Annotated in this window: 45 protein-coding genes and 1 tRNA gene (1 of these 46 running past the window's edge); 4 read left to right on the top strand and 42 right to left on the bottom strand. The window is 44.3% G+C overall.

The annotated features are described in order from the left end of the window. The 18 genes from G4407_RS06010 to G4407_RS05925 form a co-directional block, all read right to left on the bottom strand. Nucleotides 1-726, bottom strand: the 5' portion of a protein-coding gene (locus tag G4407_RS06010) for an MBL fold metallo-hydrolase (RefSeq protein ID WP_173688137.1). Its footprint begins 111 nt before the window's first position; only the first 726 of its 837 coding nucleotides appear in the window; the start codon lies at nucleotides 724-726; the stop codon falls past the left edge of the window. Between the two features lie 17 nt (nucleotides 727-743). Beyond that, nucleotides 744-1,223 carry a 23S rRNA (pseudouridine(1915)-N(3))-methyltransferase RlmH gene (gene rlmH, locus G4407_RS06005; protein WP_022219903.1) on the bottom strand — a complete coding sequence of 160 codons (480 nt, stop codon included), beginning with the start codon at nucleotides 1,221-1,223 and terminating at the stop codon, nucleotides 744-746. Nucleotides 1,224-1,262: 39 nt separating this feature from the next. Beyond that, nucleotides 1,263-3,287 carry a HelD family protein gene (locus tag G4407_RS06000; RefSeq protein ID WP_173688198.1) on the bottom strand — a complete coding sequence of 675 codons (2,025 nt, stop codon included), beginning with the start codon at nucleotides 3,285-3,287 and terminating at the stop codon, nucleotides 1,263-1,265. Nucleotides 3,288-3,307: 20 nt separating this feature from the next. After that, nucleotides 3,308-3,982 carry an HAD family hydrolase gene (locus G4407_RS05995; RefSeq protein ID WP_173688136.1) on the bottom strand — a complete coding sequence of 225 codons (675 nt, stop codon included), beginning with the start codon at nucleotides 3,980-3,982 and terminating at the stop codon, nucleotides 3,308-3,310. 410 nt (nucleotides 3,983-4,392) lie between these two features. Beyond that, nucleotides 4,393-5,778: an NADPH-dependent glutamate synthase gene (gene gltA / locus G4407_RS05990; RefSeq protein ID WP_173688135.1), complete on the bottom strand. Its 1,386-nt coding sequence runs from the start codon at nucleotides 5,776-5,778 to the stop codon at nucleotides 4,393-4,395. Further along, nucleotides 5,778-6,665 carry a sulfide/dihydroorotate dehydrogenase-like FAD/NAD-binding protein gene (locus G4407_RS05985; RefSeq protein ID WP_055156711.1) on the bottom strand — a complete coding sequence of 296 codons (888 nt, stop codon included), beginning with the start codon at nucleotides 6,663-6,665 and terminating at the stop codon, nucleotides 5,778-5,780. The genes gltA and G4407_RS05985 overlap by 1 nt, the downstream gene beginning before the upstream one ends. A 293-nt stretch (nucleotides 6,666-6,958) precedes the next feature. Then, entirely contained in the window at nucleotides 6,959-8,140 is a 1,182-nt protein-coding gene (locus tag G4407_RS05980; protein WP_173688134.1) for an iron-containing alcohol dehydrogenase, read from the bottom strand. Between the two features lie 294 nt (nucleotides 8,141-8,434). Continuing rightward, complete coding sequence (locus tag G4407_RS05975; protein WP_173688133.1) at nucleotides 8,435-9,808, bottom strand: chitobiase/beta-hexosaminidase C-terminal domain-containing protein; 1,374 nt, start codon at nucleotides 9,806-9,808, stop codon at nucleotides 8,435-8,437. A 33-nt stretch (nucleotides 9,809-9,841) separates the two neighbouring features. Then, nucleotides 9,842-11,509: a formate--tetrahydrofolate ligase gene (locus G4407_RS05970; RefSeq protein ID WP_173688132.1), complete on the bottom strand. Its 1,668-nt coding sequence runs from the start codon at nucleotides 11,507-11,509 to the stop codon at nucleotides 9,842-9,844. 32 nt (nucleotides 11,510-11,541) lie between these two features. Beyond that, entirely contained in the window at nucleotides 11,542-14,196 is a 2,655-nt protein-coding gene (locus G4407_RS05965) for an FtsK/SpoIIIE family DNA translocase (RefSeq protein ID WP_173688131.1), read from the bottom strand. 143 nt (nucleotides 14,197-14,339) lie between these two features. Further along, entirely contained in the window at nucleotides 14,340-15,071 is a 732-nt protein-coding gene (locus tag G4407_RS05960) for a ClpP family protease (RefSeq protein ID WP_173688197.1), read from the bottom strand. 248 nt (nucleotides 15,072-15,319) lie between these two features. Further along, a complete protein-coding gene (locus G4407_RS05955) occupies nucleotides 15,320-16,081 on the bottom strand; it encodes a CFI-box-CTERM domain-containing protein (RefSeq protein ID WP_173688130.1) in 762 nt (253 codons plus the stop codon). Nucleotides 16,082-16,104: 23 nt separating this feature from the next. Then, complete coding sequence (locus G4407_RS05950) at nucleotides 16,105-16,839, bottom strand: YebC/PmpR family DNA-binding transcriptional regulator (RefSeq protein WP_022219892.1); 735 nt, start codon at nucleotides 16,837-16,839, stop codon at nucleotides 16,105-16,107. Nucleotides 16,840-16,889: 50 nt separating this feature from the next. Then, nucleotides 16,890-17,732, bottom strand: coding sequence for a hemolysin family protein (locus G4407_RS05945; RefSeq protein ID WP_173688129.1), 843 nt, complete (start codon nucleotides 17,730-17,732; stop codon nucleotides 16,890-16,892). Between the two features lie 22 nt (nucleotides 17,733-17,754). Beyond that, the gene (locus tag G4407_RS05940) at nucleotides 17,755-18,102 is read right to left on the bottom strand and encodes a type II toxin-antitoxin system PemK/MazF family toxin (RefSeq protein ID WP_022219890.1); all 348 of its coding nucleotides are present in this window, start codon (nucleotides 18,100-18,102) and stop codon (nucleotides 17,755-17,757) included. Between the two features lie 90 nt (nucleotides 18,103-18,192). After that, nucleotides 18,193-19,356 carry an alanine racemase gene (gene alr, locus G4407_RS05935; protein WP_173688128.1) on the bottom strand — a complete coding sequence of 388 codons (1,164 nt, stop codon included), beginning with the start codon at nucleotides 19,354-19,356 and terminating at the stop codon, nucleotides 18,193-18,195. After that, nucleotides 19,353-20,876 carry an NAD(P)H-hydrate dehydratase gene (locus G4407_RS05930; protein WP_173688127.1) on the bottom strand — a complete coding sequence of 508 codons (1,524 nt, stop codon included), beginning with the start codon at nucleotides 20,874-20,876 and terminating at the stop codon, nucleotides 19,353-19,355. Before G4407_RS05930 ends, alr begins: the two co-directional genes overlap by 4 nt. 80 nt (nucleotides 20,877-20,956) lie before the next feature. After that, nucleotides 20,957-21,604, bottom strand: coding sequence for a redox-sensing transcriptional repressor Rex (locus G4407_RS05925; RefSeq protein ID WP_173688126.1), 648 nt, complete (start codon nucleotides 21,602-21,604; stop codon nucleotides 20,957-20,959). A gap of 158 nt (nucleotides 21,605-21,762) precedes the next feature. Here G4407_RS05925 and G4407_RS05920 point away from each other — a divergent pair, with 158 nt between their 5' ends. Continuing rightward, nucleotides 21,763-23,670 carry an ABC-F family ATP-binding cassette domain-containing protein gene (locus G4407_RS05920; protein ID WP_173688125.1) on the top strand — a complete coding sequence of 636 codons (1,908 nt, stop codon included), beginning with the start codon at nucleotides 21,763-21,765 and terminating at the stop codon, nucleotides 23,668-23,670. Nucleotides 23,671-23,727: 57 nt separating this feature from the next. Here the strand turns inward: G4407_RS05920 and G4407_RS05915 are convergent, their stop codons facing one another. The 13 genes from G4407_RS05915 to mgtE form a co-directional block, all read right to left on the bottom strand. Further along, the gene (locus G4407_RS05915) at nucleotides 23,728-24,924 is read right to left on the bottom strand and encodes an NADP-dependent isocitrate dehydrogenase (protein WP_117834551.1); all 1,197 of its coding nucleotides are present in this window, start codon (nucleotides 24,922-24,924) and stop codon (nucleotides 23,728-23,730) included. A gap of 19 nt (nucleotides 24,925-24,943) precedes the next feature. Continuing rightward, complete coding sequence (locus G4407_RS05910) at nucleotides 24,944-25,582, bottom strand: GntR family transcriptional regulator (protein ID WP_117823890.1); 639 nt, start codon at nucleotides 25,580-25,582, stop codon at nucleotides 24,944-24,946. A 22-nt stretch (nucleotides 25,583-25,604) separates the two neighbouring features. Further along, nucleotides 25,605-26,993, bottom strand: a complete 1,389-nt coding sequence (locus G4407_RS05905) for a beta/alpha barrel domain-containing protein (protein ID WP_173688124.1) — start codon at nucleotides 26,991-26,993, stop codon at nucleotides 25,605-25,607. A 504-nt stretch (nucleotides 26,994-27,497) separates the two neighbouring features. After that, entirely contained in the window at nucleotides 27,498-28,712 is a 1,215-nt protein-coding gene (ilvA, locus tag G4407_RS05900; RefSeq protein ID WP_008372180.1) for a threonine ammonia-lyase, read from the bottom strand. A 1-nt stretch (nucleotide 28,713) separates the two neighbouring features. Beyond that, nucleotides 28,714-29,667: a signal recognition particle-docking protein FtsY gene (gene ftsY / locus G4407_RS05895; RefSeq protein WP_055296671.1), complete on the bottom strand. Its 954-nt coding sequence runs from the start codon at nucleotides 29,665-29,667 to the stop codon at nucleotides 28,714-28,716. Nucleotides 29,668-29,683: 16 nt separating this feature from the next. Next, nucleotides 29,684-33,244: a chromosome segregation protein SMC gene (gene smc / locus G4407_RS05890; RefSeq protein WP_173688123.1), complete on the bottom strand. Its 3,561-nt coding sequence runs from the start codon at nucleotides 33,242-33,244 to the stop codon at nucleotides 29,684-29,686. 7 nt (nucleotides 33,245-33,251) lie between these two features. Then, on the bottom strand, nucleotides 33,252-33,947 hold the full coding sequence (rnc, locus tag G4407_RS05885) for a ribonuclease III (protein WP_173688122.1): 696 nt from the start codon (nucleotides 33,945-33,947) through the stop codon (nucleotides 33,252-33,254). Between the two features lie 67 nt (nucleotides 33,948-34,014). Further along, nucleotides 34,015-34,245, bottom strand: a complete 231-nt coding sequence (gene acpP, locus G4407_RS05880) for an acyl carrier protein (RefSeq protein ID WP_008372189.1) — start codon at nucleotides 34,243-34,245, stop codon at nucleotides 34,015-34,017. A 21-nt stretch (nucleotides 34,246-34,266) separates the two neighbouring features. Next, nucleotides 34,267-35,292 (bottom strand): phosphate acyltransferase PlsX, encoded by a 1,026-nt coding sequence (gene plsX, locus G4407_RS05875; protein WP_330585991.1) that lies wholly within the window; start codon nucleotides 35,290-35,292, stop codon nucleotides 34,267-34,269. A gap of 141 nt (nucleotides 35,293-35,433) precedes the next feature. Beyond that, nucleotides 35,434-35,616, bottom strand: coding sequence for a 50S ribosomal protein L32 (rpmF, locus tag G4407_RS05870; RefSeq protein ID WP_008372209.1), 183 nt, complete (start codon nucleotides 35,614-35,616; stop codon nucleotides 35,434-35,436). 3 nt (nucleotides 35,617-35,619) lie between these two features. Then, nucleotides 35,620-36,147, bottom strand: a complete 528-nt coding sequence (locus G4407_RS05865; RefSeq protein WP_055156626.1) for a YceD family protein — start codon at nucleotides 36,145-36,147, stop codon at nucleotides 35,620-35,622. 97 nt (nucleotides 36,148-36,244) lie between these two features. Continuing rightward, the gene (locus G4407_RS05860) at nucleotides 36,245-37,432 is read right to left on the bottom strand and encodes an acetate/propionate family kinase (protein WP_173688120.1); all 1,188 of its coding nucleotides are present in this window, start codon (nucleotides 37,430-37,432) and stop codon (nucleotides 36,245-36,247) included. Nucleotides 37,433-37,560: 128 nt separating this feature from the next. After that, nucleotides 37,561-38,913, bottom strand: coding sequence for a magnesium transporter (gene mgtE / locus G4407_RS05855; RefSeq protein WP_173688119.1), 1,353 nt, complete (start codon nucleotides 38,911-38,913; stop codon nucleotides 37,561-37,563). 123 nt (nucleotides 38,914-39,036) lie between these two features. Here mgtE and G4407_RS05850 point away from each other — a divergent pair, with 123 nt between their 5' ends. Next, entirely contained in the window at nucleotides 39,037-40,326 is a 1,290-nt protein-coding gene (locus G4407_RS05850) for a nucleotidyltransferase (protein ID WP_173688118.1), read from the top strand. Between the two features lie 350 nt (nucleotides 40,327-40,676). Here G4407_RS05850 and G4407_RS05845 read toward each other — a convergent pair whose 3' ends face one another. Genes G4407_RS05845 through polA form a run of 6 tightly spaced genes read right to left on the bottom strand, consistent with a single transcriptional unit; the run spans nucleotide 40,677 to nucleotide 47,302 of the window. Beyond that, the gene (locus G4407_RS05845) at nucleotides 40,677-41,549 is read right to left on the bottom strand and encodes a DegV family protein (RefSeq protein WP_173688117.1); all 873 of its coding nucleotides are present in this window, start codon (nucleotides 41,547-41,549) and stop codon (nucleotides 40,677-40,679) included. Between the two features lie 17 nt (nucleotides 41,550-41,566). Further along, entirely contained in the window at nucleotides 41,567-42,931 is a 1,365-nt protein-coding gene (locus tag G4407_RS05840) for a PFL family protein (RefSeq protein WP_173688116.1), read from the bottom strand. A 10-nt stretch (nucleotides 42,932-42,941) separates the two neighbouring features. Continuing rightward, nucleotides 42,942-43,214: an ACT domain-containing protein gene (locus G4407_RS05835; protein ID WP_173688115.1), complete on the bottom strand. Its 273-nt coding sequence runs from the start codon at nucleotides 43,212-43,214 to the stop codon at nucleotides 42,942-42,944. Between the two features lie 42 nt (nucleotides 43,215-43,256). Then, nucleotides 43,257-44,054 carry an MBL fold metallo-hydrolase gene (locus G4407_RS05830; protein ID WP_173688114.1) on the bottom strand — a complete coding sequence of 266 codons (798 nt, stop codon included), beginning with the start codon at nucleotides 44,052-44,054 and terminating at the stop codon, nucleotides 43,257-43,259. Nucleotides 44,055-44,074: 20 nt separating this feature from the next. Beyond that, a complete protein-coding gene (coaE, locus tag G4407_RS05825; protein ID WP_173688113.1) occupies nucleotides 44,075-44,665 on the bottom strand; it encodes a dephospho-CoA kinase in 591 nt (196 codons plus the stop codon). Nucleotides 44,666-44,677: 12 nt separating this feature from the next. Continuing rightward, nucleotides 44,678-47,302 (bottom strand): DNA polymerase I, encoded by a 2,625-nt coding sequence (gene polA / locus G4407_RS05820; protein ID WP_173688196.1) that lies wholly within the window; start codon nucleotides 47,300-47,302, stop codon nucleotides 44,678-44,680. 231 nt (nucleotides 47,303-47,533) lie between these two features. Here polA and G4407_RS05815 point away from each other — a divergent pair. After that, nucleotides 47,534-47,616, top strand: a tRNA-Leu gene (locus G4407_RS05815). Nucleotides 47,617-47,962: 346 nt separating this feature from the next. On the opposite strand, the gene G4407_RS05810 is transcribed toward G4407_RS05815, so the two are convergent. The 5 genes from G4407_RS05810 to G4407_RS05790 all read right to left on the bottom strand — a co-directional run bounded on the left by G4407_RS05810 (nucleotide 47,963) and on the right by G4407_RS05790 (nucleotide 52,345). Further along, nucleotides 47,963-48,241: a DUF4160 domain-containing protein gene (locus G4407_RS05810; RefSeq protein ID WP_173688112.1), complete on the bottom strand. Its 279-nt coding sequence runs from the start codon at nucleotides 48,239-48,241 to the stop codon at nucleotides 47,963-47,965. Further along, complete coding sequence (locus G4407_RS05805; RefSeq protein WP_173688111.1) at nucleotides 48,225-48,497, bottom strand: hypothetical protein; 273 nt, start codon at nucleotides 48,495-48,497, stop codon at nucleotides 48,225-48,227. The genes G4407_RS05810 and G4407_RS05805 overlap by 17 nt, the downstream gene beginning before the upstream one ends. Nucleotides 48,498-48,708: 211 nt before the next feature. After that, on the bottom strand, nucleotides 48,709-50,010 hold the full coding sequence (locus G4407_RS05800; RefSeq protein ID WP_173688110.1) for a diaminopimelate decarboxylase: 1,302 nt from the start codon (nucleotides 50,008-50,010) through the stop codon (nucleotides 48,709-48,711). 20 nt (nucleotides 50,011-50,030) lie between these two features. Beyond that, the gene (gene pyk / locus G4407_RS05795; protein ID WP_173688109.1) at nucleotides 50,031-51,467 is read right to left on the bottom strand and encodes a pyruvate kinase; all 1,437 of its coding nucleotides are present in this window, start codon (nucleotides 51,465-51,467) and stop codon (nucleotides 50,031-50,033) included. Nucleotides 51,468-51,511: 44 nt separating this feature from the next. Further along, complete coding sequence (locus G4407_RS05790; protein WP_173688108.1) at nucleotides 51,512-52,345, bottom strand: hypothetical protein; 834 nt, start codon at nucleotides 52,343-52,345, stop codon at nucleotides 51,512-51,514. Between the two features lie 261 nt (nucleotides 52,346-52,606). Here G4407_RS05790 and G4407_RS05785 point away from each other — a divergent pair, with 261 nt between their 5' ends. Further along, nucleotides 52,607-56,848 (top strand): 2-hydroxyacyl-CoA dehydratase, encoded by a 4,242-nt coding sequence (locus G4407_RS05785; protein WP_173688107.1) that lies wholly within the window; start codon nucleotides 52,607-52,609, stop codon nucleotides 56,846-56,848. The last annotated feature ends 823 nt before the right edge of the window (nucleotides 56,849-57,671 follow it).

Here is a 57,671-nt window from a genome sequence, read left to right as displayed (position 1 = left end):
TACGCCAAGCTCTTTCAATTCCTGCGCAGTTTCCACAACTTCTTTCTCCGGTATGGCAAGTGTATCCATGCCCGAAAGCTTCATCATATGAAATCCGCCAACAACCGCATAGACCTTTTGCCCTCCGAGTGCCATCTGCACTTCCCGCACAATATTGACAATTCCCCCATGGGAACAGCTATTAAATATCACCAGTCCTTTTCCCGTCTCAAAAACCACACTCTGCTCATGTGCAAAATCATCTGCAATAAACTCTTCACCGATTTTCCGGTACATGTGCGCCCTGCGTCCCACCTCATCCAGGCCGCCGGTAAAATGCGGCACAACCCAGACGCCTTTTTCAACTTCACAAACTGCATTCAACGGACGGAACCGCTCTTTATAATTTTCCAGAAGATGCTGCGGAATTCCAATATATTTATCTTTTCCTTCTGTCCGGTAAAAGCAGTTCTCAGCAGACATCTCCTGCATATAGACCGCTGCTTTATCATTTCCCTCAAAAAACTCCTCAAAACCGCCACTGTGGTCATAATGTGCATGGGATAAAAACGCCGTATCTACTTCTGAAAGGTCAATCCCCAGCTCCTTTGCATTTTCTGCAAAGAGCGCTGTTGCGCCAGTATCCAGAAGGTACGTCTTCCCCTCATATTCGATATAAACCGACAGCCCATGTTCTGCACAAAGTCTGCATCTCGAACTGTTTTCTACTAATACTACCATCTTCATATGAATCAGCCTCTTTTCTATTTGTGATAGGGTTCTCCCGACATGATCCGGTATCCACGGTAAATCTGCTCCAGCAGAATTACACGCATCAGCTGGTGCGGAAATGTCATTTTTGAAAAACTAAGTGCATAATCCGATTTTTCCAGAACCGCCTTCCCGATCCCTATGGATCCACCAATCACAAAAATAATGTGACTGGTTCCCTGAATGCCAAGTTTTTCAATTTTCTCTGAAAATTCTTCGGAGGTCAGCTGCTTTCCGCCAATCTCCAGTGTAATAAGATATGCATCCTCACGGATATATTTCAAAAGGCGTTCGGCCTCTTTTTGCCGGATCATTTCCTCTGCATTTTCGCTGGCATTGTCCGGTGTCTTTTCATCCGCCACCTCAATGATCTCCAACTTGCAGTAGCGGCTCAGTCTCTTCGTATATTCCGCGATTGCATCCCGCAGATACTTTTCTTTTATTTTTCCAACCGTCAGTACGGTTATCTTCATCCTGTTCTTTCCTCTCTTTCGCTGTATCAGTCTGCACAGTTATGCCCTTTCATACATATAAAGCTCATGCATTGCTCTTGTTGCACAGATGTATTTTGCCTGCCCGGTCATCGGATTTTCTTTCTTCGGGAACACGCCGAATACCTGATCAAATTCCAGTCCCTTTGCCATATAGAAAGTCGTTACTGTCACGCCTTTTTCAAAGGTACTGCTGTCCCGGTCAATACAGTTTACCGGAAGTCCACGGTTTGAAAGCATCCTGGTCATTGTATATGCCTCGTCCATCGTCTCAGTCAGAACTGCGGCGGTCTCATATTGATCCATTCCGGCATCTGCCTCCCGGATAAGTTCATTTAACAGTTCCTCATCCGAATCAAATGTCTTTTCGGTCACTGGTTTGCCATGACGCTCCAGATATTCCAGATCCTTTTCCCCGGTAAATTTCGCTGCATACTCTGCGATTTCAATAGTATTCCGGTAACTTTTGTTCATGATGATCTTGCGGATCGTACGTCCGAAAATCTTCGGCAGGAATGTCAGCACATCCTGCATCTGGCTGTCCAGTGTCTGCGCCCGGTCGCCAAGGATCGTCATCCTGCAGGAAAACAGCTGAGCCAGTACCACGTACTGCAAATATGAATAATCCTGCATCTCGTCGATCACCAGATGCTTGATATGCTTATGTCTGGTTCCTCCGAGCATCCGGTATTTGAGATAAAGTACCGGAAATACGTCTTCATACTGGAGTTTTCTGTTCTCATACGGAATTTTTGCCAGTGTCTCATACCCACTGTCCTCCAAAAACCAGTTATATATTTTGTAAATATCACGGGTCACATACATCCGGTTGAATTTCTCCCGTATCTCTTCTACCTCATCTTCCGGAAGATTCCGGTTATACAATGTCTCGTATTCATCCACCAGATATTCCATCACCGCATCCATTCTTGCAAGGATCGGAATATCCTGAAATTTGAAATAGAACAGATGAATCAGCTCCTCTTCGGTCTTTTCCAGAGTACGGATCTTAACCGGCCTAAAATCCATCAGCTGATCTTCCAGCACTGCCAGAAAGCCTTCCATCTCTCCGACAAATCCGGCAGACTGCTTCTTCAGATAGCTCTCCCGGATTCCCATCTCCGGAAAATGGATCAGCTTCTCCAGATAATCATAACGGTCCTCGCAGTCCGATACGATTCCTTTCAATTCTCTGTACGCAAACAGATCAAAACTCATCTCCTGGATATTTTCTTCTCCAAGCTCTGGCAGAATGTGGGAAATATAGTCCGCAAATACGCTGTTCGGTGAAAGGATCAGGATATCCGATGCTTTTAAATTTTTCCTGTCGTGATACAAAAGATATGCAATCCGGTGCAGTGCAACGGAGGTTTTTCCACTTCCTGCGGCTCCCTGAATGACCAGAACTTTGTCCTTTACATTCCGAATGATCTCATTCTGTTCTTTCTGGATAGTACGGACGATATTCTTCAGTTGTACATCCCCGTTACTTCCAAGCTCCTGTTTCAGGATCTCATCATCAATCTTGGTGTCACTTTCAAATGCATAAACCATCTTCCCGTTCTTGATCTTATACTGCCATTTGGAAGTAATCTCCCCTTCAATGGTTCCTCCAGGTGCTTCATAAGAAGCCTGTCCTCTGTCATAATCATAAAAAAGGCCGCTCACTGGTGCCCTCCAGTCGTAGATCAGTGGCGTCATTCCTGCCTTAGGCGCAAAATTGCCGATTCCGATGTAAAAACTTTCGCTTTCTTCTTCCCCCTCAAAGAGAAAATCCACTCTTCCGAAATATGGGGAGTCGATCATTTTCTTAAGGCGCTGTTTTTTCATCAGACGCTCATTGTTCGCATTAACTTCTCCGAGAAGTGCCTGCTGATTATCATAATTTTCATAACCATACTCATCCATTTCCGTATAGTTTTCCCAATAATAATCATGCATGCTCTCAATCTGTTTTTCTCCTTCAAGAAACGATGCGTTGATCTCGGTAATGCGTGTCTTCAGTTTCTCTTCAACCTCTTCCAGAAACCGAATCTCACTGTTCATTGCGTCGTTGTTACTCATATTCAAACCCTCTCATGATTACATTTTCTGATGATTTGTGCAATCTCTTCCGATGTCTTTGCAATGTAATCTGCACCGGCACTTTGAAGCTCCGCAAGATCCCCGTATCCATACAGGACACCGATCACCTGGATTCCATTCTCCTTTGCACCGTAAATATCATTATTTCTGTCGCCGACCATGACTACCTGATCGTAGTTCTCCCTTTCCACGCCCAGGTTATCCAGCGCATAGCGGATCACATCTGCCTTCCGGATCAGTGATCCATCCATCGTAGCCCCGTAAATCCCTGCAAAATATTTTGCAAAGTCAAATTTGTCTGCAATCCTTTTTGCATACTCTTCCGGCTTGGATGTTGCCACTGCAAGTATATATCCTTCATTCTCCAAGGATTCCAGCGTCTCCGCAAGTCCTTCATACACCGAATTCTCAAAAATGCCTTTCACCGCATAATATTCCCGGTAATACTTTACTCCAAGCAGTGCCTCTTCCTCAGACATCCCATAATATTTCTCCATCGATTCCGTCAGCGGCGGTCCGATAAATTTCTTTAAAGTATCCCGATCTCCAACCTCCCGGTTCATTTTATTCAACGCATACTCCACCGAATTCATGATCCCCGGTCCCGATTCCGTAATCGTCCCATCCAAGTCAAATAAGATATATTTATACTTCATAATACCCCTCTTTCACAAAATAATACTTTTCCTATTGTACCATTTTTAACTCTTCTTGTCTAGGAAACCACACCTTCAGAACATTTCAAAATTAACATCAAGACTACAAACAAGCAACTGGGTTTCCACCCTTTATAACTACCAGTTTTCTCCTCCTTTGTATAATTTCTTTGCCGTTTTTACCAGCACTGTAGAACGACCACTTTGAAAAAAATAATCGTTCCAATTCTATTTTTGTGCAATGGAGATGAAACTCAAAAATTATGGAAGCCTTTGCTGACATAATTTTCGCCCTAAGAGGTTCATCGGAATGGTTTGCACAACTTGAATTGGAACGATTATTTTTTTCAAAGTGGTCCACACAACCTATAAAAACCGCAGTCCCACCAAAGGAAACTGCGGTCATAATTTTATTTATTTGAAAGATACTCGTCGATACCTCTTGCACCAGCTTTTCCTGCTCCCATAGCAAGGATTACTGTAGCTGCACCTGTTACGGCATCTCCACCTGCGTATACTCCTTCTTTAGAAGTCTTTCCATGTTCTTCGTCTGCAACGATACATTTCCATTTGTTAACTTCCAGTCCTTCTGTTGTAGAAGAAATCAGCGGGTTCGGTGATGTTCCGAGTGACATGATAACTGTATCAACATCGATCACGAATTCAGAACCTTCAACCGGAACAGGACGTCTTCTTCCTGATGCGTCCGGTTCACCAAGTTCCATACGAATACATTTGATTCCTTTTACCCATCCATCTTCTTCGAGGATTTCTACCGGGTTTGTCAGAAGATCGAACTGTACACCTTCTTCTTTTGCGTGATGAACTTCTTCCACACGGGCCGGAAGCTCTTCTTCGCTACGACGGTATACGATATGAACTTCTGCTCCAAGACGGAGAGCTGTTCTTGCAGCATCCATTGCTACGTTACCACCACCAACAACTGCAACTTTCTTACCAGCTGCGATCGGTGTATCATAAGAATCATCAAACGCTTTCATAAGGTTACTTCTTGTCAGGTATTCATTTGCAGAAAATACACCGTTGGCATTTTCTCCCGGGATTCCCATGAATTTTGGAAGTCCTGCTCCTGATCCGATAAATACTGCTTCGAATCCTTCGTCTTCAATCAGCATATCGATTGTAGTAGATTTACCGATTACAACGTTTGTCTCAAAGTGAACACCAAGCTCTTTTACTTTTGCGATTTCTTTTGCAACGACTTTCTGTTTTGGAAGACGGAATTCCGGAATACCATATACAAGTACTCCACCGAGTTCATGAAGTGCTTCAAATACAGTTACATCATAGCCAAGCTTTGCAAGGTCGCCTGCACAGGTAAGTCCTGCAGGACCTGAACCGATAACGGCAACTTTGTGTCCGTTCTTCTTGTCAGCTCCAACCGGTTTGATGTCATGCTCCAGAGCATAATCAGCAACGAATCTTTCCAGCTTACCGATAGAAATAGATTCTCCTTTGATACCACGGATACATTTTCCTTCGCACTGTGATTCCTGAGGACATACACGTCCACAAACAGCAGGAAGTGCAGAAGACTGTCCGATAATCTTATATGCTTCTTCGATATTGCCTTCTTTTACTTCATGAACGAATGCAGGAATATTGATTCCTACCGGGCATCCCTGAATACATTTAGCATTCTTACAGTTGATGCAACGGCTTGCTTCTTCCATTGCCTCTTCCTGATTATATCCATAACATACTTCTTCAAAATTTGTTGCACGTACCTTCGGATCCTGTTCTCTTACAGGTACTTTCTTTAATACGTCTGCCATTATTCGTCACCTCCGCAATGACCGCATCCACCGTGATGTGTGTCACCTTCTTGTAATTTCAGCATAGCTCTGCCTTCCTGAGTCTTATACATCTGCTGTCTCTTCATTGCTTCATCAAAGTTAACGAGATGTCCGTCAAATTCCGGTCCGTCTACACATGCAAATTTGATTTCATCACCTACATGGAGACGGCATGCGCCACACATACCTGTTCCGTCTACCATGATCGGGTTCATGCTGACGATAGTCGGAATTTCGAGTTTCTTTGTGAGCAGACAAACGAATTTCATCATGATCATCGGTCCGATTGCAACACAGACATCATACTTGTTACCTTCTGCAACAAGTGCTTCGATCTTTGTTGTTACCATACCTGCATGTCCGTATGTACCGTCATCTGTACATGGGTAATAATTTCCTGCAACTGCTTCCATCTCTTTTTCGAGAATCAGCATATCTTTTGTCTTAGAACCAACGATAACATCTACATCGATCCCATGTGCGTGCATCCATTTAACCTGCGGGTATACAGGGGCTGCACCAACACCGCCGGCTACAAATAAGATCTTTTTATTCTTCAGGCTCTCAATATCTTCTGAAATCAGTTCAGATGGACATCCAAGTGGTCCTGTGAAATCTCTGAAAGAGTCTCCTGCTTTTAATTGTGCCATCTTCTCAGTAGATGCTCCTACTGTCTGGAATACGATGGTAATTGTTCCTTCTTCTCTGTCATAATCGCAGATTGTCAGCGGAATTCTTTCCCCCTTGTCATCCATCTTGACAATTACGAACTGTCCTGGCTCACAGTGCTTTGCCACACGTGGTGCTTCTACATCCATAAGATAAATCTTATCAGCCAGTTTTTCAGCTTTTCTTATCTTGTACATTGCATTGCCTCCTAAAATATTTACTCTCTTTATGATAAATTATTGCAAAGTAAATAGCAAGTATTTCTTTTTAATTTGTTAAAAAATTATTTATGCCATAAATATAACTATCTTTTTTATCTATAAGTACCAATATTTCTTCTATAAATCTGCCAAAATTCTTCCGGTTACCAAATTTTTCAACCGTATTAAATCTTGTGCCGGCACGAATTTGTACCTGCTGACCGGATATAAAATGAGACAGACGGTCAGTATCGAGTCCGTCTGTCTCTGTAAGAACTATATTCTCTTTTTTAGAAATCTACTTCTGTTCCATAATATGTACAGTTGAAAAGTTTTTCCATAGCTGCCGGATCGATCGGACGTGGGTTGGATCCTGTACATGCATCACCAACTGCAAGTTCTGAAATCTTCGCAATTTTTTCTTTGAATTCTGCTTCGTCAACACCGAAATCTTTCAGTGTCTTCGGAATATTCAGCTCTACATTAAATGCATCGATCTTTGCACACAGGCTGTTGATCAGCGCTTTCTCAGATGTACCCGGAAGTCCCATTCTGCGTGCGATTTCTGCATAACGTTTTGCAGCGACTGGATCTTTTGCATTGTATTTAATTACATATGGAAGGTAAATTGCATTTGCGCATCCGTGCGGAATATGTCCGGTTGAGAATGCCGCACCTGTCTTATGTGCCATAGAATGTACGATTCCAAGAAGTGCATTGGAGAATGCCATTCCTGCAAGGCACTGTGCATAATGCATCTGCTCTCTTGCTACCATATCGCATTTGTAAGATGCCGGAAGGTAATCCAGAACCATCTCGATCGCCTGCAGTGCAAGCGGATCTGTAAATGGACAGTTCAGGGTAGATACATAAGCTTCAATCGCATGTGTCAGTGCATCCATACCTGTGTAAGCAACCTGCTTTACCGGGAGACCCATAACAAGATCCGGATCTACGATTGCAACGTCCGGTGTAATATTAAAATCGGCAAGTGGGTATTTTACTCCGGTCTGATAGTTGGTAATAACAGAGAACGCCGTTACTTCTGTCGCTGTTCCTGATGTTGACGGAATTGCAGCAAATTTTGCTTTTGTTCTCAGTTCCGGGAAGTTGAACGGAATACAGAGATCTTCAAATGTAACATCCGGATATTCGTAGAATGCCCACATTGCTTTTGCGGCATCAATCGGCGATCCGCCACCCATAGCTACGATCCAGTCTGGCTGGAACTCCTGCATAACTGCTGCACCTTTCATAACAGTCTCAACAGATGGATCTGGCTCAACTCCTTCAAAAAGCTTTACTTCCATTCCTGCTTCCTTCAGATAGTTCTCAGCTCTGTCGAGGAATCCCTGACGCTTCATGGAGCCTCCTCCAACAACCAGGATTGCTTTTTTTCCTTTCAGGTTCTTCAGTTCTTCAAGACATCCTTTTCCGTGGTAAATATCTCTTGGTAATGTAAATCTACTCATTTCAAACACTCCTTTGCCCTTAAAGTATGTTATCTTTTTGACAATTATATTGTATCTCAAATCTAAGCTTTTTGCAACATTTTACCACAAATAAATTGTACTTATTTCCATACAATTATACATTTTTAATAAACCATATTATTTCCACCCTATTCATAAAACATTTGATTTGTGATATTTTTCACATATTTTACGCAAGTTTTTCACAAATAAAAGTAATTGAAAAGAGTACGCTTTACCAGTCATGCTCTGACAAGCAGACGGCTCGGCATACTCTCTTCTTAAAATCGGATTTTAATTTGTATTCAGTTCATAATTTCTTCTTGTGACATCACTTAATCTGCCTTTTTGATCCTGCAGAACAAAACTGAAAATCGTACTTCCCTCCGGCATTACGATCGGTCCGGTATATTCCTGCGTCGCAGAATTATTCTCCGGATCCGGATCTGATCCATCTGTCGTGTAATATGCCGTATACTTATCCGGTACAACTACACTGATTGACTGGACATGGTCATACTGCCCGGTCGACGGAGTTACCGCCGGTGCATCTGCAATCGGGAACTCAACTTTATAGGTTTTACTTTCTGTCAGGCTTGGAATCCCTTTCTTATTAACAGAAATCGCCTTCACCGTCGTCTCACCTTCACCGATCTTGATCGGTTCCGCATATTTCGTACTTGAAGTTGTCGGCTCTGAACCGTCTGTCGTATAGTAGATTGCTTTTCCCTTTCCGGTCAACTCCAATGCCTGCACTTCATCATATGTCTCTGTCTCATCCAGACTAAACTTCGGTTCATCTGACACATAATCCTTCAGTGCTTCCAGAACCGTATCACTGGTACATGCATTCAGAAGCGGTGATACTTTTTCTTCCTGTTTGGTATCAATATAAAATTCTACCGCTGCACGATAAATTTCTGCATTTCCGGACTGCTTTGCAATCTCATCTGTAAAAACGTCTTCTGCCTGATCCAGATCATTCTGGGCAATATAAACCTTTGAAATCCCTGTATAAGCTTCTGCTTTCTTCGGACTTCCGGAAGCTGCTTTTTCAAATACAGTGAGTGCGTTCTCATATTCGGAAGCTGCCAGAAGCCGGTATCCTTTCTTTACTTTTCCGGTATATGAATTTTGATAAAACAGGAAAATGAGTCCTGCCAGAACAATACACCCCGCCAGCAGCATAAGCAGCATTTTCCGGCGTTTTTTTCTGGCACGCTCTTTTCTCTTTTCTGCCCGCATACGCCGCAATCTGCGTTCTTCTTCATACGCTCTTCTCGTCTGTTCCCGCGCATCTTCTCTTTGACTCACACGTCCGGTAGCCGGTCTGACATCACTGCGTCTGACCGCCGCATCTCTTCCACGCCTGGTCACAGTTTCCTGCTGGCGACGACCAACACTTCCTGAATTTCCTACACACCTGGTCTCTCCTCCAACACTTTCCCGTCTTTCATATGCCGGATTTGCTGCACCAGAATAGATGCCATCTTGCTTTTCCTGCTCACCCAGATGAAGCGACATTGTCTGTGTAATGCCTCCTTTTAGCTGAGCAGTCAGCATATCATCAAGTGGGTTATAATCAGGCACAATCTGTATTTCCCTGCCGCAGCCAGGACAGATCAGCTGATCTTCAGGCAAATCTGCTCCACAGTGCATACATTTCATTGTCTTTCGTCTCCTTCTGGTATCATACTTCATTTAGAACAATCCGGTAATTTTACCGTCTTCTACATCAATTCCATTTGCTGCAGGTACTTTCGGAAGACCTGGCATGGTCATGATCGCTCCGGTAAGAGCAACAACAAATCCTGCTCCTGCATTTACATAGACTTCACGGATATGGATATCAAAGTTCTCCGGGCGTCCAAGAAGCTTCGCATCATCGGACAGAGAATACTGATTCTTTGCCATACATACAGGGAACTTGCCAAAGCCCATTGATTCAATTCGTGCAAGCTGTTTCTTTGCAGCAGGTTCATATACAACACTCTTTGCTCCGTAAATCTCTTTGCAGATTGTCTCGATCTTCTCTGCAATTGATAACTCATCACTGTAAATCGGATGATAATGGCTTTCTTTTGTCTCCAGAGTCTGTAATACCTTCTCTGCCAGCTCTTTTCCGCCGTCTCCGCCTTTACCCCATACTTCTGCAAGGGCAAATTCACAGCCTCTGTCTTCGCAGAACTTACGGATAAATTCGTATTCTGCTTCCGTATCACTGACAAATGAATTCAGGGTAACCACAACCGGAACTCCGAATTTCTGCAGGTTCTCAATATGCTTTTCAAGATTTACAATTCCCTTTGCAAGAGCATCCAGGTTCTCTTTGTTCAGTTCGTCTTTCGGCACGCCACCATTGTATTTTAATGCACGTACCGTTGCAACCAGAACTACTGCATCCGGTTTCAGTCCCGCCATACGGCACTTGATATCCATAAACTTCTCTGCACCCAGATCTGCACCAAATCCCGCTTCTGTGATCGTGATATCACTCAGCTTAAGTGCCATCTTGGTTGCACGTACACTGTTGCAGCCATGTGCAATATTTGCGAATGGGCCGCCATGTACCAGTGCCGGTGTATGCTCCAGAGTCTGGATAATATTCGGTTTGATCGCATCCTTTAACAGTGCTGTCATTGCACCGGTTGCCTGAAGCTGGTCAGCTGTAACCGGTTCTCCGGAAAATGTATAGGCAACAATGATTCTGCCAAGACGTTTTTTCAGATCTTCCAGATCGTCTGCCAGACATAAAATTGCCATGATTTCGGACGCAACCGTGATCACAAAATGATCCTCTCTTACCATTCCGTCCATTTTATTTCCAAGACCGACTACTACATTACGCAGTACACGGTCATTCATATCTACACACCGTTTCCATACAACCTGTCTCGGATCGATCCCAAGAGCATTTCCCTGCTGGATATGGTTGTCAAGAAGAGCTGCAAGCAGGTTATTTGCTGATGTGATCGCATGAAAATCTCCGGTAAAATGAAGATTCAGATCTTCCATCGGTACAACCTGTGCATAACCGCCTCCGGCAGCACCGCCTTTAATTCCAAAGCAAGGTCCGAGCGATGGCTCGCGCAGAGCGATCAGGGCTTTTTTACCGAGCTTTGCCATTGCCTCTCCAAGTCCGACGGTAATCGTCGTCTTCCCCTCTCCCGCCGGAGTCGGATTGATTGCAGTGACAAGTACCAGCTTTCCATTCGGTCTGTCTTTTACTCTTTCCATCAGTTCATCTGATAATTTTGCCTTATACTTGCCGTAAAACTCAAGGTCTTCCTCTTCAATTCCAATCTTTGCTGCAACCTCGCGAATATGGAGCATCTCTGCCTCCTGTGCAATCTGAATGTCTGTCTTCATAATCATATCCTCCCTTTTTTCTTATGCGTTTCTTAAACTGATTCTTCTATGTATTGTTCAAACTGTTCCATAGACATCAGTACTTTTCTTGGTTTGGTACCTTCTTCTTCTCCTACGACTCCCGCCTCGGCAAGCTGATCCATAATCCGCGCCGCACGGTTAAACCCGATCTTAAACACCCGTTGGAGCATTCCGATCGATGCTTTGTCTTTTTCAATGATAAACTTTCCTGCATCTACAAAGTAGACATCTTTGTCGTCCCCGGAAGATGCTCCTCCCGCAGATACATTCTGATTACTGTTCACCTGCTTCTGGACCTCTTCACTGTATGCTGTGCCTCCGCCGTTCTCTTTCAGGAAATCAACCACTGCCTGGACTTCTTTATCAGAAACAAAAGCCCCCTGAACACGTACCGGCTTCTGATAGCCAGCCGGATAGAACAACATATCGCCTTTTCCAAGCAGCTTCTCCGCGCCATTCATATCAATGATGGTACGGGAATCCACACCGGATGATACAGAAAATGCTATTCTTGATGGCATATTCGCCTTGATCAGACCGGTAATGACATTAACCGATGGTCTCTGCGTTGCAAGAACCAGATGAAGTCCTGCCGCACGCGCAAGCTGTGCCAGACGGCAGATCGCCTCTTCCACTTCTCCGGGTGCAACCATCATCAGGTCTGCAAGTTCGTCTACGATGATCACAATCTGTGGAAGTTTCTGTGCTTTATCCGGATCATCAATATCTTTAATGTTCTCGACTTTATCATTGTAACCTTTCAGATCACGGACATTATACTCGGCAAAAAGCTGATAACGTCTGTTCATTTCCGCAACCGCCCAGTTCAAAGCTCCTGCTGCCTTCTTCGGATCCGTTACAACCGGGATCATCAGATGTGGAATTCCATTATATACACTTAATTCCACTACCTTTGGATCTACCATAATCAGCTTTACATCCTCCGGTTTTGCTTTGTAGATAATACTCATAATGATCGTATTGATACAGACAGATTTACCGGAGCCGGTAGCTCCTGCAACAAGTAAATGCGGCATCTTTGCGATATCCGATACCACCACTTTACCTGAAATGTCACGACCTGTCGCAAATGCGATCCGCGATCTACTTTTCTTAAATTCATCTGATTCCAGAAGATCACGCAGCATAACTGCAGTATTTTCCTTATTCGGAACTTCAATGCCGACTGCTGCTTTTCCAGGGATCGGTGCCTCAATACGGATATCGGCCGCCGCCAGGTTCAGCTTGATATCATCCGCAAGTCCTACGATCTTACTGACTTTCACTCCCATCTCAGGCTGTAACTCATAGCGTGTGACAGAAGGTCCGCAGCTGATATTAGTAATCGTAACATTCACGCCGAAGGTTTGAAGTGTCTTCTGGAGCTTTGCTGCTGTCTCACGCAGATGCGCATCCGAATCTCCGGAAGTTTTACTTCCATGCTTCAACAGACTAAGCGGCGGGAAGCGGTATTCCCTGACCGGTTTCTCACTTTTTGCAATCGTATCTGCAACAGCAGCAACCTCTTTGGGGATATCTGCCTTAACTTTTGGATTTCCGGAGACCTGACTTTTTACTCCGTCTTCTGTCTGCACCGCTGATAAATTTTCTTCAGCCACATCTGTCTGCATATCTTTACCAGACTCCGGCTCTTTTTCCGTTTCCTGCATCGCTCCTTTTAAGAACTTCGGGAGCTTTTCTTTCACCGGCTCAAGAGGAACCGGTTCCGGATCCGGGATCAGCTCTGTAGCGGAGAGGGGCATCGCACGATTGATCACAACATCATCCAGCGCAATTTTCCCAGTCTGTTCCATAATGTGCTTTGCCGCCGCTTCTTCTGCACCTGCAAGCACGCTGCTCATATCTTTCCGGCTGCGTCTGGTAGCTTTCTTTTCTGTACTTTCCTTTGCTTCTTTTCCGGCTGTTTCTTCTGCTTTTCCTGCCTCGTCCTCTTTTCTTCCAACTGTCGAATTAAAGGAAACGCCACTTACCTGATAATCAACACGCATAGCTTCCCGTCTTGCCCTGCGTTCCTCAGCCTCTTCTTTACGCTTCTGCATGTCCTCTCTGGCACGGTCATACGCTTTTTCCCCGCCGATCTTCATTCCTTTTAGAATAGACTTTTCTGTGATAAGGACTACACAGATCACCATTAAAATGATCACGACAACATATGTACCCACTTTACCGATTGCCGGCACCAGCCTGACCGCAATTGCCTTTCCAACAAATCCGCCTTTTTCATCGATCAGTTCAAAGAGCACACAGCACTGAACCAGTAATACAACGCCTGCAGCAGTCTTAATATATGCGATCCTGTTTCCTTTATTGGAAACCACAAACGCGACTCCACAAAATAAAAGCAGTGGAAATACATACGCCATCCAGCCCATCATCCCCTGCTGCAGTGCTGCAATCTTTCTTCCAAATGCACCTGCAAGTCCGAAATTGCTGATCGTAAGCAGAATTCCTACCGCAAGCGTCACCCAGATCAGAATCTCCGTTGCAAGAAATGATTCTTCCTGCGGCGCAGCTTTTGATGTGGTATTCTTTCTGGTTGTTTTCGCAGATTTTGCAGACTTTGTACTCGTCTTCTTCGCAGGCTGCCGCTTTTTCGCCGTGCTCTGCTTTGCATTTTTCTTTGTTCCGGTTGTCTTTGAAGCCATCAAACTTCCCCCTTGTATTTATACTCTTTATCTTGTAATCAAATGACCGATTCCTTCTACTCTCTCCCCAGATATAGTATCCGGAATCAGTCATCAAAAGTGTATACTTGTACATGCTATTTTATTATAGCATTCTCTTCGCCTTATGTCATCTCATAATTTTTATCAGTATTTTCCATTTTTTCATCAATCATTTCATGCAATTTATTTAATGCATCTCTTATTCCGCCAACCTCATCAATGAGTCCTTCCTCCACTGCACGTTTTCCTTCCAGCATTGTCCCCACGTCTTTGACAAGCTGTGTGGAATCCAGCATCAGTTCTTCAATCCGCTCCTGTGACATTCCGGAATGCTCTGCAAGGAATCCGGTGATCCGGTCCTGCGTCTTTTCAATATTCCGCAGGCTCTGTGCCACACCGATGAACATTCCGCTTGTCCGCACCGGGTGAATGATCATCGTTCCACTTGGAACAATAAAAGAATAATCCGCAGACACAGCAAGAGGACCACCGATAGAATGACACCCTCCAAGTACCAGAGATACTGTCGGTTTGCTTAAAGATGCAATCATTTCCGCAATCGCAAGTCCCGCCTCCACATCTCCGCCCAGTGTATTTAAGAGAATCAGCACACCGTCTGTCTGAACACTGTTCTCAATCTGTGCCAGTTTTGGAAGCAGGTGTTCATACTTGGTTGCCTTTGTACTGCCGGAAACCGCCTCATGTCCTTCTACTTCGCCGATGATCGTGAGCAGCTCGATCTGATGATTCCGACGTCGGTCAAGCGGAAGCATTCCCATTTCTTTAACATGTTCATCTTCTTCCTTTGTATTTTCCGGCTCTGCCTCTCTGACTGCCTTTTCTTTATTTTCCATATTTTCTACGTTCTGTTCCCTGCTCTTTTTCTTGCGTATCTGATATTCTTTTACATCCGTTTCTTCCTGTATTTTCATTGCCGCATTCCTCCGTTCTTTTTAGCTTAGTATGGACAATGCTTATAAAAATATGCAGGATTTCCAATGCAGGAATGAATAACAGGTTCCTGTACCGACACAAATCTGTACCTGATTCACTGTATATGCAAAAGAGAATGTGACTCGGCACATTCTCTTTGATTTAATCATTATGAAAATAAATATTTCCTGCGCAGGCTATATACCATATCTGTATAAATCTTGCGGCATGCCTCCAGATTATCGGATTCGATCATGGAAACACATGGGTGAAGATAATGGTTCCAGATATCTGCATATACATCTTCTGAATTTTCCATCCGGTTGATCCGGTTTACGATTGTCGGAGCAATATCGTAATACTCGGCAACGATTTCTTCGCCGCCTTCCTGATTCACCAGATATTCATCCCTGTATCTTCTCATCAGATTCAGTTCATAACAGTTATCCGGTTTGCCAAGGCTTGCACATACAGCTGTAGTAATATAGCAGAGACGGGATTTAAAGCCTCCCTGGATCTGCTCGAATTCCGATTTACTGATCTTAAGTTCCAGATCATGATCATTCCAGCGTTCGACCATGCAGTCTACAATCTCTTCACAAGCATCCATTCTGCCATAGCGGAACATCGGGATTACATACGTAACCATGCCAAGATTATATTTCATAAGTACATTTTCTTTTTTTCTTTTTGAACTTTCCTGATCCAGTACTCTCCGCATTCTATCCGGCAGAACAGCGGCAATCTCTTCAATTTCTTCCTGTCTGTCTTCCGAATTCTCGCATTCCTGTGCAATCTCAGTAAAAAGCGGCTTATACTTCTCGTATGCATTTTTAAACGAATCCGCATAAGTCTTTTTATTGAAATCTCCGGAAATCGGAATTATCTGGTCAAACAGGTCATTCAGTCCATCCTGTATACTCTGATTCATTCAGGTTCCTCCCGGAATCAATCCTATGCTTCTTCCCAGTTATGATATACTTCCTGTACATCATCATCATCTTCAAGAAGATCAAGCGTCTTCTGAATGTTCTTGATGTCTTCTTCGTTGTCCAGAGTTACCCATGTCTGTGGTATCATTGTAACTTCTGCACTTGCCATCGGGATTCCTGCTTCTTCCAGAGCAAGACGAACCTCACTGAAATCATTCGGATCTGTAAGGATCTCAAAGCTGTCCTCTTCTTCTGAAAAATCTTCTGCTCCTGCATCCAGTGCCTGCATCATCAGATCATCTGCATCCAGTTCACATTCTTCTTTATCGACAATGATCTGTCCTTTCTGATCAAACATGAAAGATACACATCCGCTGGTTCCGATATTTCCTTTTCCCTTTGTGAAAGCGCTTCTTACATTAGAAGCAGTACGGTTACGGTTATCAGTAAGTGCATCAACGATGATTGCAGTTCCGTTCGGTCCGTATCCTTCGTATACGATGTGTTCGTAGTTGTTAGCATCTCCGTCTCCGGCTGCTTTTTTAATACTTCTGTCAATATTGTCATTTGGCATATTATTTGCTTTTGCCTTTGCAATCGCATCACGGAGTCTGCTGTTGTTAGCCGGATCAGCTCCGCCTCCTTCTTTGACTGCTACAGCGATTTCACGACCGATCTTCGTGAATACTTTTCCTTTTGCTGCGTCGTTTTTTTCTTTTTTATGCTTGATATTCGCAAATTTTGAATGTCCTGACATTACTTTTTACCTCTCTTCAGTATTTTACTATTCTCAATTGTACTATTTTATCACTTTTTTGTTCTGCTGACAAGGACTTTGCGTATTGTATTATTATCAACCGACAATACATGGAACAGATAACCTCCGAATTCCACCTGACATTCTTCATCTTCCGAAGGAATTCTGTCCAGGCAGTCGATCAGATAACCATTGATCGTATCGTAATCTTCTTCGTTGAAACTGATTCCCAGAAGTTCTTCCAGATCTTCCAGCTGTGTCATACCATCCACGATATATGTACCATCTGCCTGTTTGACGATCAGCTCTTCTTCCTCATCATACTCATCCTGGATATTTCCAACGATTTCTTCTACGATATCTTCCATCGTAACGATCCCTGATGTCTGTCCATACTCATCCAGCACGATCACCATATGGCTCTTGTCCTGCTGCATCTGTTGGAACAGTTTGTCAATCGCCTTTGTTTCCGGGATAAATCCTGCCGGCCGGATCGCATCCTTCAGATCATGCACCGGTTTTCTCCTTGCCGGACCATCCAGGTAACTCTGCATCGCATCCCGGATATGAAGAATCCCCACAATGTTGTCAATATCTTCTTCATAAACCGGGAATCTGGATTTGTTCTCCTCCAGCATAAAGGTAAGTGCTTTTTCCAGAGATTCCTCTCCGTCCAGTGCTACGATATTTTTCCGGTGCGTCATGATATCTTTTGCATCCGAATCCATATATTCAAAAATATTGGTGATCATCTTCGTCTCACGTCTTGTCAGAACACCTTTTTCATAGCCTTCCAGTACTTTTTCAATGATTTCTTCTGCAATTTTCTCTTTATCTTCATTGTCAGAAAATACATTTTTCATTTTCTGAAGTAAATTACCTTCCGTTTCCATTGCTTTCCATACTTCTCCTCTTTTATGTATGAAGCATCAGGCTGACGCACAGCGCTTCATCGACTTTTCTCATAAGCTCTTTGTCTACCCGGCACACGTAATCCTTCAGTCTCTGCTTATCGATGGTCCGGATCTGCTCCAGAAGGACAACGGAATCCTTGACGATTCTGTACCTTTTTGCATCGATTTCCACATGTGTCGGCAGCTTCGCTTTATTCATCCTTGAAGTGATCGCGGCACAGATAACGGTCGGACTGTGCCGGTTCCCGACATCATTCTGGATGACAAGAACCGGGCGCACGCCGCCCTGCTCCGAACCGACTACCGGACTTAAATCCGCATAATAAATATCTCCACGCCTGATCTGCACTTCATTCACACTCCGCTTATCAAGATACTTTCATTATTGCCAGCTTTCTCCTGCTGTATTCATATCTCTTTCGAAGTGCATCCCCGCATTTTAGAAATAATCGACCTGCTCTACAACTTTTCCGTCACGCACATATTCTCGCGGAACACGTTTATTGATATCACAGATAAATTCATAGTTAAATCTACCGCTCAGACCGGCAAGCTCATCTATTGAAAGATAAGCATCCCCGTCGTGACCGACCAGTGTTGCCCTGTCACCAAATTTCACATCCGGGATCTCGGTCACATCTACCATGAACTGATCCATACAGACTCTGCCAAGGATCGGTGCCTTCTGACCATGGATCAGGACATATCCTTTGTTGGAAAGACTCCGTGGGTATCCGTCTCCATATCCCGTCGGGATCGTGGCGATCTGCATCCTTTTCGGCGCAACAAAGGTGCCTCCGTAGCTGACTGCCGTACCCTTTTCAATCCATTTCACATAAGTCACATGCGCGATCAGCTCCATTGCCGGTCGGAGCGGAACTTCCTCCTTATTGACTTCATCTGACGGATACAGTCCATAGGTAGAAATCCCGGCTCTCTCCAGATCCATTCCAAGCTTTGGCATATCAATGATACTTGCACTGTTTGCACAGTGATAATAAGTAAATTCCATACCTTCTGCTGCAAGATGCTCTTTCATCCACAGAAAGGCACGGATCTGTTCCAGTGTTGTGGTCTTATCCGTCTCATCTGCCTTTGAAAAATGGGTAAACATTCCTTCGCAATCCGTGTAAACAAGTCTGCCGATCTTAAGGATCTCCTCTACGCTTTCTTTCGATACCGGAAAGCCAAGTCTTGACATTCCAGTATCGATCTTAATGTGCAGATATGCCTTCTTCCCCATACGGTATGCGGTCTCATCCGCAAGCTTCGCAAGCTCATAGCTGTAGGCTGTCATGCGGATCTCATGACGGATCATCTCTTCCAGCTGATCCGGGAAAATACATCCCAGGCAAAGAATCGGCTTCTGAATGCCGGCTTTTCTGAGTACAACACCTTCATCCAGAGTTGCGACCGCATAGCCCCAGACATAATCCACATCTTCCAGCATTCTTGAAATCGGTACCGCTCCATGACCATAACCATCTGTTTTGATGACCACGACCATCTTGGTTCCCTCTTCTATATTTGCATGCATCATTTCCATATTATACATCACCGCATCCAGATCGATCACCGCACGCAGTCTGCTGTATTTCTTCATTCTGTCATATCCTCCAATTCCTTAAGTGTCCTGCCGAGCATTTTCAAAAGATCACCCGCAAGCACACTGTAAGAGCCAAGTTCTTTTCTGGCATGATCTCCGCACAGGCCATGCAGATAAACGCCAAGCACAGCTGCATCATCCGGTCTCAGATGCTGTGCCATAAGTCCGGTGATCATTCCGGCAAGCACATCTCCCGATCCGGCCTTTGCCATTGCCGCATTACCGGTGGTATTGATCATAAGCCTTCCCTCCGGCGCTTTCATAAGTGTCCTGCTGTCTTTCAGTACACAGACAGCATGAACTTTTTCTGTATATTTCCGTAATAGCTCTCTTCTGTTGTCTTTTAATTCCTGTACGCTGTATCCGGTCAGTCTGGACATTTCTTTCATGTGCGGAGTAAGTACATATCCGGAAGGATTCATCCGAATCTGTCCGATCCCCCACTCACCGGTCTTTGCCAGAAGGTTCAGTCCGTCCGCATCAATAACAGCCGGTTTTTTATTATTCTCAAGCACCTTTTTCAGTAATTTCTCCGAATGCGGTCCCATGCCGAGTCCGCAGCCAATACAGAGCACATCCGCCCATTCCAGCAAATCCGGAAGTTCTTCAAAGGATTCTGTCTCATCCAGAGAATAGGTCGTCATTACCGCCTCCGGTAAAAGTTCCTGTAAGATTGCCCGGTTGCTTTCCTCCGTATAAATCCGGACAAGCCCGGCTCCCGAAAGATATGCTGCCCTGGCACTTAAATATGCTGCACCGGACATTCCTTTGCTTCCGGTAATCATCAGAACCTTTCCATAAGTCCCTTTATTAGAATCCGGTTTCCTTTGCGGCAGCATTGCCGGCACATCGGATTTTTCAAGTGCCATGCAGATTTCTTCTTCCGCAAAAAACTCCGGCCTGGTAATTCCGATCGGAGCTGTAACAAGCTTTCCTGCATACTCACATCCCGGATACAGGATCTGTCCCATCTTCTGAAACGCAAAGGTCACTGTAAGATCTGCTTTAAATGCAGTTCCAAGCACTTTCCCATCATCCGAACGGATCCCTGAAGGAGTGTCAACTGCCACCTTACAGGCAGTCATCCGGTTCATCTGATCGATCACCTCTGCATACCTGCCTTTTATTTCACGTGACAGACCAATACCGAATACGGCATCTATAATAACACTATATTCTTTCTGTGGCAAACTGTTTCCTACAGATATTCCCAGATTTTCCAGAATTTTCATCTGGATTTTTGTTTCTTCACTACGATGGTCATAATTTCCGACCAATACTACATCCGGATGATATCCTTCTTCTACGAGCATCCTTGCAATTGCGAATCCGTCACCACCGTTGTTGCCACTTCCACACACAACCAGTGCTTTCGACAAGTCTATGCCTTCTGCTTTCATCGCAGCCACACACTGAAGTGCCGCCCGTTCCATCAGGACAAGGGACGGGACCTGCATCTTCTGTATCATTCTCTGATCCGATCTTCTCATCTGATCTGCTGTCAGTATTTCTTTCATATCCGGTCTCCCATACATTTAATTTTCAAAAAGGTGCAGGAAAAAACTTTCCTGCACCTCTGCCTTCTGGTATGCTTTGACTACTTTCCTTCATGTTCTTCATTGTATCTGGTGATGTTATAAGATAATCTCATCAGACTTTCAGACAAATGAACATTCTCCACAATAATATTATCCGGCAGATTCAGATCTGTATGCGCAAAATTCCAGATAGCCTTGACTCCATTATCTACCAGGAGATTGGCAACCTCTACTGCTTTTGCCTTCGGAATCGTGAGAACCCCGATCTCAATATCGTTTTCTTTCACAAAATCCTTCAATTCATCCATCATACGGATCTCAACTCCACGGATCGTCAATCCGGCAAGCCTTGGGTTTACGTCAAACAGCCCTTTTAAAACAAATCCCCGATTTTCAAATGCTGCATAGTTCGCCAATGCCTGTCCAAGATTTCCTGCTCCAATGATAACGAATTTATGTTTCTCGTTCAGTCCAAGGATCTTACCTATCTCTGTATAAAGATACTTTACATTATAGCCATATCCCTGCTGTCCAAATCCACCGAAATTATTCAGATCCTGCCGGATCTGTGAAGCAGTCACTTTCATTCTTTTACTTAATTCATTGGATGATATCCGTTCGACTCCGCTCTCCAGTAGTTCCCCTAAATAACGATAATACCGCGGAAGTCTCCTTATTACTGCCTGAGATATTTCTCTTGATGCCACTTTCACTTCCACCTTCCTATTTTTTGACTCATTATTTTTAATTATATAAGAATCCAACGAAAAAGTCAAATTTTATAGTTGTTTTTTGTCGTATTTCAGCTATAATTATGTTACTGTGAGCAGTAACATAATTGCCACTTTAACAGGAGGATATAAAAATGATACTGGCATGTCATAATCTGTCAAAAAGTTTTGGGGATCAGGTCATCGTAAAAGACGGTTCCTTTCATATAGAAAACCATGAAAAAGCTGCCCTAGTAGGTCTTAACGGAGCCGGCAAATCCACGATCCTCAAGATGATCGTAGGACAACTTTCTCCCGATGCAGGGACGGTTGTTCTTACCAAAGGCAAAACTCTCGGCTACCTTGCACAGCATCAGGAGATGGAAAGCGGCAATACCATTTACGAAGAAGTCCGCACGGCAAAAGCTGAAATCATTGAGATGGAAAAGCAGATACGTACAATCGAGATGGAGCTTCCATCTCTTTCCGGAGATGCTCTTGAAGCACGTCTTTCCACTTATCAGAGACTGACTTCTGCATTTGAGCACGCAGACGGTTACGCCTATAAAAGTGAGCTTACCGGCGTTCTAAAAGGTCTCGGATTTACAGAAGAAGAATTTACCAAACCCGTAGATTCTTTATCCGGTGGTCAGAAGACCCGTGTATCTCTTGGCAAACTCCTTCTTACCAAGCCTGACGTCCTGCTTCTGGATGAGCCAACCAACCACCTGGATATGAACTCCATCGCATGGCTGGAAACCTATCTTCTGAATTATCCGGGTGCTGTTCTTATCGTATCCCACGACCGCTATTTCCTGAACCGTGTAGTTACAAAAGTGATTGAAGTCGAGCAGGGACAGCTTCATACTTATATGGGCAATTATTCTGATTTTGCTGTCAAAAAAGAACAGCTCAGGGAAGCCAAATTAAAAGAATACTTGAATCAGCAGCGTGAGATCAAACATCAAGAAGCCGTGATCGAAAAGCTCCGTTCATTTAACCGTGAGAAATCCATCAAGCGTGCCGAAAGCCGGGAAAAAATGCTGGATAAGATGACGCTTGTAGACAAACCGATGGAGATCAACACCGACATCCATCTGAAGCTGGAACCTTCACGTGTCAGTGGCAATGATGTACTTTCTGTCAAAGGATTAAGCAAAGCCTTTCCGCCACAGACACTTTTCACAGATATCAGTTTCGAGATCAAGCGTGGGGAACATGTAGCCATTATTGGCGACAACGGAACCGGAAAAACTACGCTTCTCAAGATTCTGAACAATGTGATCCAGGCAGACAGCGGTTCCTTTACACTGGGTGCCAATGTGGAGATTGGTTACTACGATCAGGAACACCACGTCCTTCATATGGATAAGACAATCTTTGAAGAAATTTCCGATGATTATCCGACGCTTACCAACACACAGATCCGGAACATGCTTGCGGCTTTTCTTTTTACCGGAGATGATGTTTTCAAGCTGATCGGCGATTTAAGTGGTGGTGAAAGGGGACGTGTATCTCTGGCAAAGCTGATGCTCTCCAATGCGAATTTCCTGATCCTCGATGAGCCGACCAACCATTTGGACATCACTTCCAAGGAAATTCTCGAGCGGGCTCTGAATGATTATACCGGTACGGTACTTTATGTGTCACATGACCGTTATTTCATCAACCAGACCGCCACCCGCATTCTGGAACTGACCGGCAATACCTTTGTCAATTATATCGGCAACTATGATTATTATCTGGAGAAAAAAGATCTTCTGGCCCCGGCTGTTTCCACAACTGCTTCTGAAGACGCACCGACGCAGGTTTCCGAATCCAAACTGAGCTGGCAGGAGCAGAAAGAAGAACAGGCACGTCTCCGCAAAAGACAGAACGACCTGAAGAAAACAGAAGAACGTATCGGTGTTCTTGAGACGCGCAATGGCGAAATCGATGAACTGATGATGCTGGAAGAAGTCTATACGAATTCTGTCAAATGCCAGGAACTGGCAAAAGAAAAAACAGCGAACGAATCAGAGCTCGAAGAACTCTATGAAAAATGGGAAGAACTGGCTGAATAAGCCGGTCCTTCCCATTTTTCTGTCAGGGATACGCCCTTCATGCATTCCCTGCTCTTTTTATAATCTTTCTGCAATCGCTTTGATAAATCCTTCACTGTTCAGTACATGCACCTCCGGAAGAGTTGTGATCATTGCAAGATCCTTTGTCATATAACCCTCTTCAATCGTACCGATCGTTGCTTTTTCCAGACGGTCCGCAAAATCCATCAGTTCCTGGTTTCCATCCAGTTCTCCTCTCTTGCGCAAAGCTCCTGACCATGCAAAGATCGTTGCAACAGAGTTTGTTGAAGTCTCTTCCCCTTTCAGGTGTTTGTAATAATGACGCTGTACTGTTCCATGCGCAGCTTCATATTCATAAAATCCTTCCGGTGATACCAGTACAGATGTCATCATGGCAAGTGAACCAAATGCTGAGGAAACCATATCACTCATCACGTCCCCGTCATAATTCTTACATGCCCAGATATAACCACCCTCTGACTTCATTACACGGGCTACCGCATCATCGATCAATGTGTAGAAATATTCAATTCCCGCTTCATCAAAAAGGTTCTTATACTCTGCATCAAAGATCTCCTGGAAGATATCTTTGAATGTATGGTCATATTTTTTGGAAATGGTATCTTTTGTTGCAAACCAAAGATCCTGCTTTGTATCCAGCGCATAACTAAAGCAGCTTCTTGCAAAACTTTCAATAGATGCATTGATATTGTGCATTCCCTGGATAATACCTGCTCCATCAAAATTATGGATCAGCTCTCTTGTCTCTGTTCCGTCAGGTGCTGTGTAGACCAGTTCTGCCTTTCCAGGTCCCGGAATCTTCATCTCGGTTCCTTTATATACATCCCCATAAGCATGACGGGCAATCGTGATCGGCTTCTTCCAGTTCTTTACACATGGTTCAATTCCTTTTACCACGATCGGAGCACGAAATACCGTTCCATCCAGAATCGCACGGATTGTTCCGTTCGGACTCTTCCACATCTCTTTGAGATCATATTCTTTTACCCTTGCCGCATTCGGTGTAATGGTCGCACATTTGACAGCTACTTTGTACTTCTTTGTTGCATTAGCTGAATCAACTGTAACCTGGTCATCTGTCTCATTGCGGTGTTCCAGTCCAAGATCATAATAATCTGTCTTAAGATCGATATACGGCAGAAGAAGATCATCTTTTATCATCCTCCAGAGAATTCTGGTCATCTCATCTCCGTCCATCTCAACAATCGGTGTCGTCATCTGAATTTTACTCATAGCTTCGTCTCCTTTTTGATTATTCTTCTTCGATATGCAGGTTCTCCATAACATGCATAATGTGGAGCGTTGCCAGATTGCCGGCTTTTTCCGCATCCTTTGCCTTAATGGCATTCAGGATCTCGTTATGCTCGCCAATCGACTTGATCGCACGCTCTTCTGTCTTAACGGAAGTCCTTCTTGCAAGCTGTACATATTTGTGAAAATCCGAAAGCACATGATCCAGGATCCTGCTCTGTGATGCCTCATACAGAATCTGATGGAATCTTCCATCCAGCTCTGTCAGCTGATCGGAATGTCCTTTATCCATATGATACTCGGATAAAAGAATGATCTCATCCAGTTCTTCCAGCTGCTCCTGTGTAATATGTTCTGTTGCCCAGCGGACGCATAATCCTTCCAGCATGGAACGGATCATATAAATATCATGTACATCCTTATCAGAAATACCAGTAACATAGGCTCCTTTATTCGGGATGATGTTCACCAGTCCCTCCAGCTCCAACTGTCTAAGTGCCTCTCTTACCGGTGTACGGCTAACTCCAAGTTCCTTCCCCAATGTTGCTTCTCTGAGTTCGTCATTTTCTTCGTATTTACCTTTCAGAATGTCATCTCTGATGGTCTGAAAAACCTGACTTCTCAATGAATACTCTTCCATTTTATCTCTCTCCTGAATTTCGTTAGATTGTGATCCCCTTTTCGCCACAGATTCTCTCAATCTCCCGGATTAGTTCCTCATCTGTGAGTACGGTCACACGGCCGGATTCATATTCCGCATCAACCCACTTCTTCAATTCTACAACTAAAATGGAATTCTTGTCTACCTGTTTCTCATTTTTCAGGTGATAATATGTATTTATCCAGTGTGCAATACCTGCAAGACCGGAAGTATTGGACACAGCAACCAGCGGTGGTCGGTTCAGAAACTTGCCGGTATCAAACACATTGTAGATTTCTTCGTTCTTTAACAGTCCGTCTGCATGGATTCCCGCACGGGTTACATTGAAATTCTTTCCGACAAACGGGGTACGCGGCGGGATCTGGTATCCAATCTCTTTTTCATAATATTCTGCCAGTTCAGTAATCACCGTTGTATCCATGTCATCCAGCGTTCCACGAAGCTGCGCATATTCAAAAATCATTGCTTCCAGTGGCGTATTACCGGTACGTTCACCGATTCCAAACAAGGAACAGTTCACGCCACATGCTCCATAAAGCCAGGCCGTTGTAGAATTGTTGACTGCCTTGTAAAAATCATTATGTCCATGGAATTCGATCAATTCACTCGGTACACCTGCATGTACTCTGAGTCCGTAAATGATACCCGGAATGGAACGAGGAATCACAGCCCCCGGATAGTTGACTCCGTATCCCATCGTATCACAGACACGGATCTTCACCGGAATCTGGTATTCTTCCATCAGATGCATCAGTTCCAGACAGAATGGAATGACAAATCCATAAATATCCGATCTGGTAATATCTTCCAGATGACATCTTGGACTGACACCGGTCTCCAGACATTCACGTACAACTGACAGATAATGTTCCATCGCCTCTCGTCTTGTCATCTTCAGTTTATAAAAAATATGATAATCCGAACAGCTTACCAGGATTCCGGTTTCCTTCATTCCCAGATCCTTTACCAGCTCAAAATCCTTTTTATTTGCACGGATCCAGCTTGTGATCTCCGGGAACTTATAACCTCTCTCCATACATTTATATACGGCATCCCGGTCTTTCTTGCTGTATAAGAAAAATTCACTCTGACGAATCTTCCCCTGCGGACCTCCAAGCCTGTGCATATAATCGAAAATGGTTACAATCTGATCCGTTGAATAGGGCGCTCTCGACTGCTGCCCATCCCTGAATGTCGTATCCGTGATCCAGATCTCATCCGGCATACTGTGCGGTACAATACGATCATTAAACGCAATCTTCGGAATCTCATCATAATGAAACAGGTTCCGAAACACATTCGGTGTATCCACGTCTACCAACGGGTACATATGCTCCTCAAGTTGTAATAAATTTGTATGCTTATCCAGATAAACCTTCCTGTTTTCCATAACCGTCACTCCCTGACCTGTATTTTTGTATCATTGTATACAACTATACTCTCCATGTCAACCCCATTTTCCCCATTTCGTGACTTTAGCCAGTATTTCATTTAATTAAAGTGCTAATTTGTTAAACTTTCATACAGTCTCGATTCTCTTCTCATCCATTTTCCCTAGTTTAATCCACCTATTTCTCCCACCCTAGACAAGCACCCAACTTCCTTACAGTCTCTATCCCTCTCTTCACAATGAAGCAATGTCGTCCTCTTTGCCAATACCGTTATTGACCGGGCGAGAAAAAGAATCTCTTCCAATCCTATTTTGTGCAATGGAGATGAAACTCAAAAATTATGGAAGCCTCTGCTGACATAATTTTCGCCTTCAGAGGTTCATCGGAATGGTTTGCACAACTTGGATTGGAAGAGATTCTTTTTCTCGCCCGGTCTCACAACCTTATTTTCAAAAAAAGACAGCCTCACCCCTCCATGGGATAAGACTGCCCTCTCAAATATTCTAATATAACTTCGCACTGATCAGCTTCGGTCTGAATCCGGCTGCCTCCAGTGCCGCGATGATCCGGTTCTTATGATCGGTTCCAAATGCTTCCAGTGTCACACGAAGCTCCACAGCCGCATTTCGGTTAATGCTTACAAACTGATTATGTTCCAGTTTGATCACATTTCCCTGCTCTTCTGCAATCGTCTGTGCCACTTTTACCAGTTCACCCGGTTTATCCGGAAGAAGTACCGATACAGAGAAGATACGGTCTCTCTGGATCAGTCCGTGCTGCACAACAGAAGACATGGTAATAACATCCATGTTCCCGCCGCTTAAGATAGATACTACTTTCTTACCTTTCAGATCCAGCTGTTTTAAAGCTGCAACAGAAAGAAGACCTGAGTTTTCTACTACCATTTTATGGTTTTCCACCATATCAAGGAATGCTCCGACCAGTTCATCATCTTCTACAGTCACGATCTGGTCTACATTTTCCATAACGTATGGGAGGTTCTGTTCCCCGACTTTTTTTACTGCTGTACCATCTGCAATCGTGTTGGCACTTGGAAGTGTTACGGTATGTCCTGCTTCGATTGCAGCAGTCATACTTGCTGCTTCTGCCGGTTCCACACCGATCACTTTGATCTTTGGATTCAGCATTTTCGCAAGTGTAGATACACCTGTAATCAGTCCGCCGCCCCCGATCGGTGCAAGGATATAATCAACGGTCGGGAGTTCCTGGACAATTTCCATTGCAATCGTTCCCTGTCCGGTAGCTACATCCAGATCGTCGAACGGATGTACAAAAGTATATCCGTACTCTTCAGCAAGCTCATAGGCCTTTGCACAGGCATCGTCATAGACATCTCCGTGTAAAACAACCTCGGCACCATAGCTCTTGGTACGGTTTACCTTGATCAGCGGAGTGACAGTAGGCATAACAATCGTCGCCTTACATCCAAACGCTTTTGCCGCATATGCCACACCCTGTGCATGGTTTCCCGCTGAAGCTGTGATCAGACCTTTTGCACGATCTTCCTCAGAAAGTGTGCTGATCTTGTAATAAGCTCCTCTTAATTTGTATGCACCTGTGTACTGCATATTTTCCGGTTTCAAATAAACCTTTCCCCCGGTCTGGCTACTGAGATACTCACTGTAGATAAGCTTTGTCGGACGTGTCACACGTTTTACGATCTCGCTTGCTTCTTCAAATTTTTCCAATGTCAGCATATTATTCTTCTCCTTCTTCCTTCTTTTCTTCTGTTGTAAATAATGCCTGTACAAATTCGTCGGAATCGAATTTCTGCAGATCATCGATCGTCTCACCGACACCTATATATTTAACAGGAATTCCAAGCTCTGCCTGAATTGCAACTGCAATTCCGCCTTTGGCCGTTCCATCCATCTTAGTCAGGATAATTCCTGTAATATCCGCAACATCACTGAATTCCTTTGCCTGTGAAAGTGCATTCTGTCCGGTCGTTGCATCCAGAACGACCAAGGTTTCTCTGTATGCCTCCGGATATTCTCTTTCCAGCACACGGTTAATCTTCTTCAGTTCCTCCATCAGGTTCTTTTTATTGTGAAGTCTTCCGGCTGTATCCACCAGAAGGACATCTGCCTTTCTCGCTTTCGCAGCCGCTACCGCATCATAAACGATGGCTGCCGGATCTGCACCTTCCTGTCCGCCGATAAGGTCTGCATCCGAACGATGCGCCCATTCCTTTAACTGCTCTCCCGCAGCTGCACGGAAAGTATCTGCTGCAGCAAGCACAACTTTCTTGCCCTGACCTCTCAGCTTACCGGCAAGTTTTCCGATAGTAGTCGTCTTTCCAACTCCATTTACTCCGATCACCAGAACAACAGAAGTCTGGTTTTCAAATTCATAAGCCGTCTCACCTACATCCATCTGCTCTTTGATACTGTCGATCAGGAGCTGTCTGCACTCAATCGGCTCTTTGATATGCTGTTCTTTTACTTTTTTACGAAGATCATCAAGAATCGCGTAAGTTGCTTTTACCCCCAGATCTCCCATGATCAGAACCTCTTCCAGTTCCTCATAAAAGTCCTCATCTATCTTTGAAAATCCATGAAAAATACTGTCCATTCCTGACACGATATTATCGCGCGTCTTGTTAAGTCCTGCTACCAGACGCTTAAAAAATCCCATTTTTTCCTCTGCCATCATATCCTCCTATCCACTACTTTGTAAGCTCATCTTCCAGAAGATCCACAGATACCAGCGTTGATACCCCTTTTTCCTGCATAGTGATCCCATACAGCCGGTCTGCCGCTGTCATCGTACCGCGGCGGTGTGTAATGACGATAAACTGTGTATTTTTCGTCAGCTTGTGCAAATACTGTGCAAATCTCGTGACATTAGAATCATCCAGTGCCGCCTCGATCTCATCCAGCAGGCAGAACGGGGAAGGTTTCAGATTCTGGATTGCAAACAGCAGCGAAATCGCCGTCAACGCCTTTTCTCCACCGGAGAGCTGCATCATATTCTGAAGTTTTTTACCCGGTGGCTGCGCAACGATCCGGATTCCGGCTTCCAGCACATCCTCACCATCCATCAGTTCCAGAGTTCCTTTTCCGCCACCGAACAGTTGTTTGAACACCTGATTAAACTCCTGGCTGATCTTTGCAAACTGCTCAGTAAACTGCTTGCGCATCGCCTCATCCAGCTCTTCAATGATCTTCTTGAGCGTTGCTTCTGCCTCTACCAGATCATCATGCTGGGTTTTCATAAATTCATATCGCTCGGAAAGATTTTTAAAATCTTCGATCGCATTGACGTTCACCGATCCGAGTTTCCGGATCTCCGTCTTTAATTCCTGGATCCGCCTCCGCATCTCGGCAGGATCTGTCAGACTCTCATCCCGGATTTCCAGCGCATGATTATACGTCAGCTCGTACTCTTCCCACATGTAATTGATCTGCTTTTCCAAAGCTTCCTCGTAGCCTTCTTTTTTGCTGGTCAGCCGGAAGGATTCTTTATCAAGCTCTGCCATATGGGCTGCCAGATCTTCCCGCTTTTTCAGAAATGCCTTATGCTTCTGATTCAGTTCTTCCCGCTTTTTCTGCGATTCTTCGATCTCTTTGTTGATTTCCTCGAATAATTCCTTTGAATTCTCTATCGTCTGCCGGATCTCGGTAATCTGTGCTTCCTTCTGCTCGATCTCACCGTAATTCTCTCCTTTGCTTGCATTTAAAGTGGCAAGCTCTTCCCGGAATTTTTCCATCTCTTCCCGGATACGGACAAAATTCTCCTCGATAAAATCTTTTTTCTGCTCCAATGCAGCAAAACTGAGATGAATATTTTCATTTTTGCGCACTTCTGCCGCTTCTGCCTCACGCTCTTTTTCCAGCCACTTCTGTGAGCTTTCCATCTGGCGTGTCAGCTCGTCCTCCAGCTGCTGGCTGGTCTCCAGTTCCATTTTGATCGATTCTTCATTTTCCTCGATCTCATGAACCTGTTCTTCCAGCTTCTTGCGCTCCGCATAAATTCCTTCTGAATTTTCTCTGGTCGCATTCTGACGGCTTTTTACCTGGTCCAGATTCATCTTCGCAGTATTCTGAACCACATAGTCATTCTGCAATTCCTGCTGGATTTCTTCCACCTTTGCATACAGCGCCGTCCGCTTCTCCTTTGCGACCGCAACTTCTGCTTCCGCTTTCTGAAGTTCTGTTTTCAGACGCGCAACCGTCTTTTCCAGTTCTTCGATTTCACGTCTTCTGCTGAGCAGATTACTGGAATTCTTAAATGCTCCACCGCTCATTGCTCCGCCAGGATTGATCAGATCTCCTTCCAGCGTAACGATACGCAGGGACTGACGGTACTTTCTCGCCAGACGGATCCCGGTATCAATGTTGTCTGCCACAAGGGTTCTTCCAAGAAGATGCTCTGCAAGAGATGTAAATTTATCCTCTACCGTTACCAGCTTGTCCGCCGTACCGATCACACCCGGCTCGCGAAGGGCTTCTGCCCTGGTCAATCCCTGTCCCCCACGGATCGCTGTCAATGGGAGGAAGGTTGCACGTCCATACCGGTTCTGCTTCAGATAACCAATCATTTTTTTTGCAGTCTCTTCGTCTGCGGTAACGATATTCTGGATACTGCCTCCAAGTGCGATCTCCACCGCAGTTTCATATTTTTTATCTACTTTGATCAGATCAGCCACAACTCCCAGGATTTTCGGCTCACGGCTTTTCTGCTCCATCACACGCCGGATACTGTTCCCATAACCATCGTAACGCTCCGTAAGGTTCCTCAGTGACTCCAGACGGGAGTACTCCCTGTGATAAGCATTCTGCCCGTTTCGCAGGCTTTCATTTGCCTGTCCGATCTCTTTTTGCAGTCCGGCAATCTCTGTTTCATAGTTTTTGATCTGTTCTACAGAATCCGCGATCTTCCCTGATACTGCCTTCAGTTCTTCCGTATACTGCGCGGCAAGCTCCTGCTGCCTCTGTACATCACTCTCCGCCTCTACCAGACGTTTGTAAAGCTGTGCCCGGCGTACCTTGATCTGTTCAAGCGTCGTTTCATAATGCTGCAGCTTTGCCTTCGTGGATGCACGGTTATTCAAAAGCTCACGGATATCATTCTGATTCTTTTCGATCTCCACTGTCATCTCTGCAATCCGGCTCTGCAGGGCAGTCAGCTCCTCTCCTGCCTGCTTTTGTCTCTCGGATGCTGCAGCAAGATGTCTGTCGATCTCTGCTTTTTCTTCTTCCAGTTCGGATTTCTGCCTTTCACGGTTTGCAAGCTCTGCCTGAATATCGTTTGCCCGTTTTTCATAGTGCTCATCATTCATGCGGACACTGTTGATCTGCTCTTTTAAAAGCTCGATCTGGTTTTCCAACTGCTGTTTCAGAAGTGTTGTCTCATTTCTCTGGCTTTTTGCATGCTCGATTCCGGCATCGATCTCGTCTACTTCCTGCTCGATCTTCTCATACTGTGCCTTCATATCTTCATGCTTTTTGCCGGCTTCAGTAAGTTCATCCTGCGCAATCTTCAGCTTCTCATCGTTTTCCCGGATCTGCCCCTTCAGACGTTTCATCTCCACCAGGAACATATTGATGTCATAACGCTTCAGTTCTTCTCTCTTTTTCAGATATTCCTTCGCTGTCTCCGACTGTCTCTGAAGAGGACCAAACTGCTTCTCCAGCTCTCCCAAAATATCATTGACACGGACCAGATTGCTCTGCTCTTCTTCCAGTTTGCGAAGAGATAACGCCTTACGGCGCTTAAATTTGACAATCCCGGCCGCCTCATCAAAAAGCTCTCGTCTCTCTTCCGGCTTACCGCTCAGGATCTTGTCAATCTGTCCCTGTCCGATGATCGAATATCCTTCTTTTCCGATACCCGTATCATAAAACATCTCATTGATATCCTTGAGCCTGCAGACACTGCCGTTGATCAGATATTCACTTTCCCCCGAACGGTACAGTTTTCTTGTGACTTTAACCTCTTCAAACTCCACCGGGAGTTTGTGATCTGAATTATCCAGTGTGATCGCAACCGATGCGTAGCTGAGGGGTTTCCGGTTTTCCGTACCGGAAAAAATAACATCCTGCATCGTACCTCCACGGAGTTGCTTCACCTTCTGCTCTCCGAGTACCCAGCGGACGGCATCCGCCACGTTACTTTTTCCACTTCCGTTCGGTCCGACGATTCCGGTAATCCCGTTATGAAATTCAAAGACAATCTTATTTGCAAAAGACTTAAATCCCTGTACTTCAATACTTTTTAAATACATGCCTCACCTACTGTACCTTTCCTTCTTTCAGCTTAAGGATTGCCTGATAAGCCGCTTCCTGTTCGGCAGCCTTTTTTGTCCTTCCGACACCACATCCAAAGGCTTCTCCGCCGATCACAACCTCTACACGGAAGGATTTATTATGGTCCGGTCCTTCTTCTCCTACCAGCTGGTAGACAATTCCTTTTTCCTGACCGCCCTGTACCATTTCCTGCAGGATAGTCTTGCTATCATAAAAGAGCCGTTTCCCTTCCAGGTCGTTTAAAATATATTTTAAAATAAACTCTTTCGCATTAGCAAAACCACCATCCAGATAAATCGCACCAATCAGTGCTTCCAATGCATCCGAGGTAATAGACTCTCTGAATCTTCCACCAGTCGCGTCCTCACCTTTCCCAAGAAGCAGATAACTTCCAAGGTCCAGATCCCGCGCACAAAATGCAAGTGCCTTCTCGCATACCATGCTTGCCCTTAACTTAGTCAGTTCTCCTTCCGGCATTGTCTGGTTCTCGAAAAAAAGATATTCGCTTGAAATCAGTTCCAGAACGGCATCTCCAAGGAATTCCAGACGTTCATTACAGTCTGCCTTCTTCATATGCTTTTCATTCACATAAGAGCTGTGCGTCACAGCATGTCTGAGCAAATGGCTGTCCTTGAAATTGTAGCCGATTTTTTCTTCCAGTTCCTTTACATTTCTGCTCATGATTGCCCCTCCAATTTTAAAAAAGGACATTCCCCAGAAATGGGGATGTCCCCTGTAATCATTTTCCCTAGTTAACAGCGTTCTTGATCTGTTCTACAGCATCACCTACTGTTGCGATCTTTTCTGCATCTTCATTTTCAATTTCGATATCAAATGCATCTTCAATTCCCATAATAATCTGGAAAATATCAAGCGAATCAGCTCCCAGATCATCTACAAATGTAGTGTCCATCGTAATTTCATCCGGGTTACATCCCATCACATCAACAATAATGTCTTTCAGTTTTTCAAATTCCATAATTCTTAATCCTTTCTGAGCCTATTCCTGTGCGGACTTTTCTTCCGCCTGAATACATTCTTTGATCTTTTCATTGATTCCTTCTTCTTTGAAGGTTACACACTGCAAAATTGAATTGCAGACTTCTTTTGCCTTGGAACTGCCGTGTGTCTTAACTACCAGACCGGTGAGTCCAAGCAGCGGTGCTCCACCGTACTCACTTGCGTCAAAATCCTTCATAGTCTTTTTCAGCACCGGCTTAACCAGAAGTCCACCGATCATGCTACGGAGATTCTGCTTCATACCACCTTTGATCTTGTTTACAAGAACCGATGCTACTCCTTCGTAGAGTTTCAGGATCACGTTGCCGGTAAATGCTTCACAGACGATAACATCTGCCTGTCCGTGCGGGATTTCTCTCGCTTCGATGCTTCCGGTAAAGTTAATATCCTTACATTCTTTCAGCATAGGGAAAGTCTCCTTGACCAGGGCATTACCCTTTTCTTCCTCAGCTCCGATATTGACGATCGCAACCTTCGGATTCTTGACTCCCATAATATGTTCCATATAGATAGAACCCATCTTGGCAAACTGCACCAGATGTGAAGGCCTTGCATCTACATTCGCCCCACAGTCGATCAGAATAGAAAATCCTTTCTCTGTCGGGATCAGCGGTGCAAGCGGAGGTCTTTCCACGCCTTTGATTCGGCCTACCAGAAGCTGTCCACCGGCAAGAACCGCACCGGAACTTCCTGCTGAAACAAAAGCGTCAGCTTCTTTATTCTTCACCATCTTGAGACCTACCACAATGGAGGAGTCTTTCTTTCTGCGGATCGCCATAACCGGCGGTTCTGCTGTCTCAATTACTTCCGATGTATGAACAACCGAAATCTGTTCTTTATTATATGTGTACCCGGAAAGCTCCTGATTGATGACATCTTCTTTTCCGACCAGGATCACATGGATCGCATCTGACTTCCCGACCGCCTCGACCGCACCTTTGATGATCTCATGTGGTGCGTTGTCTCCGCCCATTGCATCGACAACAACTTTTGTTATTTCTTTCATACTGTTACCTCCCAGCATTACTAAACCAATTCTACTAGACATGACCGTAAAAATCAATAATATTTAGCAGATTTAGGAAAATTAGGCAAAAGAAAAGGAGTTAAGCACTACGCCTAACTCCTGTACTATAGCCTTTTTTAATTAGTTTTCTACAGTAACGATTTCTCTCTTGTTGTAAGATCCACAAGCTTTGCAAACTCTGTGTGGCATCATAAGTTCTCCACATTTGCTGCATTTCACCAGATTCGGTGCGCTCATTTTCCAGTTTGCTCTTCTCTTGTCTCTTCTTGCTTTAGAAGATTTATTCTTTGGACAAATTGACATAGGTTACACCTCCTTAAAATTCTTGTAAAGATCGCGGATAACTGACATTCTAGGGTCAAGACTGGTGTCTTCGCAGTCGCAGCTTCCCTCATTCAAGTTCTGACCACATACACTGCAAATCCCTTTACAGTCTTCGCTACATAGAACTTTCATCGGCCACCCTACTAAAATCTCGTTATAGAGCAGCTGCTCCACATCAAGATGATATCCGTCAATGTAATTCGCTTCATCGGATTCGCCATCATCTTCTCCGTCTGCCAGAGCTGTATTCACCTGCTTTTCAAAAGAAAGCGTGAAATCTGTCGGTACATCTGTAAGACATCTGTCACACGGAATGATTACCGTAAGACTTGTCTCACAACTGATATGAAGTTTTTTCTCTCCGGCATACTCGACATGAATATGCACAGGCTGTGTCCGGCTTACCGGAAATCTGCTTCCGTTCACCTTCACTTCTTTCATCTCAGTGCCGACCACTTCGTCAATGGACTTATGCGGTTCAGATAAGACTTCGGACAGGTCAATTAACATAATTCTTTCTCCTGTTCACACCTAAACTATTATACCATGTAAATTCTATTTGTCAAGGATGATTTACAGATTTTAAGGTTTTTTCTAATTTCTTCTGTTATACAAGTGCAACTGTCTCTCTTGCGATTGCAAGTTCTTCGTTTGTCGGAACTACAAGAACTTTCACTTTGGAATCCGGTGTAGAGATTACGATCTCTTCTCCACGTTTTGCATTTGCTTCTTCGTCGATTGTAATTCCAAGGTAACCAAGGTAGCTGCATACTGCTGTTCTTACAGTACCTGCATTTTCTCCGATACCAGCTGTAAATACGATGTTATCTACACCGTTCATAGCTGCTGTGTAAGCACCAACATATTTTGCTACTCTGTAAGCAAATACGTCAAGTGCAAGTCTTGCACGTTTGTTTCCTGCATTTGCTGCTTCTTCAAGATCACGGAAGTCGCTGGATACACCTGATACACCTTCCACACCTGATTTCTTGTTCAGGACATTCATGATTCCTGCAATGTCAAGGTTTTCTTTCTTGGCAATGAATTCCATGATCGCCGGGTCAATATCTCCGGAACGTGTTCCCATTACAAGACCTTCCAGCGGAGTAAGTCCCATTGAGGTATCTACTGATTCTCCGTTAAGCACTGCTGAAATAGATGCCCCATTACCAAGGTGGCATACGATCGTCTTTGTTGCATTGTATGGTTTTCCGACAATCTCAGCTACTCTCTTAGATACAAAGCTGTGGCTTGTTCCGTGGAATCCGTAACGTCTTACTTTGTATTTTTCATAATATTCATATGGAAGTCCGTACATATAAGCTTTTTCAGGCATTGTCTGATGGAAAGCAGTATCAAATACAACAACCTGTGGTGTTCCCGGCATCAGGCTTTCACAAGCTTCGATTCCGATTAAGTTTGCCGGGTTGTGAAGTGGTGCAAGGTCATTGCACTCTGCGATCGCAGCTTTTACTTCTGGTGTTACAACTACAGATTTTGCAAATTTTTCTCCGCCATGAACAACACGATGTCCGACTGCTCCGATTTCGTCAAGACTCTTAACAACACCTGTATCTGCATCTGTCAGCGCGTCGATTACGAACTGGATTGCTTCTGTATGTGTAGGCATAGCCTTTTCAGATACATTCTTCTCTCCACCTGCCGGCTGATAGGTAAGTCTTCCGTCAATACCGATTCTTTCGCAAAGACCTTTTGCGAGAACCGCCTCCGATTCTGAGTTGATGAGCTGGAACTTCAGTGATGAACTTCCGCAGTTGATTACTAATACATTCATTGATGTTTCTCCCTTCTGGTACTAGAATTTTCTTTATTAAAACTCACACTCTGTTTTTAATTATACTCCTTGCACACATTGTATACAAGCAATGTTATTTTTTTCACGTAATATTTTCCAGTACAATGTTACACTGCCAGATGGAAAATATGGGTTGCAATTGTAAAATATACCAGTGTTGTACCGGTATCTACCAGTGTCGTGATCAGCGGTGCCGCCATGATCGCCGGATCCAGTCCGATCTTCTTCGCTGCAAGTGGCAGGATACAGCCAATCAATTTCGCCATTGCCACCGTACACATTAAAGTAAGTCCCAGTGTAAATGCAAGCAGAACCGGATTATCGGTCTTCCCCTGATACATCAGCACGACACGGATTCCATTCACAACCGCAAGGAAAAGTCCGACAAGAAGTGCCACACGGAGCTCTTTAAAAATAACTTTGAAAATATCCCGGAACTGCACTTCTCCTACCGTCAGGCCGCGGATGATCAGTGTCGAACTCTGGGAGCCGCAGTTGCCGCCGGTTCCGGTCAGCATCGGAACAAACGTATTCAGCACCGGCATCGCCACGATCACCGGCGAAAAATGATCCAGAACCATACCGCTGAAAGTTGCGGAAAGCATCAGAAACAGAAGCCAGACACTTCGGTTTTTCGCATGCTGGAATGTACTGGTTCCAAAATAGGTATCTTCATTCGGTGTCACACCTGCCATAATACTGATATCTTCGGTTGCCTCTTCTTTTAAGACTTCCATCGCATCGTCAACCGTTACGATCCCGACCATGCAAAGCTCCCTGTCCACGATCGGAATTGCCACAAGACCATACTTGCGGATGGTCGATGCCACCGTCTCCTGGTCATCCGTAGTGTGCGCATACAGAATATTGGTATCCATGATCTCTTCCATCATACGGCTTTCGCTGCTGGTCAGCAGATCTTTGATATCCACCACACCGATCAGCTTTCGTTTCTCTGTCACATAACAGGTATAGATGGTTTCTTTGTTGATTCCGACCTGCCGGATCTTTAAAATGGCATCCGCAACCGTCATATCCGGACGAAGGGCGATGTATTCTACATTCATCACACTTCCTGCGCTGTCCTCCGGATATTTGAGCAGACTGTTGATCTGTTTTCTGGTATCTTCATCCGTCATCATCAGAAGACGGTCTACCACATTTGCCGGCATCTCTTCAATCACGTCTACGGTATCATCCAGATACATCTCGTCCATGACTTCTTTTAATTCGGAATCTGTAAGTGCGCCGATCAGTATCTCACGCATATCACTGTTCATATAGGTAAATGTCTCAGCCGCCTCTTCCTTCCCCAGCAAACGGAAAATAAGCAACATCTGCTTTTCATCTACATCCTCCAGAATTTCAGCAATATCAACCGGATACAAATTTCCCAACTCTTCTTTTAATTCCTTGTACTCTCTCTTCTCCAGAAGATCAAGAAGCTTGTCTTTATCCATCTTGTCTCTTCCTCCTTTTCGTCCCCCAAAAAAGCACAGAATATGGGATGTATTTTGCATAAAAACTTTTTTTATAGTATAATCTTTTCACAAACAATGCACAAGGAGATTTTAGTTAAAAGTATGAAAACAGTCGGTATCATTGCAGAATATAATCCATTTCACAACGGACATCAGTATCATATAGAAGAGGCACTCAGAAAAACAGATTCAGACGCAGCCGTCGTCCTTATGAGCGGTGACTTCGTCCAGCGCGGCACCCCTGCCATTGCCCCAAAACATCTGCGTGCCAAAGCTGCTCTTTCGGGAGGTGCAGCCCTCGTTCTGGAGCTTCCGGTTCTTTTCGCCTGTGGAAGCGCAGAACTGTTTGCCCGGGGCGCTGTTTCCATTTTCAATAACCTTGGCTGTATCTCTTCCCTCTGCTTTGGCAGTGAATGCGGCGATATCCAGAAACTTGCGCATATCTCCCGGATTCTTTCCGAAGAACCTGAAGCATACCGTCAGATTCTGCAGGATGAACTGAGAAAAGGCAGACCATTTCCACAGGCGCGTCAGACTGCCCTCTGCGCATACTCAGGCGATTCTTCCCTTGCCCAAATTCTGTCCTCGCCAAATAATACCCTTGGGATCGAATATTTAAAGGCACTCCACTATTTGAAAAGTCCAATCGAGCCTTTTACCATATCCCGTCAGGAATCCGGTTACCACGATACCGCCCTTTGCGAAACTTTCAGTTCTGCTACCGCGATTCGGAATCAGCTCTTAAATCCAGATCCGATGCAGAATGTTTTCGAGCCGGTCACAGCCCAGCTTCCATCTGCCTCCCTGGACCTGCTGCGAAAGAATTACCGTTTCTCTCTTCCGGTTACCCAGGATGATTTTTCACTCCTTTTAAAATACCGCCTGCTTTTGGAAACTTCCACCTCGCTGACCTCTTACCTGGATGTCAGCGAGGATCTCGCCAACCGCATCATCAACCGGAGAAAAGATTTTGCCACCTGGAGTTCCTTCTGTGATCTTCTGAAAACCAGAGAACTCACCTACACCCGGATCAGCCGCGCCCTGCTGCACATCCTGCTCGGCATAAAAAAAGACACCTTCCGGCACGACCCCCCTTTCTGTTTCACAGCAGATTCCACCACAATTTCCTGCGAAGCACAAAAAGAACAGTCTGCCCTGTACGCCCGTGTCCTCGGTTTTCAAAAAAAAGATGCACAAATCCTGAAAGAAATCAAACAACATGCCAACATCCCTCTGATCACCAAACTCGCAGACACCAAAGCTCTCACCTGTGCCGCCCAGACTCTCCTGAACCTGGACATTTTCGCCTCCGACCTCTATGAATCCGTAATTACCGAGAGATTTGGCACACCATTTAAAAATGAATACCAGAAGCAGCTACAAATCATTTAAGACTTACCTTCTCGCTTCCAACTCCCCTGCCTTTTGTCAAAAGCATTATCTCTACCTTTTGGACAAACAAACCTCTCAGTGATTCAACACCTGCTTCTTTCGCCAATAAAGTCATCTGGAAGCAGGATACAAATAAATACCGGCAAATCCTTATCTTGCGCAATGGAGATGAAACTCAAAAATTATGGAAGCCTTTGCTGACATAATTTTCGCATTCAGAGGTTCATCGGAATGCCCTTGCGCAACTTGGATTTGCCGGTATTTATTTGTATCCTGCTCCCTCATCTTTATTCAAAAAGAAGAGACTCTTTGCCTCACATATGTTTGCGCAAAAAGCCTCTCCCATTCATTTAGTTCACATGAAGAATCTTCGTCAGTGTCACAGCTCTCGCCCCAGGTCCGATATGGCATGCCACACTCAACGACAGCGGATCCATCCGGATTTCAAACTCCGGAAATGCTTCATGAAGCTCATCCAGCCATTCCTGTGCATCCTCACGGTCTCCTGTGTAAGCCGCATCCAGATACAGATCTTTTTCCCCATCACAATCTCCGAATTCAGAAGTACGAATCTCATTAATCGTCTTGATCATCGTCTTCTTCGCGCTCTTCCATCCTCTTGACTTTGCAAAAGCGTCCAGCTTCTCCCCTTTAAGACGGAGAACCGGCTTCAGGTTCAGAACCGTTCCAATCGCTGCAGCTGCCGGTGTAAGTCTGCCACCTTTCTTCAGGTATTTTAACGTATCTACTGTAATATAGATATCACTGTCCCACTGAGTCGCTTCTAACAATTCTTTAATTTCTGCCGCGCTCCTTCCAGCATCTGCAAGCTTTTTCGCCTCTTCCACCGATCTTCGCTGTGTGACAGAAATCCGGTGATTATTTACGACCTGTACTTTTCCATCATAGTCCTGAGAAAGCATGATTGCAGTATCACAGGAACTGCTAAGACCGGCTGACATCGGAATATGTACAATCTCATCATATTCCTCCAGCGCCTTGTCCCACATATCCATTACATCTCCAGGAGCCGGCTGGGAAGTCTTAATATCTGCATCTCCTGCCAGCTTTTCATAAAATTCCTCCTGCGTGAGCGTGATATCCTCGAAAAACAGCTCCTCATTGATATAGAATGGCATCGGAAGTACGTAAATTCCCATCTTTTTTCCTTCTGCCTGTGTAATTCCACTGTTACTATCTGTTACAATCGCAACTTTCCCCATGCTTTCTTTACCTCTTTCTAATTTTTAAAACTATGTATCGGTGCAGGAATTCTTCCCTTTCGATTCACAAATGCACTGCAGTCAAATTCATTGACCGGCATGATCGGCGCATATCCCAAAAGACCGCCAAACTCTGCCATATCTCCAACATCCTTTCCAACTACAGGTATCACACGAACCGCCGTCGTCTTCTGATTGACCATTCCGATCGCCATCTCATCCGCAATGATTCCGGAAATCGTGGTAGCTTTCGTCTTACCCGGAATAGCGATCATATCAAGCCCTACCGAGCAGACACAAGTCATCGCCTCCAGCTTTTCTATACAAAGTGATCCGGCATTGACTGCATCGATCATTCCTTGATCCTCACTGACCGGAATAAAAGCTCCGCTTAAACCTCCCACATAAGAAGAGGCCATAACGCCGCCCTTTTTCACCTGATCGTTCAGCATCGCAAGTGCTGCTGTTGTTCCTGGTGCACCAACTCTCTCGAGGCCGATTTCTTCCAGAATCTCCGCTACCGAATCGCCGACAGCCGGTGTCGGTGCCAGTGACAGGTCAATGATCCCGAACGGAATACCAAGCCTTTTGGAAGCTTCTCCGGCTACAAGCTGACCAACCCTTGTCACCTTAAATGCCGTCTTCTTAATCGTATCACAAAGCTCCTGAAAGCCCTTGCCACGACATTTTTCAATCGCTCTTTTTACAACGCCAGGCCCGCTGACACCGACATTGATCACAGCATCTCCTTCGGTAACACCTAAAAATGCCCCTGCCATAAACGGGTTATCATCCGGTGCATTACACAAAACTACAAATTTTGCACAGCCAATCGAATCCTTATCCTTTGTCATCTCTGCTGTCTCTTTTACAATCTCACCACAAAGACGGACTGCATCCATATCAATACCAGTCTTTGTCGAACCTACATTGACCGAACTGCACACACGCTCTGTCTTTGCCATTGCCATCGGAATAGAACGGATCAGGAGTTCATCGCTTTTTGTCATTCCCTTGGATACGATTGCCGAGTATCCTCCGATAAAGTTTACTCTGACTTCCTTTGCCGCTTTATCCAGCGTCTCTGCGATCGTCACAAAATCCTCTGGTTTTTTGCAGGCTGAACCGCCGACAAGTGCAACCGGTGTAATGGAAATCCGCTTATTAACGATCGGAATTCCAAATTCACTTTCAATCTTCTCTCCTGTCGATACAAGATCCTTTGCAAGTGTTGTGATTTTTTTATATATCTTTTCATTCAGTCTGTCCAGATCTGAGTCAATACAGTCCATCAGACTGATACCAAGTGTGATTGTTCTTACATCCAGATTTTCTTCTTCGATCATCTGGTTGGTTTCTACTACTTCGTAAAAGTTAATCATAGCTCTCTCCTTACAGTCTGTGCATTTTTTCAAAAATCTCTTCTCTCTGACAATGAATATTGACACCGATCTGTAAGCCGATATCACGAAGTTCTACCGCTACGATATCCAGTTCTTTTTTTGAATTTTCCACATCTGCAACCGCCATCATATTAAAATACCCATCCACGATCGTCTGGGAGATATTCAAAATATTGATATTGGTCTCTGCCAGGTATGTACACACTTTCGCAATAATTCCGACCGAATCTTTACCGACTACTGTAATAATGCATTTCTTCATTCTGCCTGTCCTCCTGAATCCAATCCCGCATACTTTCTTTTTCTAAACCTCGATCACTGCAGACACCTGATCCCTTTTTGCAACTGCGATCGGTATCTCATCTCCCTTATACGGGTTCTGCCCCAAAGTGACCTCCAGCTTGACAGTCTCATATGCAAGTTCTTCGTAATTATTCTCCTTGCTCAAATGCCCCAGCAATACACTCTGCAAGTTATTGTGTAGTATATCACAAAGAAGCCGTCCTGACAATTCATTTGATAAATGTCCTCTGTCCCCAAGAACTCTCTGTTTCAGGTAGTACGGATAAGGACCGACTTCCAGCATATGTATATCATGGTTAGATTCCAGCAGGACCGCATTTAAATCCTTCAGGTTCTCTACCGTATATTCATCGTATTTTCCAAGATCTGTTGCTACCGCGATCTTCTTTCCATCCTGCTCAAAGCGGTAACCGCTCGGTTCATTTGCATCATGGGAAATAGCAAATGGATGCACGTCAATATCTCCCAGCTTAAATCCTTTATCTACCTGGATTTCATGGTAAAGTCCTTCCGGCATTTTCCCAAGATTTTTATAATCACGGATCCCCCGAATCGTTCCCGGTGTTCCATAGATCGGAATTTCATATTTTCTGCTGAATACACCAAGTCCCTGAATATGATCTGCATGTTCATGGGTAATCAGGATTCCATCCAGCTCTTCCCCTTTTATTTCAAGTTCCTTTAAGCCTTCCTCAATTCGTTTTTTGCTGATTCCTGTATCTACAAGCAGATGCGTGTGATCGCTCCCCACATAAATACAGTTTCCGCTGCTGCCACTGGCAATACTGCATAATCTCATCTTGTTTCTTCTCCCTGTTCTTAGCCTCTTCCCAGTGCCAAGTCTATCTGTTTTTCCGTTTCTTCAAAGGTTCCACCATTTTCGATCACAAGATCCGAAACCGCTGTAAATGTCTCTTCCGATGGCTGATTTGCAAACACCGCATACATTTTTTCATCTGAATATCCGCGTGAACTTCTCAATCTCTCCATCCGGATCTCCTGTGGCACATGAATATACCAGATTTCATCCAACATCTCACGATATACCGGTTCCGTAAGGAGTGCGGCTTCCAGAACAAAAAGCGCTTTTCCCTCTTCCTGCGCCTTCTGCATTTCCTCCCGGATCTTTTCATTGACCGCCGGATGCACGATTGTATTCAGCTTTTTCAGTTTCTCTGGCTGGTCAAACACAATTCTGCCAAGAATTTTCCGGTCAATCGTTCCGTCAGGATTTAAAATTTCTTTTCCAAACGTCTCCACGACCTTCTGATAACATTTTTCTCCCGGAAGCTGTACCTGATGTGCCACCAGATCTGACTGGCAGATCACCGCACCGCACACTTCACTTAAAAAGTCGAGTACTTTGCTCTTCCCGGAACCAATGCCTCCTGTTATTCCTATTTTTCTCATACCTGTTTCCTTCTATTTTGCCTCATACCAGTTTTTTCCACTATGCATGTCAATTTCAAGCGGAACGGAAAGATCTGCCGCATGCATCATGCCTTCTTTCAGGATCTCCCGCACTTCCTCTTCCTCTCCCTTCCATGTCTCGATCAGAAGTTCATCGTGCACCTGCAGAACCAGTCTGGATTTCATGTTTCTCATGCGAAGCTCTTTGTCCACAGCGATCATTGCGATTTTCATGATATCTGCAGCCGTTCCCTGGATCGGAGAATTCATTGCCACACGTTCCCCGAATTGTCTCTGCATAAAATTGCTGGAAGACAGCTCCGGAACCGGTCTTCTTCTGCCAAACAAGGTCACAACATATCCCTGTTCTTTTGCATGAGCAACTGCATCATCCAGAAATTTCTTAATGCCCGGATAGGTTTCAAAATAACGGTCAATATATTCGGCCGCTTCTTTTCTCGTAATACTTAAGTCCTGGCTCAGTCCGAAAGAACTGATCCCATAAACAATACCAAAGTTGACTGCTTTTGCATTTCGCCTCTGCAGATCGGTCACTTCATCAAACGGAGTATGGAACACCTGAGAAGCTGTGATCCGGTGAATGTCTTTTGCCTCCCGGTATGCTTCGATCAGTGCTGTATCTCCGGAACAATGTGCCAGCACACGCAGTTCTATCTGTGAATAATCAGCATCTACAAACACATATCCCTCTTCCGGCACAAATACTTTACGGATCAGCCGTCCAAGTTCTACCCTCGCCGGGATATTCTGCAGGTTTGGCTCTGTACTGCTGATACGTCCGGTCGCTGTGACTGTCTGGTTGAATTTTCCATGGATCCGGTGATCATCTTCATGAATAAACACGGCAAGCCCATCTGCATAAGTCGATTTCAACTTGGCAAGCTGACGATATTCCAGGATTTTTGCCACGATCGGATAATCCGGTGCCAGCTTATCCAGTACATCTGCTGCCGTCGAATATCCCGTTTTCGTCTTCTTTCCATTCGGAAGGGACAGATGTTCAAAAAGGACCACGCCCAGCTGCTTTGGCGAATTGATATTGAATTCTTCCCCGGCAAGCTCATAGATTTCCTTTTCCAGCTGTACGATTTTTCCGCCAAGCTGTTCTCCATAGCTTTTCAGTTCTTCGGCTTCTACACGCACCCCGTTTTGCTCCATGTGGAACAGGGTAAATACAAGCGGCATCTCTATTTCTGTAAAAAGCTTCCACATTTCCTCTTTTTTCAGCTTTTCTTCCAAAACTTCCGATGACGCAAATGCTGCATAGGCTTCATAACAGACCATTTTTTCCAGTTCTGTCTTCGGATCGATCATCAATCCAAGATGCTCCTGCGCCACATCTTCAAATCCATAATCATTTTTCAACGGATTCAGGAGATAAGCTGCTACAATACTGTCAAAACACTTCTCCTCTGCCGCTCCTTCTAACCCTTTCAGATAAGGCAGGGATGACTTCAGATCAAACACCGCAAATCGTCCGGCATGCTTTGCCACATGTACAAGTGCCTCCAGAAGTTCAGCCATGCTGTATCCGTTTTCCACCGGAATGCAGTAGATTTTCTCTTTCCCAAACGAAATTCCAATTCCACCTATCTCAGCACTTCCCGCAAACAGCGGAAGTACATTTCTGGTGTCTTTGTATAGAACGGCTCCCACTGTCTGCGCTTTTTCCGCCTCCGCAAAGATTTTCTGAATTTCTTCTTTTCCCACAGCGATCACAAATGCATCTTCAATCGAATTCTCACTCTGCACATCAAAACGGGTCAGCAGATTCTTGAACTGCAGTCTCTGGAAATAGACATAAGCTTCCTCTGTATAAAGATTTCCAAGCTTCGCCTCTTCCAGTTCATAAGCAAAATCTGCGTCTACATTGATTGTCGCCAGCATCTTACTCATTTGTGCCTGATCCCAGTATTCCACCAGATTTTTCGATGCTCTCGGCGGCTTCAGTTCGGATGCGTGCTTGTAGGCATTTTCAATAGATCCGTATTCTACAATAATCTTGGTCGCCGTCTTTTCTCCGACTCCCGGCACCCCTGGGATATTATCCGAAGTATCTCCCATCAATGCTTTCACATCAATAAATTCTGTCGGTGTCACCTGGTATTTTTCTTTTACGTCCGTTGCATAATAATTCTCAATCTCAGTTCCGGTCCGTTTTGTCTTCGGAATCCGGATCTCAACATGGTCTGTAGCAAGCTGGAGAAGATCTCTGTCTCCAGAAATAATGACCACTTCCATCCCCATCTGCTCGCATCTTTTGGACAACGTTCCAAGAAGGTCATCTGCCTCCAGCCCTTCTTGCTCGATCGTCCGGATTCCCATAGCATGCAGAACTTCCTTCATCAACGGTACCTGCTGTCTGAGTTCTTCTGCCATCGGCTTTCTCGTCCCCTTATACGCCTCAAACATCTTATGGCGGAAAGTCGGCGCATGCACATCAAATGCAACGGTCAGATACTCCGGCTTTTCCTCCTCCAGGATCTTGAACATAATATTTAAGAATCCATATACTGCATTCGTATGGAGTCCTTCCGCATTTGTCAGATCCGGAAGTCCAAAAAACGCCCTGTTCAGAATACTGTGTCCGTCTATCAATACGATTTTGCTCATAATCAACTGCCTCTCTGTAAGTCTCATCACTTACTTCTATCTTTTCTATCTATTCGTTCAAATATACAACGTCTCATTATGACATTTTTTTACTATATTTTCAATATCCCTAAATAAATCCATTTACAAAGATTACATGAACAGGATTATAAGAAATATATTTTCAAAAAACACTTGCGAACCAATAACAAATATGCTATCATTATCTTCGGTTCTTATTGAATCTTTAGTTAAGCCGGCATGTCGGAATGGCAGACGAGGCAGACTCAAAATCTGTTGCGGGTGACCGCGTGCGGGTTCAAGTCCCGCTGCCGGCATTCACTCAACATCCCTGAAGCCCTTATAAATCAAGGGTTTCAGGGATGTTTTACATTCAAAATGTTTGATTACTTTTGATTAGTCCTAAGTACATCAAACCACTACTTTTTTAAATTAAATTATCTTCACTTCTACATCAATAACTCTGCTATATTTATCTTAAAGCCTGGATAAATTCCCACCGGTATTTCTTCATCAAATGAATACTGCAAATGGAGCTGCATATACTTCACATTTTCCATTATTATCTGAAATATATCTATCAATGATACTTGCTAAATATGTTCTTTTGGTAATGGCATATTTTCAACTCCCTTCCTGTTTGAAATGAAAAAATCACTCCTATTAACAGAAATATCTAATTTCTCCAAAGAACTGATACCACTTATCTATAATAGTTTTGCTGTTTGCTTCCACTACACGCATAATATTTCTTAATTCTTTTTGTGGAATCTGTGAGTTATTATTGCAAAGTACAGTATGTCCTGAACTGGTTATCCAAATTTTAGTTGTATTTGCATTCGCTCTTCCTTCAGCCACATGAACATGAATTGGTTCAAGTGGATCATTTTCATTCGCCCAAAAATAAATACTATATGCACCAATTCTAAAGATTTGCGGCATTTAATATTCCTCCCTCTTGCGAAAATTCAATTATCAGATGTGCATTATCTCTTATTAGTTGCATAAAATATTCTATTTCTCTTTCAGAATATCCTTCTATATTTTCCCACTTGTAATTAGGTAAAATACAAGTTGCATTATGAAATCCGCCCTTATCATCTGGTGTTTCAATATAAACTTTTACAGTTCCGTCTTCTTTCATCTCTGAATGAACAATCTCTGTATCATCATCCAACGTCATATAAGGATACATCATATTTTCAGCTCCTTTCCTGTTTGTATACTGTGACAAATATAGTATAACACAATAATTTTCCCCTTAAAAGCACCAACACTTTCAGGTGATGTACTTTTTATTTTGCATTAAAATGTTTTCCATTAAATTTGAAATATTCTGTCAGATTATTTTGTATAAATTTTTGCCCCCGGATCAAATCCAGGGGCATTTTCTATCTCAGCTTATAATTCTATTTTCCGAGCTTATCCGCTTCTTCCGTATTCTTCTTAAGTTCCTCATAAACCGGGAAGCAGTCGAAAGTTGCAAAGTAATCCATCGGAGTCTCTGCTCTGCGGATCAGTTGTGTACCTCCGTCCTCTTTCAGAAGAACTTCTGCGGAACGAAGACGTCCGTTGTAATTATATCCCATAGAGAATCCGTGTGCTCCGGTATCATGGATCACAAGCAGATCTCCCATGTCAATCTTCGGAAGCTGGCGATCGATCGCAAATTTATCATTATTCTCACACAAAGAACCCGTCACATCGTAAGTATGATCGCATGGTTCATTTTCTTTTCCCATGACAGTGATGTGATGGTAGGCACCATACATAGCCGGACGCATCAGGTTTGCGGCACATGCATCTACACCGATGTACTCTTTGTGCGTATGCTTTTCATGGATTGCTTTTGTCACAAGGCATCCATAAGGTCCAAGCATAAAACGGCCAAGCTCTGTGTAAATCTCCACATCGCCCATTCCAGCCGGAACAAGAACCTCTTCATACACTTTTCTTACACCTTCACCGATCGCCTTAATATCGTTCGGTTCCTGATCCGGTTTGTAAGGGATTCCCACACCACCGGAAAGGTTGATGAACTTGATATGTGCACCGGTCTCTTTCTGAAGCTTGACTGCTACTTCAAACAGAGTACGTGCAAGTGTCGGATAATATTCATTAGTTACAGTATTACTTGCAAGGAATGCATGGATACCGAACTCTTTTGCACCCTTGGACTTCAGAATCTTGAATGCATCAAAAATCTGTTCGGTTGTCATACCGTATTTGGCATCTCCCGGATTATCCATAATGCTGTTGGAAATTTTGAAAAGTCCGCCCGGATTATAACGGCAGCTGATCGTCTCCGGAATCTTTCCGATCGTCTTTTCCAGAAAATCAATGTGTGTGATATCATCCAGGTTTATGATCGCGCCGAGCTTATCTGCAAGTGCAAATTCCTCTGCCGGTGTATCATTGGAAGAAAACATAATATTTTCTCCAACCTGTCCGACAGACTCAGACATTAAAAGCTCTGTATAGGAAGAGCAGTCACATCCACATCCATATTCTTTTAAAATATTGAGGATATATGGGTTAGGAGTTGCCTTTACTGCAAAATATTCTTTATATCCTTTGTTCCATGCAAATGCTTCTTTGAGTGCTTTTACATTCTCACGAATCCCTTTCTCATCATAAAGATGAAACGGAGTCGGATATTCTTTTACGATTTCATCTAACTGTGTCTTTGTTACGAATGGTTCTTTTTTCATCCTGTTCATCTCTCTTTCGTCTAATCGATGGTTGCAATACGCATCATATTACTTACAGAACCCTTTTCACGCTGTACGCTTGGTGAAGGAATACCAGCTGTCAGGACAACAATATCTCCACTGTCCACGCATTTCTTTGCCTGTGCAAGATCAATTGCCCCACTGCAGATATCATCTGTTGTATGGAATTCCAGAGACTTCAGTGCTCTTACGCCCCAGTAGATCGACATACGACGAAGGGTACGCTCGTTCGGTGTGATTCCAAGAATTTCCTGTCTCGGACGAAGGTTGGATACAACCCTTGTTGTTGCTCCGGATACAGATGGAGTGATGATGCATCTTGCATTCAGGTTTGCAGCTGCAAGTACAGAAGCATATCCAATCGCACTGGACACACCTGATTTCAGATGATCTCCGGCTTTAACAAGAATGGAATCATAATCCAGATGTTCCTCTGTCGTCTCTACAATATGAACCATCATCTGCAGTGCTTCCAGAGGGTATTTACCCTGTGCAGTCTCACCGGAAAGCATAACTGCATCTGTTCCGTCGTATACCGCATTGGCAACGTCCGTCACTTCTGCTCTTGTCGGGCGCGGATTACGCATCATAGAATCCAGCATCTGTGTTGCAGTAATAACCGTCTTAAAGTTGTCATTACATTTCTGGATGATCATTTTCTGGAGATGCGGCACTTCCTCTGCCGGGATCTCTACACCAAGATCTCCACGTGCCACCATGATACCATCAGCCGCACGGATGATCTCATCAATATTCTCGATACCTTCTGCGTTCTCTACCTTTGCAATGATCGGAATATACGGAGCGCCGAGTTCTTTTAAGTATGCCTTGATCTCAAGTACACACTCTGCATTTCTTACAAATGATGCAGCGATAAAGTCAATATCCTGCTCTACACCGAAACGGATATCATCCTTATCTTTTTCTGTAATAGCCGGAAGACGAATGGCTACGTTCGGTACGTTAACACCTTTTCTTTCGCCAAGTTCTCCGCCATTTACTACAGAACAGACAATCTCTGTCTCTGTCTTGCTATCTACACGAAGTCCGATCAGACCGTCGTCAATCAGAATGGTGCAGCCTTTATAAATATCCTGTACCAGTCCCTTATATGTGATAGATACTCTCTTATTATCTCCTACGATATCTTCTGTTGTCAGAGTGAAGGTTTCTCCTTCTTTTAAACTAATCTTCTTTCCGTCTTTCAGGATTCCTGTACGAATTTCCGGTCCCTTTGTATCTAGAAGGATTGCAGTGTTTGTATGTTCCTCTTCACGAAGTTCTTTGAGCATATCCATTCTGAACTTCTGTTCTTCATGATCACCATGTGAGAAATTGAAACGCGCCACATTCATTCCATTCTGGATCAGCTTTCTCATCATTTCTCTGTCGTTGGTGTTTGGTCCCATTGTACAAACAATCTTGGTTTTTTTCATTGTTTCCTCCTCTTATCATTCAATTTGATTCTATGGTAGAACATCTACTTCACATGTTCGTGTGTGAAAAGATGGTCCTGGCAATATTCATAATTCACATTACACTTTGAGCAATAACGGAACTCCAGTGTCGGATCGTCAAGTTCAGTACGTCCGCACACTGCACATCTGTGCTTTGCACCGCCTGCATACTGATTCTGCGGACGGCTTATCTGCTTCTGGAATTTCTTTCTGCGGGCAGCCTGTTTCGGACTGTGTCCACGCAGATTCCGGTTGCAGAAAAAGAAAATAATAAAATTCAAAAGGGATGCGATGATCACGATCCGTATGATCAGACCGCCCTGCACTGCGTCTACCGCAAGCAGAACCACATCCAGAATTGCAAGCCACTTCATCTTGACCGGAATAATGCCATAAAGCAAAAGCTGATAATCCGGCATGATGGATGCACAGGCAAGGAAAATGGACATATTGATATAGTAAGTACTGTAAAGGCTTCCAAATCCGGTAACGCCTCCGATCAGTCCATTCACAATAAAAGCTCCGATAACCGTAAATAATATCCCTGAAAAAATGTAAACATTGTAACGAAATGCCCCCCAGTAGCTTTCCAGCGTATTACCAAGGGAATAGTATAACAGCATCATAAAGATAACAAAAATAATATTGTCATTCGGCGGGATGATCACCCAGCTTAGAAGTCGCCACACCTGCCCTTTCAGAATCAGTGCCGGTTCCAGTGTAAAATAGGTGAGAAGCTGTGGCATCGTAAAACTCAAAAGATATCCGATCGCATAGCCTGCAAGCAGATACATCGTAAGATTCCTAATTGCATAGCGCCCGAATCTGCGCTCCATTTTATCTAACCAGTTCTTCATTCAAAATCTCCTTCCACGTATGTTATTTTATCGTCTGCTTTTTACTTTGTCAATTCCATTCCACCTCTTTACTCTCTTTTCACATAATTTACATCTTTTGTTCACTTCCAGGCACTTTTTTCTACAACGCCATACACAACTTCTGTTTGTATTTTCGAAGGTTCTGTCGTATAATGTAAGATACTGTAGTTCTCTGCGAACTACATTTAATAGGTAAAAACACAGACAAATTTTTTAATTGTAATAAGGAGTAGTTAAATCATGAATCAGACAGAATTACATACCCTGGGGATTGACATCGGTTCTACAACTGTTAAAATCGCAGTTCTGGACAGTAATAATGATGTTCTGTTTTCTGATTACGAGCGTCACTTCGCCAATATTCAGGAAACCCTTTCTGATCTGCTCGGTCGTGCTATCTACAAGCTCGGTCAGATCAAGGTATCTCCAATGATTACCGGATCAGGTGGTCTTACTCTGGCAAAGCACCTTGGCGTACCTTTTGTCCAGGAGGTTGTTGCCGTTTCCACCGCTCTTCAGGATTATGCACCGCAGACTGATGTAGCAATCGAACTGGGTGGCGAAGATGCCAAGATCATCTATTTTGAAAATGGAAATATTGAGCAGCGTATGAACGGAATCTGCGCCGGAGGTACCGGATCTTTCATCGACCAGATGGCATCCCTTCTCCAGACAGATGCAACCGGTCTGAACGAATATGCCAAAAAATACAAAGCACTTTATACGATCGCAGCCCGCTGTGGCGTATTTGCAAAGACAGATATCCAGCCGCTGATCAATGACGGTGCTACCAAAGAAGATCTGTCCGCTTCTATTTTCCAGGCAGTGGTCAACCAGACCATCAGTGGTCTTGCCTGCGGAAAACCAATCCGCGGACATGTTGCTTTCCTCGGTGGACCGCTTCATTTCCTCTCCGAACTGAGAGAAGCATTTATCCGTACTCTTAAACTGGATGACGAACACATTATCGCGCCAAAGTATTCCCATCTTTTTGCAGCTGTCGGCTCTGCGCTGAACTCTAAAAAAGATGTAGTCACCTCTCTTGGTGAGATGCAGAAAAAGCTGGATGCCCATATTGAAATGGACTTTGAAGTTGAGCGTATGCAGCCGCTCTTTTCCAGTGAAGCAGATTACAATGAATTTAAGAACCGCCATGCAAAGCATCAGGTGCCGGTTGGTGATCTTGCCAGCTACCGTGGTAATGCCTACCTTGGAATCGATGCCGGTTCTACCACCACAAAAGCTGCTCTGGTCGGAGAAGACGGTACTCTTTTGTACTCCTTCTATCATGGCAATGACGGTGATCCGCTTGGTACGACCATCGGTGCGATCAAAGATATTTACAGCCAGCTTCCGGAAGGTGTACAGATCGTTCACTCCTGCTCAACCGGTTACGGAGAAGCGCTCATTAAAGCCGCACTTCTTCTGGATGAAGGCGAAGTTGAAACTGTATCTCACTATTACGCCGCTTCTTTCTTTGAACCGGATGTAGACTGTATCCTCGATATCGGTGGTCAGGATATGAAGTGTATTAAGATCAAGAATCAGACTGTGGACAGCGTACAGCTCAACGAAGCATGTTCTTCCGGATGCGGTTCCTTTATCGAGACTTTTGCCAAATCCCTGAACTACACCGTAGAGGATTTTGCACATGAAGCACTTTTTGCGAAACATCCGATCGACCTCGGAACCCGTTGTACCGTATTTATGAACTCAAAGGTAAAACAGGCGCAAAAAGAAGGTGCTGAAGTATCCGATATTTCAGCCGGACTTGCTTATTCGGTTATCAAAAATGCCCTTTTCAAGGTTATCAAGGTATCCGATGCATCTGAGCTTGGTAAAAAAATTGTTGTACAGGGTGGTACATTCTATAATGATGCCGTACTCAGAAGCTTTGAGACCATCGCCGGATGTCAGGCAATCCGTCCGGATATTGCAGGAATCATGGGTGCTTTTGGAGCTGCACTGATCGCAAGAGAACGTTATGGTTTCAAAGAATGCAAAAATACAACCATGCTTTCCATTGATGAAATCAATGAACTTACCTATACAACCTCAATGGCAAAATGTAACGGCTGTACCAACAACTGTCGTCTGACCATCAACAAATTCAGTGGCGGACGTCGTTTTATTTCCGGAAACCGTTGTGAACGCGGTCTTGGAAAAGAGAAAGCAAAGAGTGATGTGCCAAACCTTTTCGCTTATAAAAATGAACGTTATTTTGGTTACACACCATTAGCTCCATCCGAGGCAAAACGCGGAACGGTTGGTATTCCGAGAGTTCTGAACATGTATGAGAACTATCCGTTCTGGTTTACTTTCTTCACAAAGCTGGGATATCATGTGGTACTCTCTCCTGCTTCTACACATAAGATTTATGAACTTGGTATTGAATCTATTCCGAGCGAATCCGAGTGTTATCCGGCAAAGCTGGCGCACGGACATGTACAGTGGCTGATCAACCAGGGTGTAGACTTTATATTCTACCCTTGTATACCATACGAACGTAGTGAATTTGCCGACGCCGACAATCATTATAACTGCCCGATCGTCACCTCATACGCGGAGAACATCAAGAACAATATGGATCCGATCGTACACGGTGAAGTGGATTTCATGAATCCATTCCTCGCCCTCACAAGTGAAGAGACAATCACCGCCGGACTGGTCCGTGAATTTACTTCTGCAAAGAATCTTCCAGCAGAAGAAATCAAAAATGCCGCTCATGCTGCATGGGAAGAGCTTGCTGCATGCCGTCAGGACATCCGCAAAAAAGGTGAAGAAACTCTCGCATACATGGAAAAGACAGGAACCCGCGGCATCGTACTTGCCGGTCGTCCATACCATTACGATCCGGAAGTCAACCACGGTATCCCGGAGATGATCACCTCCTACGGACTTGCCGTTCTGACGGAAGATTCCATCTCACATCTGAATCCGGTAGAACGTCCGCTAATCGTTATGGATCAGTGGATGTATCATTCCCGACTGTACGCAGCAGCCAATTTTGTGAAGACTAGAGATGATCTGGATCTGATCCAGCTGAACTCTTTCGGATGCGGTCTTGATGCCGTAACAACCGATGCTGTTGCAGATATTTTGACCGGTTCTGACAAGATTTATACCTCTCTCAAGATTGATGAGGTAAATAACTTGGGTGCTGCACGTATCCGTATCCGTTCTCTTCTTGCCGCCATCCGCGTCCGCGAGCAGAAGCATATGGAGCGCACCATTCGTCCGGCAAATATCGAAAAAATTCCTTTTACAAAGGAAATGAAAGAAACCTATACAATTTTGTGTCCGCAGATGTCGCCGATCCATTTTTCATTGATTGAGCCAGCTTTCCAGGAAGCAGGTTACAAACTGGAAGTACTGAAAAATGATAACAAGCATGCAGTTGACATGGGCCTTAAATATGTAAACAATGACGCCTGCTACCCATCTCTGATGGTAGTTGGACAGATCATGGAAGCTATCCTTTCCGGTAAATATGACACCGACCACCTGGCTGTCATTATTTCACAGACCGGTGGCGGATGCCGTGCTTCCAACTATATCGGATTTATCCGCCGCGCTCTTAAAAAAGCCGGTTACGGACATATCCCTGTTATTTCAATCAACTTAAGCGGGCTTGAAAGCAATCCTGGATTCAAGATTACCCTTCCGCTTGTACTGAAGGGTGTGTATGGTCTGGTATTTGGCGATCTCTTCATGCGCTGCCTGTACCGTGTCCGCCCATACGAAGCTGTTCCAGGCTCTGCCAATGCCATGCATAAGAAATGGGAAAAGACAGTTATCGAATTTATCAAGAAAGGCTATCCAAGCAGACGTGAGTTTAAGCGTCTCTGCCGCCAGATCGTAGAAGATTTTGATTCTCTTCCATTAAAAGATGTCAAAAAACCACGAGTTGGAGTTGTCGGAGAAATCCTTGTCAAATTCCTTCCAGCTGCCAATAACTACCTGGTAGATCTTCTTGAACAGGAAGGTGCCGAAGCCGTGGTTCCGGATCTGACCGACTTCCTGCTCTACTGCTTCTACAATACAAACTTTAAAGCAGAACATCTCGGCATGAAGAAATCAACCGCCCGCATGGGTAATCTCGGAATCAAGGTTCTGGAATGGTTCCGCAAGCCTGCCGTTGATGCCTTAAAAGCAAGTAAACGCTTCGATCCACCGTCACATATTGAACACCTGGCTTCGATGGCAAAAGAAATTGTTTCTCTTGGAAACCAGACCGGTGAAGGATGGTTCCTGACCGGAGAAATGCTGGAGCTGATCCACAGTGGTGCACCAAACATTGTCTGCACACAGCCTTTCGCCTGCCTGCCAAACCACGTAGTCGGAAAAGGTGTTATTAAAGAACTGCGCCGCCGTCATCCGGAATCCAACATCGTTGCAATCGATTATGATCCGGGAGCAAGCGAAGTAAACCAGCTGAACCGTATCAAACTGATGCTTTCGACTGCGCAGAAGAAGATGTAGAATTTTAGGATATGTAAAATATATTTGGTTGCGATAAGACGACCAGAGGAAACAAAGTACTCCCTCACATTCAGTTGCACTAACCACTTCGTTCAAGCCTCTTAGGGCGGGAATCGTGTTCAGCAAAGGCTTCCACGATTCCTGAGTCTTGAACTCCGTAGTGCAAATTCATGTGAGGGAGTACTTTGTTTCCTCTGGTCTGTGTATTGGTAACTTTGTTTTACATATGCGAAAGTTTTTTGAGCGTGGTTGACTAGGGTTTAGGAGTCGCAGCCGGAAGGGAAGTGTGTGATAATGACTAAGATTTAGGAAATTTTAGTCAGAAGGAAGGTGTGTGTGGAGATTCTATGACAAACTTTTTTATTTTTTGATAAGATTTACTCTCTTTTCGATATACTTCCCAATAAAAGATTACTCTAATTACAGATTTTTATCTTTTGGATATTTTCTACTCCAAAATCTTCCATTCCTCCCTCACAATCTCCCCATAGCACTAAACAAACACATTAGTATATCTATATCTCCATCCCCTCAAAAATTATCTTTTTAATATCCTCCAAAAATCTCCCCTCTGCCACAGCACTCCCATGAATTCCCCTCATTGATAAAATTCACTCTCCCCTACTGAAAAAGCGTATCTTTCATCGAAGCTTCTTCGTTATCTACAGTGTTTTTCTCTCCGAATTCAGCACCGTCATTTTCGCCAGTACAGTTAAACGGTCGATTTTACAAAAGAAAGTCCTCCAATTCACTTTTTGTGCAATGGAGGTAAGTAGGTAATCATCTGTACCTTGATTTTTCAAAAAGAGCCACCTGTTGATCA

This window comes from Allocoprococcus comes (assembly GCF_013300725.1).
Taxonomy (GTDB): domain Bacteria; phylum Bacillota; class Clostridia; order Lachnospirales; family Lachnospiraceae; genus Allocoprococcus; species Allocoprococcus comes_A.
Note: the sequence above shows the minus strand (reverse complement) of the source record. Positions and strands in the feature narration are given on the sequence as shown.

Coding starts and splice junctions, on each gene's coding strand:
- rlmH (WP_022219903.1), bottom strand. CDS start 1,223: ATGAAGATAACCGTACTGACGGTTGGAAAAATAAAAGAAAAGTATCTG.
- G4407_RS06000 (WP_173688198.1), bottom strand. CDS start 3,287: ATGAACAGTGAGATTCGGTTTCTGGAAGAGGTTGAAGAGAAACTGAAG.
- G4407_RS05995 (WP_173688136.1), bottom strand. CDS start 3,982: ATGAAGTATAAATATATCTTATTTGACTTGGATGGGACGATTACGGAA.
- gltA (WP_173688135.1), bottom strand. CDS start 5,778: ATGGCAGACGTATTAAAGAAAGTACCTGTAAGAGAACAGGATCCGAAG.
- G4407_RS05985 (WP_055156711.1), bottom strand. CDS start 6,665: ATGTACAAGATAAGAAAAGCTGAAAAACTGGCTGATAAGATTTATCTT.
- G4407_RS05980 (WP_173688134.1), bottom strand. CDS start 8,140: ATGAGTAGATTTACATTACCAAGAGATATTTACCACGGAAAAGGATGT.
- G4407_RS05975 (WP_173688133.1), bottom strand. CDS start 9,808: ATGAAATGTATGCACTGTGGAGCAGATTTGCCTGAAGATCAGCTGATC.
- G4407_RS05970 (WP_173688132.1), bottom strand. CDS start 11,509: ATGAAGACAGACATTCAGATTGCACAGGAGGCAGAGATGCTCCATATT.
- G4407_RS05965 (WP_173688131.1), bottom strand. CDS start 14,196: ATGGCTTCAAAGACAACCGGAACAAAGAAAAATGCAAAGCAGAGCACG.
- G4407_RS05960 (WP_173688197.1), bottom strand. CDS start 15,071: ATGGAAAATAAAGAAAAGGCAGTCAGAGAGGCAGAGCCGGAAAATACA.
- G4407_RS05955 (WP_173688130.1), bottom strand. CDS start 16,081: ATGAATCAGAGTATACAGGATGGACTGAATGACCTGTTTGACCAGATA.
- G4407_RS05950 (WP_022219892.1), bottom strand. CDS start 16,839: ATGTCAGGACATTCAAAATTTGCGAATATCAAGCATAAAAAAGAAAAA.
- G4407_RS05945 (WP_173688129.1), bottom strand. CDS start 17,732: ATGGAAACGGAAGGTAATTTACTTCAGAAAATGAAAAATGTATTTTCT.
- alr (WP_173688128.1), bottom strand. CDS start 19,356: ATGAAGAAATACAGCAGACTGCGTGCGGTGATCGATCTGGATGCGGTG.
- G4407_RS05930 (WP_173688127.1), bottom strand. CDS start 20,876: ATGAAAGAAATACTGACAGCAGATCAGATGAGAAGATCGGATCAGAGA.
- G4407_RS05920 (WP_173688125.1), top strand. CDS start 21,763: ATGATACTGGCATGTCATAATCTGTCAAAAAGTTTTGGGGATCAGGTC.
- G4407_RS05915 (WP_117834551.1), bottom strand. CDS start 24,924: ATGAGTAAAATTCAGATGACGACACCGATTGTTGAGATGGACGGAGAT.
- G4407_RS05910 (WP_117823890.1), bottom strand. CDS start 25,582: ATGGAAGAGTATTCATTGAGAAGTCAGGTTTTTCAGACCATCAGAGAT.
- G4407_RS05905 (WP_173688124.1), bottom strand. CDS start 26,993: ATGGAAAACAGGAAGGTTTATCTGGATAAGCATACAAATTTATTACAA.
- ilvA (WP_008372180.1), bottom strand. CDS start 28,712: ATGCTGACATTGGAAAAATTTGAAGAAGCAAGCGAGATCGTAAAACGT.
- ftsY (WP_055296671.1), bottom strand. CDS start 29,667: ATGGCAGAGGAAAAAATGGGATTTTTTAAGCGTCTGGTAGCAGGACTT.
- smc (WP_173688123.1), bottom strand. CDS start 33,244: ATGTATTTAAAAAGTATTGAAGTACAGGGATTTAAGTCTTTTGCAAAT.
- rnc (WP_173688122.1), bottom strand. CDS start 33,947: ATGAGCAGAAATGTAAAGGAACTGGAAGAAAAAATCGGCTACAATTTC.
- acpP (WP_008372189.1), bottom strand. CDS start 34,245: ATGGAATTTGAAAAACTGAAAGACATTATTGTTGATGTGATGGGATGT.
- plsX (WP_330585991.1), bottom strand. CDS start 35,292: ATGAAAGAAATAACAAAAGTTGTTGTCGATGCAATGGGCGGAGACAAC.
- rpmF (WP_008372209.1), bottom strand. CDS start 35,616: ATGTCAATTTGTCCAAAGAATAAATCTTCTAAAGCAAGAAGAGACAAG.
- G4407_RS05865 (WP_055156626.1), bottom strand. CDS start 36,147: ATGTTAATTGACCTGTCCGAAGTCTTATCTGAACCGCATAAGTCCATT.
- G4407_RS05860 (WP_173688120.1), bottom strand. CDS start 37,432: ATGAATGTATTAGTAATCAACTGCGGAAGTTCATCACTGAAGTTCCAG.
- mgtE (WP_173688119.1), bottom strand. CDS start 38,913: ATGGATAAAGACAAGCTTCTTGATCTTCTGGAGAAGAGAGAGTACAAG.
- G4407_RS05850 (WP_173688118.1), top strand. CDS start 39,037: ATGAAAACAGTCGGTATCATTGCAGAATATAATCCATTTCACAACGGA.
- G4407_RS05845 (WP_173688117.1), bottom strand. CDS start 41,549: ATGGGGAAAGTTGCGATTGTAACAGATAGTAACAGTGGAATTACACAG.
- G4407_RS05840 (WP_173688116.1), bottom strand. CDS start 42,931: ATGATTAACTTTTACGAAGTAGTAGAAACCAACCAGATGATCGAAGAA.
- G4407_RS05835 (WP_173688115.1), bottom strand. CDS start 43,214: ATGAAGAAATGCATTATTACAGTAGTCGGTAAAGATTCGGTCGGAATT.
- G4407_RS05830 (WP_173688114.1), bottom strand. CDS start 44,054: ATGAGATTATGCAGTATTGCCAGTGGCAGCAGCGGAAACTGTATTTAT.
- coaE (WP_173688113.1), bottom strand. CDS start 44,665: ATGAGAAAAATAGGAATAACAGGAGGCATTGGTTCCGGGAAGAGCAAA.
- G4407_RS05810 (WP_173688112.1), bottom strand. CDS start 48,241: ATGCCGCAAATCTTTAGAATTGGTGCATATAGTATTTATTTTTGGGCG.
- G4407_RS05805 (WP_173688111.1), bottom strand. CDS start 48,497: ATGATGTATCCTTATATGACGTTGGATGATGATACAGAGATTGTTCAT.
- G4407_RS05800 (WP_173688110.1), bottom strand. CDS start 50,010: ATGAAAAAAGAACCATTCGTAACAAAGACACAGTTAGATGAAATCGTA.
- pyk (WP_173688109.1), bottom strand. CDS start 51,467: ATGAAAAAAACCAAGATTGTTTGTACAATGGGACCAAACACCAACGAC.
- G4407_RS05790 (WP_173688108.1), bottom strand. CDS start 52,345: ATGAAGAACTGGTTAGATAAAATGGAGCGCAGATTCGGGCGCTATGCA.
- G4407_RS05785 (WP_173688107.1), top strand. CDS start 52,607: ATGAATCAGACAGAATTACATACCCTGGGGATTGACATCGGTTCTACA.